The sequence below is a fragment of the Pseudomonadales bacterium genome (assembly GCA_024234215.1).
Taxonomy (GTDB): domain Bacteria; phylum Pseudomonadota; class Gammaproteobacteria; order Pseudomonadales; family UBA5862; genus JACKOQ01.
Genome location: JACKOQ010000003.1, coordinates 172,191 through 229,861, shown reverse-complemented (window position 1 = coordinate 229,861; position 57,671 = coordinate 172,191). Strand labels below are relative to the sequence as shown.

48 protein-coding genes and 2 tRNA genes (2 of these 50 cut by a window edge) are annotated in these 57,671 nt (G+C 63.8%); 24 read left to right on the top strand and 26 right to left on the bottom strand.

Annotation, left to right across the window (positions count from 1 at the left end):
• The 7 genes in view from nifV to H7A13_07750 are tightly spaced (at most 41 nt apart) and all read left to right on the top strand, a layout consistent with a single transcriptional unit that may run on beyond the window.
• Window positions 1-930: the 3' portion of a homocitrate synthase gene (gene nifV, locus H7A13_07780; protein MCP5333242.1), read on the top strand. 231 nt of this gene lie to the left of the window's left edge; only the last 930 of its 1,161 coding nucleotides appear in the window; the start codon falls outside the window, past its left edge; it ends in the stop codon at window positions 928-930.
• 5 nt (window positions 931-935) lie between these two features.
• Complete coding sequence (gene cysE / locus H7A13_07775) at window positions 936-1,682, top strand: serine O-acetyltransferase (protein ID MCP5333241.1); 747 nt, start codon at window positions 936-938, stop codon at window positions 1,680-1,682.
• A 41-nt stretch (window positions 1,683-1,723) separates the two neighbouring features.
• Window positions 1,724-2,068: a nitrogenase-stabilizing/protective protein NifW gene (locus tag H7A13_07770; protein MCP5333240.1), complete on the top strand. Its 345-nt coding sequence runs from the start codon at window positions 1,724-1,726 to the stop codon at window positions 2,066-2,068.
• 1 nt (window position 2,069) lies between these two features.
• Window positions 2,070-2,918 carry an electron transfer flavoprotein subunit beta/FixA family protein gene (locus tag H7A13_07765; GenBank protein MCP5333239.1) on the top strand — a complete coding sequence of 283 codons (849 nt, stop codon included), beginning with the start codon at window positions 2,070-2,072 and terminating at the stop codon, window positions 2,916-2,918.
• A gap of 10 nt (window positions 2,919-2,928) precedes the next feature.
• Complete coding sequence (locus H7A13_07760) at window positions 2,929-4,026, top strand: electron transfer flavoprotein subunit alpha/FixB family protein (protein MCP5333238.1); 1,098 nt, start codon at window positions 2,929-2,931, stop codon at window positions 4,024-4,026.
• Between the two features lie 31 nt (window positions 4,027-4,057).
• Window positions 4,058-5,356 (top strand): FAD-dependent monooxygenase, encoded by a 1,299-nt coding sequence (locus H7A13_07755; GenBank protein ID MCP5333237.1) that lies wholly within the window; start codon window positions 4,058-4,060, stop codon window positions 5,354-5,356.
• The gene (locus tag H7A13_07750) at window positions 5,353-5,640 is read left to right on the top strand and encodes a ferredoxin family protein (protein ID MCP5333236.1); all 288 of its coding nucleotides are present in this window, start codon (window positions 5,353-5,355) and stop codon (window positions 5,638-5,640) included. Before H7A13_07755 ends, H7A13_07750 begins: the two co-directional genes overlap by 4 nt.
• A 69-nt stretch (window positions 5,641-5,709) precedes the next feature.
• Here H7A13_07750 and modD read toward each other — a convergent pair whose 3' ends face one another.
• The 9 genes from modD to H7A13_07705 form a co-directional block, all read right to left on the bottom strand.
• Window positions 5,710-6,588, bottom strand: a complete 879-nt coding sequence (gene modD, locus H7A13_07745; protein MCP5333235.1) for a ModD protein — start codon at window positions 6,586-6,588, stop codon at window positions 5,710-5,712.
• Entirely contained in the window at window positions 6,585-7,019 is a 435-nt protein-coding gene (locus H7A13_07740; protein MCP5333234.1) for a nitrogen fixation protein NifQ, read from the bottom strand. Before H7A13_07740 ends, modD begins: the two co-directional genes overlap by 4 nt.
• A gap of 170 nt (window positions 7,020-7,189) precedes the next feature.
• The gene (fdxB, locus tag H7A13_07735) at window positions 7,190-7,510 is read right to left on the bottom strand and encodes a ferredoxin III, nif-specific (GenBank protein ID MCP5333233.1); all 321 of its coding nucleotides are present in this window, start codon (window positions 7,508-7,510) and stop codon (window positions 7,190-7,192) included.
• Between the two features lie 4 nt (window positions 7,511-7,514).
• Window positions 7,515-7,712: a hypothetical protein gene (locus tag H7A13_07730; protein MCP5333232.1), complete on the bottom strand. Its 198-nt coding sequence runs from the start codon at window positions 7,710-7,712 to the stop codon at window positions 7,515-7,517.
• Between the two features lie 42 nt (window positions 7,713-7,754).
• Window positions 7,755-8,228 (bottom strand): NifX-associated nitrogen fixation protein, encoded by a 474-nt coding sequence (locus H7A13_07725; protein ID MCP5333231.1) that lies wholly within the window; start codon window positions 8,226-8,228, stop codon window positions 7,755-7,757.
• Window positions 8,221-8,631: a nitrogen fixation protein NifX gene (gene nifX / locus H7A13_07720; protein MCP5333230.1), complete on the bottom strand. Its 411-nt coding sequence runs from the start codon at window positions 8,629-8,631 to the stop codon at window positions 8,221-8,223. Before nifX ends, H7A13_07725 begins: the two co-directional genes overlap by 8 nt.
• Window positions 8,632-8,671: 40 nt before the next feature.
• The gene (gene nifN, locus H7A13_07715; protein MCP5333229.1) at window positions 8,672-10,033 is read right to left on the bottom strand and encodes a nitrogenase iron-molybdenum cofactor biosynthesis protein NifN; all 1,362 of its coding nucleotides are present in this window, start codon (window positions 10,031-10,033) and stop codon (window positions 8,672-8,674) included.
• Window positions 10,033-11,481 (bottom strand): nitrogenase iron-molybdenum cofactor biosynthesis protein NifE, encoded by a 1,449-nt coding sequence (nifE, locus tag H7A13_07710; GenBank protein MCP5333228.1) that lies wholly within the window; start codon window positions 11,479-11,481, stop codon window positions 10,033-10,035. Before nifE ends, nifN begins: the two co-directional genes overlap by 1 nt.
• Window positions 11,482-11,790: 309 nt before the next feature.
• Window positions 11,791-12,219 (bottom strand): group II truncated hemoglobin, encoded by a 429-nt coding sequence (locus tag H7A13_07705; protein ID MCP5333227.1) that lies wholly within the window; start codon window positions 12,217-12,219, stop codon window positions 11,791-11,793.
• 236 nt (window positions 12,220-12,455) lie between these two features.
• On the opposite strand from H7A13_07705, the gene H7A13_07700 reads away from it, so the two are divergent.
• The 8 genes from H7A13_07700 (at window position 12,456) to H7A13_07665 (ending at window position 24,252) form a co-directional block, all read left to right on the top strand.
• Window positions 12,456-14,036 carry an SAM-dependent DNA methyltransferase gene (locus tag H7A13_07700; protein ID MCP5333226.1) on the top strand — a complete coding sequence of 527 codons (1,581 nt, stop codon included), beginning with the start codon at window positions 12,456-12,458 and terminating at the stop codon, window positions 14,034-14,036.
• 82 nt (window positions 14,037-14,118) lie between these two features.
• Window positions 14,119-15,273, top strand: coding sequence for a Fic family protein (locus H7A13_07695; GenBank protein ID MCP5333225.1), 1,155 nt, complete (start codon window positions 14,119-14,121; stop codon window positions 15,271-15,273).
• Window positions 15,274-15,366: 93 nt separating this feature from the next.
• Entirely contained in the window at window positions 15,367-16,593 is a 1,227-nt protein-coding gene (locus tag H7A13_07690; protein MCP5333224.1) for a restriction endonuclease subunit S, read from the top strand.
• Entirely contained in the window at window positions 16,590-18,134 is a 1,545-nt protein-coding gene (locus H7A13_07685) for an RNA-directed DNA polymerase (protein ID MCP5333223.1), read from the top strand. The genes H7A13_07690 and H7A13_07685 overlap by 4 nt, the downstream gene beginning before the upstream one ends.
• Window positions 18,135-18,277: 143 nt before the next feature.
• Window positions 18,278-19,465, top strand: a complete 1,188-nt coding sequence (locus H7A13_07680) for an ATP-binding protein (protein MCP5333222.1) — start codon at window positions 18,278-18,280, stop codon at window positions 19,463-19,465.
• Window positions 19,466-19,532: 67 nt separating this feature from the next.
• Window positions 19,533-20,543, top strand: a complete 1,011-nt coding sequence (locus tag H7A13_07675; protein ID MCP5333221.1) for a virulence protein RhuM/Fic/DOC family protein — start codon at window positions 19,533-19,535, stop codon at window positions 20,541-20,543.
• Window positions 20,540-23,689, top strand: coding sequence for a type I restriction endonuclease subunit R (locus tag H7A13_07670; GenBank protein MCP5333220.1), 3,150 nt, complete (start codon window positions 20,540-20,542; stop codon window positions 23,687-23,689). Before H7A13_07675 ends, H7A13_07670 begins: the two co-directional genes overlap by 4 nt.
• A gap of 335 nt (window positions 23,690-24,024) precedes the next feature.
• Window positions 24,025-24,252: a zinc ribbon domain-containing protein gene (locus H7A13_07665; protein MCP5333219.1), complete on the top strand. Its 228-nt coding sequence runs from the start codon at window positions 24,025-24,027 to the stop codon at window positions 24,250-24,252.
• A gap of 183 nt (window positions 24,253-24,435) precedes the next feature.
• Here the strand turns inward: H7A13_07665 and nifK are convergent, their stop codons facing one another.
• The 3 genes from nifK to nifH all read right to left on the bottom strand — a co-directional run bounded on the left by nifK (window position 24,436) and on the right by nifH (window position 28,526).
• A complete protein-coding gene (gene nifK, locus H7A13_07660; protein ID MCP5333218.1) occupies window positions 24,436-25,974 on the bottom strand; it encodes a nitrogenase molybdenum-iron protein subunit beta in 1,539 nt (512 codons plus the stop codon).
• 70 nt (window positions 25,975-26,044) lie between these two features.
• On the bottom strand, window positions 26,045-27,499 hold the full coding sequence (gene nifD / locus H7A13_07655) for a nitrogenase molybdenum-iron protein alpha chain (protein ID MCP5333217.1): 1,455 nt from the start codon (window positions 27,497-27,499) through the stop codon (window positions 26,045-26,047).
• A gap of 145 nt (window positions 27,500-27,644) precedes the next feature.
• On the bottom strand, window positions 27,645-28,526 hold the full coding sequence (gene nifH / locus H7A13_07650; GenBank protein MCP5333216.1) for a nitrogenase iron protein: 882 nt from the start codon (window positions 28,524-28,526) through the stop codon (window positions 27,645-27,647).
• A gap of 459 nt (window positions 28,527-28,985) precedes the next feature.
• Here nifH and H7A13_07645 point away from each other — a divergent pair, with 459 nt between their 5' ends.
• Window positions 28,986-29,414 carry a response regulator gene (locus tag H7A13_07645; protein ID MCP5333215.1) on the top strand — a complete coding sequence of 143 codons (429 nt, stop codon included), beginning with the start codon at window positions 28,986-28,988 and terminating at the stop codon, window positions 29,412-29,414.
• Between the two features lie 51 nt (window positions 29,415-29,465).
• On the opposite strand, the gene H7A13_07640 is transcribed toward H7A13_07645, so the two are convergent.
• The 5 genes from H7A13_07640 to H7A13_07620 form a co-directional block, all read right to left on the bottom strand.
• Window positions 29,466-30,461 carry a YhdH/YhfP family quinone oxidoreductase gene (locus H7A13_07640; GenBank protein MCP5333214.1) on the bottom strand — a complete coding sequence of 332 codons (996 nt, stop codon included), beginning with the start codon at window positions 30,459-30,461 and terminating at the stop codon, window positions 29,466-29,468.
• Window positions 30,458-31,516 (bottom strand): protease SohB, encoded by a 1,059-nt coding sequence (gene sohB, locus H7A13_07635; protein MCP5333213.1) that lies wholly within the window; start codon window positions 31,514-31,516, stop codon window positions 30,458-30,460. Before sohB ends, H7A13_07640 begins: the two co-directional genes overlap by 4 nt.
• A gap of 74 nt (window positions 31,517-31,590) precedes the next feature.
• On the bottom strand, window positions 31,591-32,403 hold the full coding sequence (nudC, locus tag H7A13_07630) for an NAD(+) diphosphatase (GenBank protein ID MCP5333212.1): 813 nt from the start codon (window positions 32,401-32,403) through the stop codon (window positions 31,591-31,593).
• A gap of 151 nt (window positions 32,404-32,554) precedes the next feature.
• The gene (locus H7A13_07625) at window positions 32,555-33,142 is read right to left on the bottom strand and encodes a DUF3501 family protein (protein MCP5333211.1); all 588 of its coding nucleotides are present in this window, start codon (window positions 33,140-33,142) and stop codon (window positions 32,555-32,557) included.
• 67 nt (window positions 33,143-33,209) lie between these two features.
• Window positions 33,210-34,454, bottom strand: coding sequence for a DEAD/DEAH box helicase (locus H7A13_07620; protein MCP5333210.1), 1,245 nt, complete (start codon window positions 34,452-34,454; stop codon window positions 33,210-33,212).
• 277 nt (window positions 34,455-34,731) lie between these two features.
• Between H7A13_07620 and H7A13_07615 the strand changes: the two genes are divergently transcribed.
• Together H7A13_07615 and H7A13_07610 are read left to right on the top strand one after the other, a co-directional pair.
• Window positions 34,732-34,807 (top strand) — tRNA-Glu (locus H7A13_07615).
• An 89-nt stretch (window positions 34,808-34,896) separates the two neighbouring features.
• Window positions 34,897-34,972, top strand: a tRNA-Gly gene (locus H7A13_07610).
• 60 nt (window positions 34,973-35,032) lie between these two features.
• Here H7A13_07610 and H7A13_07605 read toward each other — a convergent pair.
• Window positions 35,033-35,350 (bottom strand): H-NS histone family protein, encoded by a 318-nt coding sequence (locus H7A13_07605; protein MCP5333209.1) that lies wholly within the window; start codon window positions 35,348-35,350, stop codon window positions 35,033-35,035.
• A 219-nt stretch (window positions 35,351-35,569) separates the two neighbouring features.
• Here H7A13_07605 and H7A13_07600 point away from each other — a divergent pair, with 219 nt between their 5' ends.
• The gene (locus H7A13_07600; protein MCP5333208.1) at window positions 35,570-36,508 is read left to right on the top strand and encodes an ABC transporter ATP-binding protein; all 939 of its coding nucleotides are present in this window, start codon (window positions 35,570-35,572) and stop codon (window positions 36,506-36,508) included.
• Window positions 36,505-37,278 carry an ABC transporter permease gene (locus H7A13_07595; protein MCP5333207.1) on the top strand — a complete coding sequence of 258 codons (774 nt, stop codon included), beginning with the start codon at window positions 36,505-36,507 and terminating at the stop codon, window positions 37,276-37,278. The genes H7A13_07600 and H7A13_07595 overlap by 4 nt, the downstream gene beginning before the upstream one ends.
• 9 nt (window positions 37,279-37,287) lie before the next feature.
• Here H7A13_07595 and H7A13_07590 read toward each other — a convergent pair whose 3' ends face one another.
• The 3 genes from H7A13_07590 to H7A13_07580 all read right to left on the bottom strand — a co-directional run bounded on the left by H7A13_07590 (window position 37,288) and on the right by H7A13_07580 (window position 43,903).
• Entirely contained in the window at window positions 37,288-40,698 is a 3,411-nt protein-coding gene (locus H7A13_07590; GenBank protein MCP5333206.1) for a UvrD-helicase domain-containing protein, read from the bottom strand.
• Window positions 40,691-43,357, bottom strand: a complete 2,667-nt coding sequence (locus H7A13_07585; GenBank protein MCP5333205.1) for a PD-(D/E)XK nuclease family protein — start codon at window positions 43,355-43,357, stop codon at window positions 40,691-40,693. Before H7A13_07585 ends, H7A13_07590 begins: the two co-directional genes overlap by 8 nt.
• Before the next feature lie 312 nt (window positions 43,358-43,669).
• A complete protein-coding gene (locus H7A13_07580; protein ID MCP5333204.1) occupies window positions 43,670-43,903 on the bottom strand; it encodes a DUF2970 domain-containing protein in 234 nt (77 codons plus the stop codon).
• A gap of 181 nt (window positions 43,904-44,084) precedes the next feature.
• Between H7A13_07580 and H7A13_07575 the strand changes: the two genes are divergently transcribed.
• Both H7A13_07575 and H7A13_07570 read left to right on the top strand, forming a co-directional pair.
• A complete protein-coding gene (locus H7A13_07575) occupies window positions 44,085-45,221 on the top strand; it encodes an epoxide hydrolase (protein MCP5333203.1) in 1,137 nt (378 codons plus the stop codon).
• 9 nt (window positions 45,222-45,230) lie between these two features.
• The gene (locus H7A13_07570) at window positions 45,231-46,337 is read left to right on the top strand and encodes a glycoside hydrolase family 5 protein (GenBank protein MCP5333202.1); all 1,107 of its coding nucleotides are present in this window, start codon (window positions 45,231-45,233) and stop codon (window positions 46,335-46,337) included.
• On the opposite strand, the gene H7A13_07565 is transcribed toward H7A13_07570, so the two are convergent.
• Complete coding sequence (locus tag H7A13_07565; protein MCP5333201.1) at window positions 46,327-48,138, bottom strand: ABC transporter ATP-binding protein/permease; 1,812 nt, start codon at window positions 48,136-48,138, stop codon at window positions 46,327-46,329. The two genes, H7A13_07570 and H7A13_07565, sit on opposite strands and share 11 nt — an antisense overlap.
• 75 nt (window positions 48,139-48,213) lie before the next feature.
• The gene (locus H7A13_07560) at window positions 48,214-48,609 is read right to left on the bottom strand and encodes a TM2 domain-containing protein (GenBank protein MCP5333200.1); all 396 of its coding nucleotides are present in this window, start codon (window positions 48,607-48,609) and stop codon (window positions 48,214-48,216) included.
• A 245-nt stretch (window positions 48,610-48,854) separates the two neighbouring features.
• Here H7A13_07560 and H7A13_07555 point away from each other — a divergent pair, with 245 nt between their 5' ends.
• Window positions 48,855-49,196 (top strand): hypothetical protein, encoded by a 342-nt coding sequence (locus H7A13_07555; protein ID MCP5333199.1) that lies wholly within the window; start codon window positions 48,855-48,857, stop codon window positions 49,194-49,196.
• A 15-nt stretch (window positions 49,197-49,211) separates the two neighbouring features.
• On the opposite strand, the gene metH is transcribed toward H7A13_07555, so the two are convergent.
• Window positions 49,212-52,937 carry a methionine synthase gene (metH, locus tag H7A13_07550; protein MCP5333198.1) on the bottom strand — a complete coding sequence of 1,242 codons (3,726 nt, stop codon included), beginning with the start codon at window positions 52,935-52,937 and terminating at the stop codon, window positions 49,212-49,214.
• A gap of 137 nt (window positions 52,938-53,074) precedes the next feature.
• On the opposite strand from metH, the gene nfuA reads away from it, so the two are divergent.
• Window positions 53,075-53,659 carry a Fe-S biogenesis protein NfuA gene (gene nfuA, locus H7A13_07545; protein MCP5333197.1) on the top strand — a complete coding sequence of 195 codons (585 nt, stop codon included), beginning with the start codon at window positions 53,075-53,077 and terminating at the stop codon, window positions 53,657-53,659.
• Between the two features lie 73 nt (window positions 53,660-53,732).
• Here the strand turns inward: nfuA and H7A13_07540 are convergent, their stop codons facing one another.
• Window positions 53,733-55,172 (bottom strand): efflux transporter outer membrane subunit, encoded by a 1,440-nt coding sequence (locus H7A13_07540; GenBank protein ID MCP5333196.1) that lies wholly within the window; start codon window positions 55,170-55,172, stop codon window positions 53,733-53,735.
• On the bottom strand, window positions 55,165-57,671 hold the 3' portion of the coding sequence (locus H7A13_07535) for a multidrug efflux RND transporter permease subunit (protein ID MCP5333195.1). The gene runs 631 nt beyond the window's last position; 2,507 of the gene's 3,138 nt are visible here — the last part of the coding sequence; its start codon lies off the right edge, out of view — the gene reads right to left on this strand; it ends in the stop codon at window positions 55,165-55,167. Before H7A13_07535 ends, H7A13_07540 begins: the two co-directional genes overlap by 8 nt.

Sequence of the window (57,671 nt, the reverse complement as noted above, 5' to 3'; positions counted from 1 at the left end):
ATGGCCTGGGGGCGGATGTGCGCGGCCGACATCGCGGCAGCTGCCGCATGTCCGGTGCAGATTCTCAACCTGTCGATTCCGGTCTCCGATTTTCACATCGAGCACAAGCTCGCCCGTGACCGGGACTGGGTGCTGGCACAGATTGCCCAACTGGTACCACGGGCGCTCGATCTGGGGTTCGAGGTGTCGGTGGGTGGTGAGGATGCGTCGCGGGCCGACCCCGACTTTCTGCTGCGTGTCGCCGAGGCCGCTCAGGCCGCCGGTGCCAGCCGCTTTCGCTTCGCCGACACCCTTGGACTGCTCGACCCCTTTGCCACCCTGACCCATGTGCAGCGGCTGGTGCGGGTGGTCGACATCGGCATCGAGATGCATGCCCATGACGACCTCGGCATGGCCACCGCCAACACGGTGGCGGCGGTGCTGGCCGGTGCCAGCCACATCAACACCACCGTCAATGGGTTGGGAGAGCGGGCCGGCAATGCGCCGCTCGAAGAGGTGGTGATGGCGCTGCGGGTGATCCATGGCCACGAGACCGGCATCGACAGTCGCGCTTTTCCGGCCATTTCGCAGCTGGTCAGTCTGGCCTCCGGACGCCCGGTCTCTGCGAACAAGAGCATCGTCGGTGCGGCGGTCTTCACCCATGAGGCCGGCATCCATGTCGATGGACTGCTCAAGCGGGCCGACATCTATCAGGGTTTCGACCCGGAGGTGGTGGGGCGCACCCACACCATCGTGCTCGGCAAGCACTCGGGCGGCAGCGCGGTCCGGCGCGCCTACCAGCAGCTTGGCATCGTGCTGGACGAACGGCAGACCGGGCAGATGCTGTCACGGGTCCGTGACCATGCGTCGGCAACCAAGCAGGCGCCCACCCCCAGCGAGCTGAAACGGTTCTATCTGGAGAGCAGCCCATGCGTGACTCTGCACGGTTGAGTGGCATGTCGGACGCGGCACTGCCCCGCCCGCGGCTGTTCCGGCGGCTGCGCGAGGAGATCGACTGCGTCTTCAGCCGCGATCCGGCGGCCCGCGGCAGGTTCGAGGTGCTGACCACCTACCCGGGTCTGCATGCGCTGCTGATCCATCGCCTGGCCCATCGGCTGTGGTGTGGGCACTGGCGCTACCTGGCCCGCTGGCTCAGCTTCGTCGCGCGCGCCCTGACCCAGATCGACATCCATCCCGGCGCCACCATCGGCCGCCGCCTCTTCATCGACCATGGCTGCGGCGTGGTAATCGGTGAAACGGCCGAGATTGGCGATGACGTGACCCTCTATCACGGCGTGACCCTGGGCGGGGTCTCCGCCAGCGGTGGCAAGCGCCATCCGACGCTGGCCGATGGCGTGCTGGTGGGGGCCGGCGCCAAGATTCTCGGGCCGATCACCATCGGCCACCATGCCCGGATCGGTGCCAATGCGGTGGTGACCCAGGATGTGCCGGCCGAGGCCACCGTGGTTGGCATTCCCGGGCGGGTGGTGCTGCCGATCGACCGCCGCCGCATCACCCGACAGGGCATCGATCTCGACCACCACCTGATGCCCGATCCGGTTGGCAAGGCACTCGCCTGTCTGCTGGAGCGCATCGACCGGCTCGAAACCGCGCTGTTGCCCAATCCGGCGGCCGATGGCAGCGATGCGCAGTGCGGCAGTTGCGCCGTCGACTGTCAGGATGGCGGCGAGCAACAGGGCTGACCCAGCAAGGCGATCAAAGCGAGGTGACCATGACCACATCCCTGGAGCAACTGCTCGACCAACTCAATCAGCTTTCGGCGGCGGAGGAGTTCTTCAACCATCTCGATGTCGCCTATGACCCTGGCGTGCTGCACGTCAATCGGCTGCACATCCTGATGCGTTTTCAGCAGTATCTGAAGCGGGCCACGGCCGAACTCGGCCGACTGGAGGAGGCTGCCGCGCTGAAGCAGGCCTGCGCGGCACTGCTGGCCCGTGCCCATGACGATTTCGTCCGCTCCAATGCCGCCACCGAAAAGGTGTTCAAGGTGTTCCAGGAGGCCGAAGGTGGTGCGGTGTCGCTCGACACACTGCGCCGCACCCTGCCATCACGCGCAAGAGAGGTCTGACATGCATATCGTCGTCTGTATCAAGCAGGTGCCGGACAGCGCCCAGATTCGCGTCCATCCGGTCACCAACACCATCATGCGCCAGGGCGTGCCGGCGATCATCAACCCCTACGACATGGTGGCGCTGGAGGAGGCGCTGCGGCTCAAGGACCGCTACAAGGCCCGTGTCACCGTGCTGACGATGGGTCCGCCGCAGGCGGAGGTCGCCCTGCGCAAGGCGCTCTCATTGGGGGCCGACGAGGCCATTCTGCTCACCGACCGCGCCTTTGCCGGTGCCGACACCCTGGCGACCAGCTATGCGCTGGCCGCGGCGATTCGCCAGATTCAGCGGGACATGCCGGTCGATCTGCTGTTTGCCGGCAAGCAGACCATCGATGGCGACACCGCCCAGGTGGGCCCCGGCATCGCCATCCGGCTGGGTCTGCAACTGCTCACCTATGTCAGCAAGATCGAGTCGCTCGACCTCGAACGGCGTCAGATCAGCGTGCAGCGCCGCGCCGAGGGCGGGGTGCAGCGGCTCCAGACCCGGCTGCCCTGCCTGGTCACCGTGCTCGAGGGGATCAACGAGCTGCGGTTCGCCACCATGGACGACATGTTTCGCGCCGCCCGCCACGAGATCAAGGTGTGGAACAAGGAGGCTGCCGCCATCGAGGATCTCAACATGATCGGCCTGAAGGGCTCGCCGACGGTGGTCTCCAAGGTGTTCGCGCCCACCGCGCAGACCCAGCGTGCCGAGATCATCGACGTCCAGAGCGGTCAGCCCAGCGACCTGGCCGCCACCCTGATTTCCAAGCTGTTCACGCGCTATCCGCAACTGCACGGCGAAATCACCCGCCGCGCCCTGTCATGAGGATCAGACCATGAGTCAAGCCACTCCAGCCGCTGCCGAGAGCCGAAAGGCAGGTCGTGGAAAATTTGAACTGGATGAACGCCTTGCCGCCTACAAGGGGGTGTGGGTCTTCATCGAGCATGAGCGCGGGGCTGTCCACCCGGTCTCCTTCGAACTGCTCGGCGAGGGGCGCAAGCTGGCGGATCAGTTGGGGGTCGATCTGGCCGGCGTGGTGCTGGGCGCCCCCGGCGAGGCGGTGCGTGGCTTCTGTGCCGAGGCGATCCAGCATGGCGCGGACTTCTGCTATCTGGTGGAGGATCCGGTGCTGGCCGATTACCGCAACCAGCCCTACACCAAGGCGCTGACCGATCTGGTCAACCACTACCAGCCGGAGATCCTGCTGCTGGGTGCCAGCACGCTGGGGCGCGATCTGGCAGGCAGTGTCGCCACCACGCTGCGCACCGGATTGACCGCCGACTGCACCGGTCTTGCCATCGACGCGGAAAAACGCAGTCTGGCGGCGACCCGTCCGACCTTTGGCGGCAGTCTGCTCTGCACCATCGTCACCCTCAACTACCGGCCGCAGATGGCCACGGTGCGTCCGCGGGTGATGCGCATGCCCGAGCGCGACAGCAGCCGCAGCGGGCCGGTCGTCGAACATCCGCTGAGCCTGATCGAGAGTGACATCGTCACCAAGGTGCTGGAGTTCATCGCCGACGACAGCAGCGAGCAGTCGACCCTGCCGTTTGCCGACATCATCGTCTCCGGCGGGCGCGGTCTGAAGCGGCCGGAAAATTTCGAGCTGATCTGGGATCTGGCGCGGGTGCTGGGGGCCGAAGTCGGTGCCACCCGGCCGGTGGTGCAGGCCGGGTGGGTCAGCGCCGACCGGCAGGTCGGGCAGTCCGGCAAGACCGTGCGGCCCAAGCTCTATATCGCTGCCGGCATCTCCGGTGCGGTGCAGCACCGGGTCGGCATGGAGGGCGCCGATGCGATCATCGCGATCAACCAGGATCCCAACGCGCCGATCTTCGACTTCGCCACCTATGGAATCGTCGGCAACGCCATGCAGATTCTGCCGGCGCTGACCGAAGCCTTTCGCCAGGCGCTGACCAGCCGCATGGCCGGTTAGCGTTCACAGAACCCAGTGCAGGAGAGTGCCCATGAACGAGAAGTTCGATGCGATCGTGGTCGGTGCCGGTCCTTCCGGCAATGCCGCCGCCTACACCCTGGCCAAGGCCGGACTCAAGGTGCTGCAACTGGAGCGTGGCGAATACCCGGGTTCGAAGAATGTCCAGGGCGCCATCCTCTATGCCGATGCGCTGGAGAGAATCATCCCCGATTTTCGCGATGAGGCACCGCTGGAGCGGCACATCATCGAGCAGCGTGGCTGGATTCTCGATGATGCCGCCTATGTCGGCACCAGCTACCGCTCCAACGACTTCAACACGCCGCCCTACAACCGCTACACCATCATCCGCGCCCAGTTCGACAAGTGGTTTTCGAAGAAGGTGCAGGAGGCCGGCGCGCTGGTGATCTGCGAGACCACGGTGACCGAGCTGCACATGGATGGCCAGCAGGTGGTGGGGGTCAAGACCGACCGCCTGGGTGGATCGATCTATGCCGACATCGTGATTCTGGCCGATGGGGTCAACTCCCTGCTCGCCAAGCGCGCCGGCTTTCATCCCGAAATCAAGCCGCAGGATGTGGCGCTGGCCGTCAAGGAGATCCACTTTCTGCCCGAGGAGACCATCCAGAGCCGCTTCAACCTCAGTGGCGACGAGGGGGTGGTGATCGAGATGGTGGGCAAGATCACCCAGGGCATGGTTGGCACCGGTTTTCTCTACACCAACAAGGAGTCGATCAGCATCGGGGTCGGCTGTCTGCTCAGTGATTTCAAGCGGCAGAAAATCTCGCCCTACACCATGCTGGAGGAGATGAAGGCGCATCCCGGCATCAAGCCGCTGCTCGAAGGCAGCGAGATGAAGGAGTACACCGCCCATCTGATCCCCGAGGGGGGCTACAACGCCATGCCGAAGCTCTATGGCGACGGCTGGATGATTGCCGGTGATTCCGGCATGTTCGTCAACGGCGTGCACCGCGAAGGCTCGAACCTGGCCATGACCACCGGGCAGCTCGCGGCACAGACGGTGATCGAGCTCAAGAGCGAGAACAAGCCGCTGAACCAGAAGAACCTGGCCCGCTACCGGCAGAAGCTCGACGCCAGCTTCGTGATGAAAGATCTGAAGAAATACAGGCGGCTGCCGCATGTCGTCGAGAAAAACCAGCAGTTCTTCACCACCTATCCGGAGCTGATCAACCGTGCCGCCCATACGCTGATTGCCGTCGATGGCATCGACAAGCGGACCAAGGAGCGGGCCATTCGGCGCAACTTCGTCATGAAACGCTCCCGGCTCGGGCTGGTGAGTGATGCATTCAAATTGTGGAGGGCCTTCGAATGAGCCGTGTTGAAGAGAAACTGTTCCAGAACCGCTACCGCGTCGACAGCGGACGGCCCCACATCAACATCCTCGATGCATCGGTCTGCGCCAGCCAGTGTGAAGAGAAACCCTGCACCCACTGCTGTCCGGCCAGTTGCTACACGCTGGAGGGCGATGGCCGGGTCACCCTGATCACCGATGGCTGCCTGGAGTGTGGCACCTGCCGCATCATCTGCACCGAATTCCACAACGTGGAGTGGAACTATCCGCGCGGTGGCTACGGCATTCTGTTCAAGTTCGGCTGAGGCGTGGTCTCGACGCAGCGGCGATGTCGCTCTGCGTCGAGCTGTCGTTGCGCCGACGTCGGGGGACGTTCAGCCGGGTGAGGATCGGTCAATCGGGGTGAAGCACACCTGCACCTCGGCCGGTGCCGCGAAGTAGGGCGCCGAGCTCACCAGAATGTCGGCGCCGGCGCGGGCGTAGGCCGCAGCGTTGGCCAGGGTCACGCCGCCAGCCGCGGCGACCAGGCAGGGCAGGGCCAGATGGTTCAGGGTCCGCAGCAGTTCGGCCAGCCGTTCCGGCGAGAAGCGTTCGAGCTGGAGGATTTCGACCCCGGCCCGCGCCAGCGCCACCGCCTCGTCACTGTCGCCGGTCTCGGCGATCAGCTTTTTCTCCGGATGGCGCTGCCTGAGCCGATGCACGGTCTCGGCCAGCGCTGCTGGCGCGATGAACTGGCGATGTTCAGGAAAAAGCAGCAGCGTCTCGCCCAGACCCAGGCGGTGCATCTGGGCGCCACCGGCCTGCACGGCCAGCGCGGCAATGGCGCGTGTTCCAGGAAAATTCTTGCGGGTGCAGACCACCACCGGCGTCTTGCCGATGCCCGCCACCGCGCGGACCATCTGCGCGGTGGCGGTCGCGATGCCGGCGGCATGTTCGATCAGGGTCTGGGCACTCTTCCAGACCCGGTGCAGCGCATCGGCCCGGCCCTCGGCCGCCAACAGCAGCGTGCCGCGTTCAACCCGGCTGCCGCGTTCGATCAGCGTGGCAACCTGGCAGCCATTGCGGCTGAACAGCCGTGCCGCCTCTTCGACACCGCAGACCACCATCGCATCGCGGGCGCTCAGGTCGATGCGTGCCGGCCGCGCGCCGATGCCGAGTGCCGCGGTGGTCAGGTCGCCATGGCCGACATCCTCGCCGAGAATGCGGTCGAGCTCGCCATCATCGAGCGCGCAGGGTGGATGGGTGAAGGTCACGCCGACTCTGCTTCGGCCGAAAAACAGAGCGGGTAGTCGATGCACTCGGCGCAGCTCGGCGCCTTGCAGATGTGGAGTTCGGCCCTCTCGCACAGCTGCTTGTAGAAGAACTTTTTCCAGCGCATGTTGTTGCCGTTGCGGGCATGCAGGGTGGTGAAGTGCTCCTGCAGCAGTTGCGACAGCGCCCGCCGCTCCGGCAGCCCGAGATCCTGCCACAGGTGGTCACTGCCTAGGCAACCCACCGCCATGGCATGGGCCAGCCAGCGGCTGTCGTTGCTGTCGTTGCTGCGGTGTTCATAGAGCAGGTCGCGCACATCCTCCACCTCATCGAACCGGCAGCGCAGCTGCGCCGGCAGCTCGCCGTCGAACCGCGGCAGCAGGGCCGATGCGCGTGGAAAGTGGCTGTCGAACAGCGGTTGCAACTGTGACATCGGCAGGGCCAGGGTGCCGAAGCGGGCCAGCACGCCGGCATAGACCAGCGTCAGTGGCGCCACTGGCCGGGTCGCGGCGGCCAGCAGCTCAGCCGATGGCGGTGCAGGCGTGATGTGGGCGATGGAGGTCATGGCGGGGCTCCGTGACGATCGGGCGCGTGCCGATGCAGTCAGAGTGACAGCGGGGCATGGCTGTGGCACTGCTTGGGACAGATGCGTGAGCAGGCTTCGCAGCCGACGCAGTTCTCCTGATGCGCGATGGTCATCACCTTGCGTTCGTATTCGACATCGTCGTCATCGTCTTCGTCGGCCGCCGTCATTTTGACCACGATCCGTTCGCCCTCTTCGGTCAGGCCGACCAGCTCGAACACATCGCGGCCACAGACCCGATAGCAGCGTCCGCAACCGATGCAGCGCGTTTCATCCAAGGTCTGCACGAAGCGCGGCGTCCAGGCGTGGCCATTGGGCAGCGTGACGCTGAAGTCACTCATCGGTTCAGCCTCCGATCCGTTCCAGTTCGCTGCGGGCCTCGGCCAGGGCACGGTAGGCTTCGTGTGCCTCGGCGGCGATCAGCGGAATCTTCTCCCAACCGATCGGCAACTCTTCCGACAGGTCATGCAGATTCATCTTCAGGCTGGTGGCCTTGGCATTGAGCTTCTTGATTCTGGCCTTGAGCTGCTCCGGATCACTCATCGCGTCACCTTGAGTCATCAATGAAAGGGCTGAAGAAGAGGCTCAACCATAATTGGCCACCGCCGGATACTGGCCGATCATGCCGATGCCGGCGGCGACCAGCTTCTCGCCTTCGGCGGCGAGCTTTTCCAGACTCTCGAAGCCAAAGCGGTGCAGATCGCGCAACTGCTTGTTGACGACGATCAGCCGGCCGGCGGTGAGCACCATGCGGCCGAAACCCTCGTGGTGCAGCTTCATGATCGGCGACACCATCACGCCGGTGGCGCGCTCGATCGCGAGCCCGACGGCGTTGTAGAACAGCTCGACCCGCCACAGGGTTTCCGGGTCGGGATCACCGATGATCGGCAGCTGACGGCGTTGCTCCTTGGTCAGCAGGTAGGGGGCGAGCAGATCGGCATCGCTTTTGCCCTCCCAGGCGCCATGGGCATCCTGTGCCCGCCACTGCTTGACCAGTTCGATGATGAAGGGGGAGTGCATCGGCGTCGTCGCCGTTGCGGTTGGTTGGGATTCAGTCATGCTGCACCTCGTCGTCGAAATCGAATTGACGGCTTTCGCCCTTGAACATCACCTTGCGCAACCAGGGTGGCGGGGTGCCGGCCAGCACATCACGCAGTTTTTCCAGCAGCTCGGCGATCGGCTCCGGCTGCGCCACCTTGATCGGGTGGATGTTGTGGGCCACCACCCGCGCCGCCCCGGAGCCGCCGATCGCCGCCACATACAGGATCGCGCAGTCCTTGATCGCCTCGATCTTGGGTGCCAGCTTGTCCTCGTTGCCGTCTTCCTGCAGGTCGCCGTCGAACTGGATCGCCTCGACGAACTGGTGGCTGGTGGGGCTCACCTCGTAGATGGCGATGTTCTTGGCCCAGCCGAAGTGGGCGTCGACCCGCTGCAGGTCCTGGGTGCAAAACGCGATTTTCATGACGCCTCCTTCGGCGCTGGCACGCTGGTGATTCGGGTTTCTAGGCAACCGCAGCCGCCGCACCGGCTTCGGGCGCATCGCTCGTTCTCCAGTCATCGGGATGCGGTTCGTGACCGTGCGCGATCAGCGCGTTGGCCACCTCGAAGATGAAATCCCGGCTGCCGCGGTAGCCGAGCGCCAGGCGATGCGCGGCGCCGAGGCGGTCGAAGATCGGCAGCCCCATGCGCAGAAATGGAATGTCGAGCCGCTGCGCCATCTGCCGGCCGTGGGCGTGGGTGATCAGCAGGTCGCAGCCGGCGGCGCCGGCTTCGAGATCCTCGAGATCGCCGATCAGCACTTCCTCGGTCGGCAGGTGTTCCAGCACGGGCGAGTCGGTGGTGGTGACGGCGGCGGCGAGCTCGCAGCCGAGCTCGGCCAGGAACTGCCCCACGCCCTGCAGCAGGTCGGGCTCGGCGCCGATCGCGACCTTGCAGCCGCCGGTGTAGAAGTGGCCGTCGAGCATCGCGTCCACCAGCTGGCTGCGCTGGCGGCGGTACTTGGTGGGCACCGGCCGGCCGCTGTGGTCGGCCAAAAAGGCCATGAGCCGATCGGTGGCGCCGAGGCCCAGCAGCCGGTCGAAGAGCTGCACCGGCGCATCGATGTGCTGGCCGAGCCATTCGGCGGCCGTGCGCATCTGCTCGCCGACGGCGAGCACCAGACCCGCCGAACCGAGCGCGGCGATCGCCTCGCGCCGGGTGCCGCCGATGGTGGTCGGGCTGAAATCCTCCGGCACGTGGCCGTCGAGCGAACCGGACAGGTCCGGCACGAACACCGGATCGAGCCCGAAGCTCTCCAGAATCTCGCGCAGCTCCTCGATGTCGGCGACGGTCAGATGACAGCCCGGCAGCACCGCGACCCTGGCCGGCTCGCGCGGCGCGGCGGGTTTCTCCACCAGCACCTGCAGGATGCGCAGCACGGTCGCCGCCCAGCCGTCCTGGAAGGCGCCCTTGAAGTCGGGCGTCGAGACGTAGATCAGCGCGGTGTCTTCCAGCTCCGGGTGGCGCTGGCGGGTGAGCTTGAGGTAGCCCTCCACGTCGTCGCCCTTGGTCTCGGTGAGGCCGGTCGAGCACATGCCGACGATGGCCGGGCGCGATTTGCTGTAGATGTTCATCACCGCCTGCTCGACGTTGTCGAAGCCGCCGAGCACGGTGGCGACCTCGCTCATGGCGGTGGTCTGCAGCGGGATCGACTCCTTGAAGTGGCGCACGAACAGCACCATGCCGAACGCCGTGCAGCCCTGCGAGCCGTGCAGGATCGGCATGGTGTCGGCCAGCCCCATGAAGGCCAGCGCGCCGCCGATCGGCTGGCTCATCTTGAGCGGATTGACCGCGCAGGCCTTCTTGGAATGGCGCACCGTGGCCATCAGGCCGCCTCCACCTGCGCGGTGGATGCCGCATCGGCCGCGACGGGCGAATCGAGCGTCAGCGTGGTGCTTTCCCAGGGAGCAAGTTGCCGCACTTGGCCCCAGATGGGATTGGTCAGCGCCAGGTGCAGTTGCCGCACCATCTCCACCATGCCCACGTAGCCCGCGTAGGCGTGGTGCTTTTCCTGGTTCACGTCCATCCAGGGCATCTTGGCTTTCAGCGCCACGAACTGGGAGCGGCCGCCCGAAAGCATGATGTCGGCCTGCGCGTCCTTCAGGATCCTGAACATCTCGCGCGGGGAGAGCTCGTCGAACATGTGCGCCTCCTCGCCCATGATCTCCTTGATGCGCTGCTTGTCCTCGGCGGTGGATTTCTTGGTCGAGGTGCCGACCACCTCCATGCCAATTTCCTGCAGCGCCGCCACCACCGACCAGGACTTGACCCCGCCGGTGACCAGCAGCACCCGCTTGCCGGCCAGCGACGCCCTGTAGGGCGCGATGGCCGCCCAGGCGCGCGCCTCCTCGCGGGCGATCAGCGCCTCGGTGCGGGTCATCAACTCGGCATCGGCGCCGCGCTCGATCAGCAGGCGCGCGATCTCGCGCAGCGACTCGCTCATGTCGCCGATGCCGTAGAACGAGCCCTCGAAGAACGGGATGCCGTAGCGCTCCTCCATCTTGCGCGTCACGTTGATCATGGCCTTGGAGCAGACCATCATCGCCGCCCGCGCCCGGTGCGACTGCGCCACTTCGCTGTATTTGGCATCGCCCGAGATGCAGGCCAGGATGCGGATGCCGAGCTCGTCCAGCAGCGGCCTCACCTGCCACAGCTCGCCGGACAGGTTGTACTCGCCGATGATGTTGATGTCGTAGGGCGTCGTGACCTCGGGTTCCTCGGTACCGATCACGTGCTCCAGCAGCGCCTCGCCGGCCAGCTTGTTGCCGAGGTTCTTGCTGCCGACGAAGCCCGGCGCGTTGATCGGAATCACCGGCCGGCCGAACTTCTCGCGCGCCGCCTTGCACACCGCGTCGATGTCATCGCCGGTCAGCGCCGGGATGCAGGTCTGGTAGACGAACACCGCCGGCGGGTCGTACTTGTCGATCACCTCGCGGATCGCCTTGTAGAGCCGCTTCTCGCCGCCGAACACCACGTCGGTCTCGTTGATGTCGGTGGTGAAGCCGGTGCGGTAGAGCAGCGAGCCCGACGACTTGGCGCCGCGGTTGTCCCAGGAATTGCCCTCGCAGGCGATCGGCCCGTGCACCAGGTGGGCGACATCGGTGATCGGCTGCAGCGCGATCTTGGCGCCGTCGAAGGCGCAGCCGCCGGCCGCCGCGCCCGGCTGCAGCTGCTTGGTGCAGCCCTTCTTGCGCTCCTTGTCCGACTTGCCCTGGTTCTTGCCACAACCGGGCTCGTTGAAGACGTTCTGGACGGTGCTGGACAGGGTGCTCATGCGCGGCCTCCCGGGGTAGGCAGGGCCGGATGCGATGCACCGGCCGTGCGGGTCTGTCAGCGATTCAGCAGGAAGCGGGCCAACGCCAGGACGTTGGCGTTTTATACCGATTTATCAAAAGGATCGGTCGTGTTGGAGTTTCCAGAACGGGTCTGCAGCACGACAATTGGCGGGTTTGCGACAAAGGCGCTGTGGGCTTTGTCGCACAGTGCGGATCAACCGATGATGGCGGATCGGCCACAGAGAGCCGGTGTCGAAGCGGGGACTTCTGCAATTCCGCGCGCAGTGCAGCCCCTTCATGTCCGCGGATCAGGGCCGCTGCATCCCCGCATCGTGGGGGTTGCCTTCCTGGTTGCGCATCCAGTCGGCCAAGTGGGCGAACAGGCGGTAAATCTCCTCGCACGCCTCGCGATCGGCCACGGTTTCATCGAGTGCGCCACGCATGCACAGCAGCCAGGCGTCGCGCTCATCGTTGCCGATGGGAAAGCCCAGGTGGCGCTGGCGCAGCCGCGGATGGCCGCGCTCGGCCGAATAGCGCTTCGGCCCGCCCATCCACTCGCCCAGATAGCGCCGCAGCACCTCCTTCACCGGCGCGAGATCGGCCGCATGCATGGCGCGGATCGTCCGCGCCTCGGGCAGTGTGTCCATGCGCACGTAAAAAGATTCCACCAGCCGCTCGATGGTCGGCGCGCCGCCGATGCGCTCGTACATCGACACCGCCGTTCCGGCATTCGTCATGGCTCATCCTCCGTTCAGTCTCTGTTCACTTCCGGCACCGGGACGCTCCGCATCCATGCCGGGCAGCCGGATCACCGCCACCGCGCCATCGGCGTGCCTGTCCCATGCAGGCGGCACGAAGCATGCCACATGCCGGCAGCGTGCGCTGGAGCGTGCATGGCCTTGACCTTTCCGAACTGGAGTCAAAACGGGACAATGAAGGCCCGCGACACTGATCTTTCGAGAACACGCACGCCATGGCACGAGGCCCCAGGAAGACCAACCCCGCCGCCCTGCTCGGCTACGAAGCCCAGCTCTGGCAGATGGCCGATGCGCTGCGCGGCAGCATGGACGCCGCCGAGTACAAGCACGTGGTGCTCGGGCTCATCTTTCTCAAGTACATCTCCGACGCCTTCGAGGAGCAGCACGCCCGGCTGGTCGCCGAGCAGGCGCAGGGCGCCGACCCGGAAGACCCGGACGAGTACCGCGCGGCGAGCATCTTCTGGGTGCCGGTCGAGGCGCGCTGGGCGCACCTGAAGGCGCTGGCCCGGCAGCCCGGCATCGGCCAGATCGTGGACGACGCCATGGCCGGCATCGAGCGCGACAACCCGGCCTTGAAGGGCGTGCTGCCCAAGGACTACGCCCGCCCCGCACTCGACAAGCAGCGCCTCGGCCAGCTCATCGACCTGATCAGCAACATCCGGGTCGGCGACGAGGCCAGCCGCGCCAAGGACGTGCTCGGCCGCGTCTACGAATACTTCCTGTCGCAGTTCGCGAGCGCCGAAGGCAAGAAGGGCGGCGAGTTCTACACGCCGCGCTGCGTGGTAAAGCTGCTGGTCGAGATGCTCGAACCGTACCGTGGCAGGGTGTACGACCCCTGCTGCGGCTCGTCCGGCATGTTCGTGCAGTCGGTGGAGTTCATCCGCGCGCACGCCAACGGCAATGGCAACGGGGGCAAGGCCCGCGCCGACATCTCCATCTACGGCCAGGAGAGCAACTACACCACCTGGCGCCTGGCGCGCATGAACCTCGCCATCCGCGGCATCGACTCGGGCCAGATCGCCCACGGCGACACCTTCCACCAAGACCGCCACCCGGACCTCAAGGCCGACTACATCCTCGCCAACCCGCCGTTCAACATCTCCGACTGGGGCGGCGAGCGCCTGCGCGACGACAAGCGCTGGCAGTACGGTGTGCCGCCGGCCGGCAACGCCAACTTCGCCTGGGTGCAGCACATCGTCCACCACCTCGCGCCCGCCGGCGTGGCCGGCTTCGTGCTGGCGAACGGCTCGATGTCGAGCAACCAATCGGGCGAAGGCGAGATCCGCAAGAATCTGATCGAGGCCGACCTGGTGGACTGCATGGTCGCCCTGCCCGGCCAACTCTTCTACTCGACGCAGATACCCGCGTGCCTGTGGTTCCTGGCGCGCGACCGCAGGAACGGCAGGTTCCGCGACCGCCGCGGCCACATCTTGTTCATCGACGCGCGCAAGCTGGGCCGCATGGTGGACCGCACCCACCGCGAACTCACCGACGAGGACGTCGCGCGCATCGCCGACACCTACCACGCCTGGCGCGGCGAGCCGGAGGCCGGCGAGTACGCCGACGTGCCCGGCTTCTGCAGGAGCGCGGAGCTTGCGGAAGTACGCAAGCACGGCCACGTGCTCACGCCCGGCCGTTACGTCGGCGCCGAGGCGCAGGCGGACGACGGTGAGCCGTTCGAGGAAAAGATGAAGCGCCTCACGGCGACGCTGCGCGAGCAGCAGGCCGAGGCGTTGAGGCTCGATGCTGCCATTGCCGCCAATCTGCAGGAGTTGGGGTTTGGAGCGCTGCGTTGACGATGCGTTCTTCCCGCTCCCATAATAAACACAGAGTTTAACAAAGAGCGCGTAAGTCACCGTGAACAACGCAAGTGAAAACATGGCTGCTCGCGCCGGGCGGTACATCCGCCAGCCCACGGGCTACCGCGCCTTCATCCCGGCGCCGCTGCCGCCCGACCCGCCGCTCGACCTCACAGGGACTTTGCGCGACAAACTCTCCGCTGCCGACTACGCCTTGGGCCGCCTCGATGGCGCGGTGCTCACACTGCCCAACCCAGACCTCTTCGTGTTCATGTACGTGCGCAAGGAGGCCGTGCTCTCCAGCCAGATCGAGGGCACCCAGTCTTCGTTGCAAAACCTGCTGGCAGCGGAGGCGCAACTGTTCGATCCAGACACGCCCAAGGACGTCGCCGAGGTCGCCAATTACGTGCGGGCGATGAACCACGGCCTGGCGCGACTGGCTGACCTGCCCGTCTCCGTGCGCCTGATCCGCGAAATCCATGCCGAGCTGATGCGTGGCGTGCGCGGCGGACGCCTCACGCCCGGCGATCTGCGCACCAGCCAGAACTGGATCGGCCCCGCCGGCTGCACGCCGGCTACCGCCACCTTCGTGCCGCCGCCGCCCCATGAGGTGCCGCAGACGCTGGCAGATTTGGAGCGCTTCCTGCACGACGGTGGGCTGCCGCCGCTGGTGCAGGTGGGCTTGGCCCACGTCCAGTTCGAGACCATCCACCCCTTTCTCGACGGCAATGGCCGCGTCGGCCGCTTGCTGATCGCCTTCCTGCTCACCGAAAAACGGTTGCTCACGAAACCCGTGCTCTTTCTCTCCCACTACTTCAAGCAACACCGCAGCGAATACTACGAACGGCTGCAAGCCGTGCGCGACAGCGGGGACTGGGAGGGCTGGCTCGCCTTCTTTCTCGAAGGGGTCATCGAAGTCAGCCGGCAGGCCACCCACACCGCCGCCGCCATCCTGCGCATGCGCGAGGACTACCGCGCCCGCATCACCGAACACCTCGGGCGCGCCGCCGCCAACGGCCAGCGGGTGATGGATCGCCTCTTCGACCATCCCATCGTCTCTGTCGCCGTCGTGCGCGATTGGCTCGGCCTCACGCCAGCCGGCGCCAACCAGATCGTGAACCGGCTCGAAGGCATCGGTCTCTTGCGCGAAATCACCGGCTACGCGCGCAACCGGCGGTTTCGGTTCGAGCCCTATCTGCGGTTGTTCGAGGAGACGGGGGAGGAGACAGCATGAGCGAGGCGGCAGGCGCGGTAACGCTGCGCGAGCAGCAGGCCGAGGCTTTGCGACTCGATGCCGCGATGGCCGCCAATTTGCAGGAGCTTGGGTATGGCGGGTGAGTGGAGAGCTTCGACGTGGGGCGACGAGATCTCCTTGGAGTACGGGAAGGCGCTTCGCGGCCATGACCAGACCGAGGGTCGGTATCGCGTTTTCGGATCCAACGGCGCAATCGGTTGGACTTCAGAGCCACTTGCTGCTGGTCCCGGTGTGATCCTCGGGCGAAAGGGAGCCTATCGCGGGGTCGAGTACTCGCGCGAACCTTTCTTCGTCATCGACACCGCCTACTACGTCGTGCCGAAGACCGAGCTCGACATGCGGTGGCTCTACTACGCAATCAAGCATTACAAACTCGGCGAAGTGGACGACGGTTCACCGATTCCCTCGACCACTCGCGCCGCCGTCTACATGCTCGATGTCGATGTGCCGCCGCCGGCAGAACAACGCGCCATCGCCCACATCCTCGGCACGCTGGACGACAAGATCGAGCTGAACCGGCGGATGAGCGCGACGCTGGAGGCGATGGCGCGGGCGCTGTTCAAGTCGTGGTTCGTGGACTTCGACCCCGTCCGCGCCAAGATGGAAGGCCGCGACCCCGGCCTGCCCCAAGCCCTCGCCGACCTCTTTCCCGCCCGCCTCGTCGACTCCGAACTCGGCGAGATTCCGGAGGGGTGGGACGTTGCGTCGCTGCCTGAGGTCGCCGACGTCAACCCGACGCGCGCACTCCGAAAGGGTGTCTCGGCGCCTTATCTCGACATGGCGAATATGCCGACGAATGGACACTCGGCCGACGAAGTGATCGACCGTAAGTTCGGATCAGGGATGCGTTTCATCAACGGCGACACGCTTGTTGCGCGGATCACACCCTGCCTTGAGAACGGGAAGACAGCGTTCGTCGACTTCCTCGAAGATGGCCAGGTGGGCTGGGGATCGACCGAGTACATCGTCTTGCACCCGAAGGCACCACTGCCGGAGGAATACGCTTACTGCCTCGCCCGCAGCGCGGAGTTCCGAGAGTTCGCGATCCAGAGCATGACGGGCACCAGCGGCCGCCAGCGGGTGCCGGCGGAATCACTCACGCACTTCCGCGTGGCAGTGCCGCCGAGACCGATAGCTGAGGCATTCGGCCGTGCCGTCAAGCCAAGATTCGCACGGGCCAGCGCAGCCGTCCGCGAGTCCCGCACGCTTGCCGCCCTGCGTGACGCGCTGCTACCCAAGCTCATCTCCGGCGAGCTGCGGGCGCAAGACCCCAAACGCTTCGTGGTCCAGGGCGCATGAAGGCACACGCCAATCCGCCTGGGGATTCCAGCAGGCAATCCATTCGCGATCTAGGGCACGAGGAAGCACGTAAATTTCTGCTAAAGCCAGAAAGCTATTGCTCCCTCGATCTACCTCCGTATATCGCTTTTGGGGAGTTGATCAGCGATGTTCATCGGGTGCTTGAGGGACACAAACTATCGGATCAGAGGCTTTCCAGCCCGCGAGATTATGATGACGTCAATTACACCATTCTTCATAACAAGGACGGCAAATACTCATGGCGTCCATTCCAGCTGATTCATCCCGCCTTATACGTGTCGCTGGTTAACGCAATTACCGAGGAATGTAATTGGAAATTGATTCTCGATCGTTTCAATCAGTTCTCGGCCGATACCAGGATTCGGTGCCTGAGCTTCCCCATAGTGTCGTCCTCCAAGGAAAAGGATCGCGCGGAACAGGTTTCGCACTGGTGGCACGAGGTCGAGCAACGATCCGTAGAACTGTCACTTGACTACGACTACTTGATTGAAACCGATATCACGGACTGTTATGGCGCAATATACACTCACTCAATTGCATGGGCGCTGCATACGAAGCTTGAGGCGAAAAAAAGGGAAAATAGAAATAATCCTCGATTAATCGGAAATGTGATTGATTGGCACATCCAGGACATGAGACACGGCCAGACCAATGGAATTCCACAGGGATCGGTTCTGATGGATTTGATTGCTGAGATGGTGCTCGGCCTGGCGGACCTTGAGTTGTCCGAGCGCCTTGATAGCAAGGGATTTTCGGATTTCCAGATATTGCGCTACCGAGATGACTATCGTGTTTTCGTCAACAGCCCACAGGTCGGTGATGCGATCGTGAAATTGATCACCGAAACGACGACGGGGCTAGGATTAAAGCTTAGCGCAACAAAAACCAAGTCCAGCAATGGCATTGTGCGTTCCTCGATCAAGAGCGACAAGCGGGCATGGATGGCGAGAAAGCAGTCTGACAAAAGTCTCCAGAAGCATCTTCTGGTTATTCATGATCATGCTTCCAACTTCCCCAACGCGGGAAGTCTTGTAATTGCACTGAATGCTTATCACAAGCGGATTTCCAGAATTTCATCAATCATAGAAAATCCCATGCCTCTGATCGCTATAGTGGCCGATATTGCGTACTGCAACCCAAGGACATACGCCATATGCACAGCGATTATCAGCAAGCTGTTTAGCTTTGTTGAAAGCGACAATGACAGGCTTTCCATTGCTGATCGTATTAGAAAAAAATTCGATCAAATACCCAATACAGGACACATGCAAATCTGGCTACAGAGGATGACATTGCCGATTGATAAAAGCATTGACTACGCAGAAACGATCTGCAAAGTCGTGGCTGGTACTGCCGATCGACTTTGGAACAATGACTGGATTTCGTCCGCAGAGTTAAAGGCGGCCATAGACGCAACCAAGATCGTGGACATTTCAATGCGTGATGGACTTTCTCCCGTTATCCCGTTGAGCGAAGTGGAGCTGTTTCTCTCCAAGGTTACGGAGGGATACTACTCATGAACACGCTTGGCGCAGTCCCCGGTGGCGAGGTGTTGGTCTACGAAGCGGCCGACGACTCGGCTGGGATGGATGTGCGGTGGGCAGCGAACCTGGACATACCCGGCATCATGAGTAATATTGCACGAAATATTGAGTAATTTGTAATGACCTATCAGCGCCCGCAAGCCGCCGTCCTCGCTCGCCGCCTCGCGGAGCCGCGCCGCTTCGTCCAGGTGGTCGCCGGGCCGCGTCAGGTGGGCAAGACCACGCTGGTGCAGCAGGTGGTCGAGCAGGTGCGGCTGCCGGTGCAATTCGCCAGTGCCGACGAGCCGACGTTGCGCGGGGCGGAGTGGATCGCGCAGCAGTGGGAAGCGGCGCGGCTGATGGCGGATGCGGACGGCGCCGTGCTGGTGCTCGACGAGGTGCAGAAGATCGGCGGCTGGTCTGAGGCCGTGAAGCGGCTGTGGGACGAGGACACCCGCAAGCGGCGGCCGCTCAAGGTGGTGGTGCTGGGTTCGGCGCCGCTGCTGATCCAGCGCGGTCTGTCCGAGAGCCTCGCGGGGCGCTTCGAGGTGCTGTACCTGCCGCACTGGTCGGCGGCGGAGATGCGCACGGCGTTCGGCTGGACGGTGGAGCAGAGCATCTTCTACGGCGGTTATCCGGGCGCGGCGGCGCTGGCGGAGGATCATGGGCGCTGGGTGCGTTACGTGCGTGACGCGCTGATCGAGACCACGCTCGCGCGCGACGTATTGCTGCTCAGCCGCGTGGACAAGCCGGCGCTGCTGCGCCGCCTGTTCGAACTCGGCTGCCGCTACTCCGGGCAGATTCTTTCCTACACCAAGATGGTCGGCCAGCTTCAGGACGCGGGTAATACGACGACGCTCGCGCATTACCTCGATCTGCTGGCGGGCGCGGGCATGCTGGCCGGGCTGCCCAAGTTCGCGGGCGCGGCGGTGCGCATGCGCGCGTCGAGCCCGAAGTTGCAGGTGCTCGACACCGCGCTGCTGTCGGCGCTGGCCGGTTACACCTTCGACGAAGCGCGCGCCGACCGCGAGTATTGGGGGCGGCTGGTGGAGTCCGCCGTCGGCGCGCATCTGGCCAACGCCGCGGCGGCCGGCGGGTGTGAGTTGTTTTACTGGCGCGAGCGCAACCGAGAGGTGGATTTCGTGGTGCGCGCCGGGCGAAGGCTGACCGCCATCGAGGTGAAAAGCGGCCGTGCCGCGGAAGCCCTGCCGGGCATGGCGGCGTTCGCCGCCGCCTTCAAACCGCAGCGCAAGCTGCTGGTCGGCGGCGACGGCATACCCGTGGACGAGTTTCTGGTTCGCGACGTGGCGCATTGGGTGGGGCCGTGAGCACGTTCATCGGGTCCACTGCTCGGAACCGCAGCGACGGGCGGCTTGCGCGACGAGGAATTCCTGGATGAGTACCCCGGACGCCACCCCCGGCGGCGAAGTGCTGGTCTACGAGGCGGCCGACGGCTCGGCGCGGGTGGATGTGCGGCTGGAGCGGGAGACGGTCTGGCTGACGCAGCGGCAGATGGCCGAACTGTTCGAGACCACGCCCGAGAACGTGCTGATGCACCTGAAAAACATCTTTGCGGAAGGCGAATTGGACGAGCCAGCAACTGCTAAGGATTTCTTAGTAGTTCAAACCGAGGGTAAGCGGCAGGTCCGCCGCAGCCTCAAGCACTACAACCTCGACGCCATCATCTCGGTCGGCTACCGCGTCAACTCCAGACGCGGTGTGCGCTTTCGCCAGTGGGCGACCGGCGTGCTGCGCGAGCACCTGACGCAAGGGTTTTCGCTGGACCGGGAGCGCTTCGCGCGCAACGCCGCGGAGCTGGAAACCGCGCTGCAACGGGTGAAAAAGGCTGCCGCGGGCGAGGCACTCACCACGGACCAGGGGCGCGGGCTGGTGGAGGTGATCGCCCGCTACACGCAGACCTTCCTGTGGCTGCAACGCTATGACGAAGGCTTGCTGACCACCCCGCCCGGCAGCCCGGGCGGGGAGTTGCCGACGCCGGAGGAAGCTCGCGCCGCCATCGCGCGGCTGAAAGCCGATCTGATGGCCCGCGGCGAGGCATCCGAGCTGTTCGGGCGCGAGCGCGGGGACGCCTTCGCCGCCCTCCTGGGCAATCTGGAACAGACGGTGTTCGGCGAGCCCGCCTATCCGACCGTCGAGACCAAGGCCGCGCACCTGCTCTATTTCGTCATCAAGAACCACCCGTTTTCGGATGGCAACAAGCGCATGGGCGCGTTCCTGTTCGTGGATTTTCTCGCCCGCAACGGCCGCCTGCTGCGCGGCGGCGAGCCGGTCATCAACGACGTGGGGCTGGCGGCGCTGGCGCTGCTGGTGGCTGAATCGGACGCCCAGAACAAGGACGTGATGATCCGCCTGATCGAAAACATGCTGGCGGCACCGGGCAGATGAGTGCCTTCACCGAATCCGTCGTCGAGCAGGCCGCGCTGGCGTGGCTGGAAGCGGCTGGCTGGCAAGTCCGCAACGGCGCCGAGATCGCCCCCGGCGAACCCGCGGCCGAGCGCGACGACTACGGGCAGGTGGTGCTGGCCCGGCGCCTGCGCGATGCGCTGGCGCGGCTGAACCCGGCGCTGCCGGCTGAGGCGCTGGACGATGCGTTCCGCAAGCTGACGCGGCCGGGTTTGGAAAATGGGGGCGCAGACCTGATCGTGCGCAACCGCGCGCTGCACCGCCTGCTGGTGGACGGCGTGACGGTGGAATACCGCGACGCGGACGGCAGCATCCGCGGCGCGCAGGCGCAGGTGATCGACTTCGACGACCCGGCGGGCAACGACTGGCTGGCGGTGAACCAGTTCAGCGTGGTCGAGCAAAAACACAGCCGCCGGCCGGACGTGGTGCTGTTCGTCAACGGTCTGCCGGTGGCGGTGCTGGAATTGAAGAACGCCGCGGCCGAGAACGCCACGATCTGGAGCGCCTTCCAGCAGCTCCAGACCTACCAGGCCGAGGTGCCGGCGCTGTTCGCGCCGAATGCGCTGCTGGCGGTGTCCGACGGTGTCGAGGCGCGCGTGGGTACGCTCGGCGCCGGGCGCGAGTGGTTCAAGCCCTGGCGGACCATTGCGGGCGAGACGCTGGCCGGCGCGCATGTGCCGGAGTTGCAAGTCGTCATCGAGGGTCTGTGCGCGCCGCGGCGCTTTCTGGACCTGCTGCGCGACTTCATCGTGTTCGAGGACGACGGCGGCCGCATCGTGAAGAAGATGGCCGGCTACCACCAGTTCCACGCGGTGCAGGTGGCGGTGACCGAGACGTTGCGCGCTGCGGAGCTGCACCGCACGGCCGGTGGCGTGGCCGACCCCGAGGGTCGCTACGAGGCCGGCCGCAAGCCGGGCGGCCAGCCGGGCGACCGGCGCGTGGGCGTGGTGTGGCACACGCAGGGCTCGGGCAAGAGCCTGACGATGGCCTTCTACGCCGGCCGCATCATCCGCGAGAGGGCGTTAGAGAACCCGACGCTGGTGGTGCTCACCGACCGCAACGACCTCGACGACCAGCTGTTCGCCACCTTCGCCCGCTGCCGCGATCTGCTGCGCCAGCCGCCGGTGCAGGCGGAAAGCCGCGCGCACCTGCGCGAGCTGCTGGCGGTGGAAGCGGGCGGCGTGGTGTTCACCACCATCCACAAGTTCTTTCCGGAAGAGAAAGGCGACCGGCACCCGACGCTTTCGGAGCGCCGCAACATCGTGGTGATCGCCGACGAGGCGCACCGCAGCCAGTACGACTTCATCGACGGCTACGCGCGCCACATGCGCGACGCGCTGCCGCACGCCTCGTTCATCGGCTTTACCGGCACCCCGATCGAGCTCGCGGACGCCAACACGCGCGCGGTGTTCGGCGACTACATCAGCGTCTACGACATCCAGCGCGCGGTGCAGGACGGTGCCACGGTGCCCATCTACTATGAGAGCCGGCTGGCAAAGCTGGCGCTCCTTGATTCCGAGCGGCCGAACATCGACCCCGGTTTCGAGGAGGCCACCGAGGGCGAGGAGGTCGAGCGCAAGGAGAAGCTCAAGACCAAGTGGGCGCAGCTCGAAGCGGTGGTCGGTGCCGACAAGCGCCTCGCGCTGGTGGCCCGCGACATCGTCGAGCACTTCGAGCAGCGGCTGGAGGCGCTGGACGGCAAGGCGATGATCGTCTGCATGAGCCGGCGCATCTGCGTGGCGCTGTACCGTGAGATCGTGAAGCTGCGGCCAGAGTGGGACTGCGCCGATGACGAACACGGCGCGCTCAAGGTGGTGATGACGGGCTCGGCGTCGGACCCGGCCGACTGGCAGCCGCACATCCGCAACAAGCCGCGGCGCGAGGCGCTGGCCAGCCGCTTCCGCGATCCGAACGATCCGTTCAAGCTGGTGATCGTGCGCGACATGTGGCTCACCGGCTTCGACGCGCCGAGCCTCTCCACCATGTACATCGACAAGCCGATGCACGGCCATGGGCTGATGCAGGCGATCGCCCGCGTGAACCGCGTGTTCAAGGACAAACCCGGCGGGCTGGTGGTGGACTACCTGGGCCTGGCGCAGGAGCTGAAGGCCGCGCTGGCGACGTACACCGAGAGCGGCGGCACCGGGCGCACGGCGCTGGACCAGGACGAGGCCGTGGCCGTGATGCTGGAGAAGTACGAGGTCTGCGCCGGTCTTTTTCACGGTTTTGACCGGGCAAAGTGGACCACCGGCACGCCGGCAGAGCGGCTCGGCCTGCTGCCGGCCGCGCAGGAACACATCCTTATCCAGGAGCGCGGCAAGGAGCGCTGCCTGGGCGCGGTGCGCGAGCTGTCGCAGGCCTTCGCGCTGGCGGTGCCGCACGAGGCGGCGCTCGGCATCCGCGACGACGTGGCGTTCTTCCAGGCGGTGCAGGCCGTGCTCGCCAAGCGCGCGCCCGGCGACGCCCGGCCCGAGGAGGAGATCGAGCACGCGGTGCGGAACATCATCTCGCGCGCCGTGGCGCCCGAGGGGGTGATCGACATCTTCGCCGCGGCGGGGCTCGCCCGGCCCGACATCTCGATCCTGTCCGACGATTTTCTCGCCGAGGTGCGCGGCATGCCGCAGCGCAATCTCGCGGTCGAACTGCTGCAAAAGCTGCTCAGGGGCGAACTGGCCACGCGCCGGCGCAGGAACCTGGTGCAGGCGCGCTCGTTTGCCGAGATGCTGGAGCAGACGATCCGCCGCTACCAGAACCGCGCGATCGAGGCGGCGCAGGTGATCGAGGAGCTGATCGCGCTGGCCCGGGACATGCGCGAAGCCCAGGCCCGCGGCGAGGCACTGAAGCTGTCGGACGACGAACTCGCCTTCTACGACGCGCTCGAGGTGAACGACAGCGCCGTGCAGGTGCTCGGCGACGAGACGCTGCGCGACATCGCCCGCGAGCTGGTCGCCACCGTGCGCCGCAGCGTGACCATCGACTGGACCCTGCGCGAGAACGTGCGCGCGCAACTGCGCGTCATCGTCAAACGCATCCTGCGCAAGTACGGCTACCCGCCGGACAAGCAGGAGCGGGCCACGCAGACGGTGTTGGAACAGGCCGAACTGCTGTCATCGCAGTGGGCCGCCTGAGCCGACCCCGAGAACACCCGCCCAGGATCAGGATGCGCTGGCTCGATGCCGTCGCGCGCGCCTTTCCATATCACCGGACGCGGCGCCGGCATTGTGCGGCGTGCCACTGCTCCGCCCGCAACTCCGGCAAGCGGGACATGCCTCCGACCAGGAAGGGATTGATCCCTACTGTGCGCCCAACTCACGCGATCACCCCTGTCCGGAAGCGGACAAACACGACATCCGCCGCTGATTCGACAACCGTCAGCCCATGCAAATCAATCGATTGGGAGCAGGTATCGTTCTTGCACTGCACCAGAAGCCGGCGCCGTGCCGGCGTTGCGAGTGGCGATGCCATGCCCATCTTCGACTTCCGCTGCGAGAGCTGTGGCCAGACCTTTGAATTGCTGGTGCGCAGTGACCCGCCGCTGTGCCCGCACTGTGGCGGGCAGCACCTTGTAAAAATGCTGTCCGCGCCAGCCGCACCGGGCAAATCCAGGGAGATCATTGCCAGCGCCCGTCGCCAGGCGGCGCGCGAGGGGCATTTCAGCCATTACTCCAGTTCAGAGAAACCGCGCGGCTAGTCTGCTTTAACGGCCGGCACCGATCTCGTCCGCTTTCGCGCCGAGGCGCGGGTTTTGCTGCGCCGCCTCTCAACGGTGGCATCGGCGCTCGTTGGCTGTGCAGCCGGTTCAAAACCCATTCCCCCAAAAAAACCGGCCGCGGGAAGGGCATTCCCGCGGCCGGCGTTGCGCTCGGCGCGACGATCAGCGAATGATGTCGTAGCTGTAGTCGCTCTTGGCTGGAATGTTGGTGTTCTTGTCCATTTCGTCAAAGACCTTGTCGAGAATTCGCACCAGCACGTTCAGCCCACCCTGGTAGCCCCATACCGGGTAGCGGTGGTGGTGGTGGCGGTCGAATATCGGGAAGCCGATGCGGATCAGCGGGGTGCCGGTGTCGCGCTCCAGGTACTTGCCGTAGGTGTTGCCGATCAGGAAGTCGACCGGCTCGGTGAACAGCAGCGAGCGCATGTGCCACAGGTCCTTGCCGGCGTAGGCGTGGCAGCCTTTGCCGAAGGGCGAGCCGTCGAACAGCGTCTGCATCCGCTCCAGCCACTCCTTGCCGCCGTTGGTCGAGAGTACATGCAGCGGCTCGGCGCCCAGCTCCAGCAGAAAGCCGGTCAGCCCCAGGCAGAGGTCGGGATCGCCATAGAGTGCGAACTTCTTGCCATGCAGGTGGGCGGTGGAGTCGGCGATGGCATCGACCAGCCGGCCGCGCTCCTTCGCCAGTGCTTCCGGAATCGGTTTGCCGGTGAGTCGGGAGAGCTCCATCAGAAAGCGGTCGGTGGCGGCCACCCCCACCGGGTGGTTGAAGGCGGTCACCTCCTGTCCCTGTTCGGCACAGTATTCGAGGGTTTTCGGGGTGCAGAATTCCTGCATCGACAGGGTGGCCCTGGCATTCAGCGCCGCAGCGGTGTCGGCCAGCGTGGTGCCGCCGTCATACATGCGGAATTGGCCGTCGGTGGGGGTGTCCCAGACGTCGGAGGGGTCGCAGAGCATCGTGTAGTCGATGCCCATCAGATCGAAGATGCGGCGAATCTCCCGCTGGTTGCCGACGGTGTAGCCGTCGAAGCCACCGACGAAGTTGATTTTTTCGTTGGCGGCGCGAGGTTTGCCGTCCCAGAAGTGCTGCAGAACGCCCTTCAGCGCATTGTCGTAGCCGGTGATGTGGCTGCCGACGAAGGCTGGGGTGTGGGCGTAGGGCACGTCGAAATCCATCGGTACCGAGCCCTTCTCCTTGGCGTTCTGGATGAAGCCGTTGAGGTCATCGCCAATCACCTCGGCCATGCAGGTGGTGGAGACGGCGATCATCTTCGGCTGGTAGAGGTTGTAGGCGTTGGCCAGGCCTTCGATCATGTTGTTGAGGCCGCCGAACACCGCCGCATCTTCGGTCATGCTGGAGGAGACGCAGGAGCTCGGCTCCTTGAAGTGGCGGCTGAAGTGGCTGCGGTAGTAGGCGACGCAGCCCTGCGAGCCATGCACGAACGGCAGCGTGCCCTCGAAGCCGACCGCAACGAACACCGCGCCGAGTGGCTGGCAGGCCTTGGCCGGGTTGACGGTGAGGGCCTCGCGGGCAAAGTTCTTTTCGCGGTATTCCCAGGTCTTGGTCCATTCGATCACCCCATCGATCCTTTCATCCGGATGGGGGTTCTCGAAGTTCTGCTTCTTGTTCTTGAACATCTCCTTGTATTCCGGGCCACGGAACAGGTTGAAATGGTCAAGTACGGCTTCTGAGTTCTGGCTCATGCTGGCTCTCCTGTGGCGTGTCCGGGTCAGGCGGGGGCCGTGACCCGGGCATCGAGCTGTGGGCTTGGGTTCATTTCCAGGGCGTCTGGGTCATGCCCCACACCGGGTTGTTGATCGCCATGTCCATGTCGCGGGCAAAGATGGCGAAGCCGTCATAGCCGTGGTATGGACCGGAGTAGTCCCAGGAGTGCATCTGCCGGAACGGGACGCCCATCTTCTGGAACACATACTTCTCCTTGATGCCGGCGCCGACCAGGTCGGGCTGGATCTTTTCGACGAACTGTTCGAATTCGTAGCCAGTGACGTCGTCATAGATCAGCGTGCCATCCTTCACATAGTGGGTGGTGCGCTGGTAGTCGTCGTTGTGGCCAAATTCGTAGCCGGTGCCGACGATCTCCATGCCGAGGTCTTCATAGGCGCCGATGACGTGGCGCGGCCGCAGCCCGCCGACATAGAGCATCACCGTCTTGCCTTCCAGGCGTGGGCGGTATTTGTCGATCACCGCCTGCATCAGCGGCTGGTATTTGGCGATGACGCGCTCGGCGCCCTCCTTGATTGTGTCGTCGAAGTGGCCGGCGATCTCGCGCAGGGAGGCGGCGATCTTGGAGGGGCCGAAGAAGTTGTACTCCACCCAGGGGATGCCGTACTTCTCTTCCATGTGCCGGCTGATGTAGTTCATCGATCGGTAGCAGTGCAGCACGTTGAGCTTGGCCTTGGGGGTCGCTTCGAGTTCGGCGATCGAGCCGTCGCCCGACCACTGTGCGATCACCCGCAGGCCCATCTCTTCGAGCAGGATGCGCGACGACCAGGCATCGCCGCCGATGTTGTAGTCGCCGATGATGGCGACATCGTAGGGGCTGGATTCGAATCTGGCGGGGGCATCGGGGTCGACCTTGTCGAACACCCAGTCGCGGATGGTGTCATTGGCGATGTGGTGGCCCAGCGACTGGGAGACGCCGCGAAAGCCCTCACAACGCACCGGCACGATGGTCTTGCCGCCAAACTCCTTCGATTTTTTCTTCGACACCGCCTCGATGTCGTCGCCGATCAGGCCGATCGGACATTCCGACTGTACGGTGATGCCCTTGTTGAGCGGAAACAGATCCTCGATCTCATCCATGATCTTCTCCAGCTTCTTGTCGCCGCCGAAGACGATGTCCTTCTCCTGGAAGTCCGACGTGAACTGCATGGTCACGAAGGTGTCCACGCCGGTGGTGCCGATGTAGTAGTTGCGCCGCGCGGCCCAGGAGTACTGGCCGCAGCCGACCGGGCCGTGGGAGATGTGGATCATGTCCTTGATCGGCCCCCACACCACACCCTTGGAGCCGGCATAGGCACAGCCACGAATGGTCATGACGCCGGGGACCGACTTGATGTTCGACTTGACGCCGCAGTCGGTTTTACCCTCTTCGAAGGTGTTGAGGTGTTTGGCGCGCTTCTTGACGGTCTTGTCCGGATAGACCTTGAGCACCTCATCGATCAGCTCTTTGTTGCGTGCCTTGGTTTGCTCGACGGTCAGGCTCATGTTGGCCTCCTCATTGACGTTGAACTGAAATTCTGTGAACCCCGGCGGATGGCGCCGTCCTGCTGGTTGACTGCGCTGCTTCTGGCGCCATTCGCGGAGATTCCACCCCTGTCACCAGGAGAGGGGTGGATTCCGTTGGCGCGCCTCAGGCGACTGCCGACGCAGCGCTCTGACCGACGATCGACTCATCGACCCGCTTCATGATGCCGTGCTCCATCAGCAGATCTTCGAGCTCATCCATGGTGATCGGGGTGGGGATGGTGCCCTTGCCGCCGTTCTCATGGATCTTTCTGGCCAGCGTGCGGTACTCCTCGGCCTGCTTGCTCTCCGGTGCGTACTCCATCACCGTCATCCGCCGCAGTTCGGCGTGCTGGACGACGTTGTCACGCGGCACGAAGTGGATCAGCTTGGTGCCGAGCTTGGCGGCCAGCGCTTCGGAGAGTTCCAGCTCCTTGTCGGTCTGGCGCTCGTTGCACACCAGGCCCCCCAGGCGCACGCCGCCGGAGTTGGCGTACTTCAGAATGCCCTTGGAGATGTTGTTGGCCGCGTACATGGCCATCATCTCGCCGGACATGACGATGTAGATCTCCTGCGCCTTGTTCTCGCGGATCGGCATGGCAAAGCCACCGCACACCACGTCACCGAGCACGTCGTAGGAGACGTAGTCGATGCCTTCGTAGGCGCCTTCCTCTTCCAGGAAGTTGATCGAGGTGATCACGCCACGCCCGGCGCAGCCGACACCCGGTTCCGGTCCGCCCGACTCGACGCAGCGGATATCCTTGTAGCCCGTCTTCATCACCTGTTCGAGTTCGAGATCCTCGACGCTGCCTGCCTCGGCGGCCAGGCTGAGGATGGTGTCCTGTGCCTTCGCATGCAGGATCAGGCGGGTGGAGTCGGCCTTGGGATCACAGCCGACGATCAGGATTTTCTGTCCCATGTCGGCCAAGGCCGCCAGGGTGTTTTGTGAAGTGGTGGATTTGCCGATTCCGCCCTTGCCGTAAAAGGCGATCTGCCGTAGTTCTGCCATTACCATCTCCTTACAAAGTTTTGGTCGTGAAAGGTGCCCGAATTCGCTGCGGCCTCGTGGCCCATGCGGCAGAAGACCATACCGGCCAGAGCAACTGCCTTTGCAACCCCTTATGGTTTTTCGTATCGGCTGCAAATCCGGCAAACATCGACTGCGCAATCGATCCAGTGCAGTCCGCGTGCCATCCATGATATTTTTTCTCAAGCGATTGAATTTAAATTAATTTTTTAAGATCTTTCGAAAAGTTAGGGTATTCGGTGATTCAGGCAGGCTGTTGCAAAGGCGACAAAGCCGTCGACTCTGTCGCAAAGGGTACAGATTGGCAGTCTGAGCTCTGAAAGGCGCAACAGGCTGTTTTTCAGGCAGTTGCAGGCCAGGTCGTGATTGAAGGACAGGTCGGAACGGAAGTTGCTGAATCTGGCGGCAGGTGTTGGAGCAAGAATGACCGGAGGGTGAGCCATGCAGGTTGGAGTGGGGAGTGCCACCGCAGTGGAAAACAAGCGGGTGTTCATCGTCGACAGTGACGAGATCATCCGCGCGGTACTGCAATTCATGCTGCATGACGAGTACGAGGCGCATGAATTGGCGACCCCGGCGGCGGCCGTGGCCAAAGGCATCGACTGGAAGCCGGATCTGCTGGTGCTGGGAGGCGCCACCCTGCGTGAGCTGGGTCTGGCCGACTTGCCGCAGATCAAGTCAGAACTGGGCGGGGTGAAGATTCTGCTGGTGACCGAAGCGGGAGAGAATGTGGTGGCACAAGCGGCGCTGGATGCAGGAGTTGCCGATGCGCTGCTCCTTCAGCCGCTGACGGTGGAGTCGGTGCGCCGCACCGTCAACAGGCTGTGCGGACGTCGCACGCAACGCACCGTCAAACTGCATCAGATCTGATGGCGACGGCGGATCTGGCCGTTGCGACCAGAGCGCGGCCGCATCGGGTCGTTACGCGCCGACCCTGACCAGGACGCGGCCGACGGACTTGCCCGCCAGCATCCGTTCGATCTGCGTTGGCAGCTCTTCCAGCGTGATCTCGCGGGCGATCAGGTCGAGTGGCAGGCTGTCCCAGCTGCTGGCCAGCCGCCGCCAGAAGGCGGCCTTGATCGCTGGCGCCAGCTCCACCGAGTCGACGCCCAGCAGGTTCACGCCACGCAGAATGAACGGCATGATCGATGAACTGAGACTGGTCGAGGAGAGCTGCCCGCAGCATGCGACTGAGCCGCCATAGTTGAGCGATTTGAGGATCTGTTCGAGGGTGTCGCCGCCCACCGTGTCGATGGCCCCTTGCCACAGGGGTTTCAGCAGTGCCCTGGGCGAGCGTTCGGCGAGAGTGTCGCGGTCGATCACCCGCTTTGCACCCAGTTTCGACAGGTAGTCGGCCTGCTCGATCTTTCCGGAACTGGCCACCACCTCGTAGCCGAGCCGGGCCAGCAGCGCCACGGCCAAGCTGCCGACACCGCCGGTGGCACCGGTGACCAGCACTTCGCCCTGCTCGGGCAGCAGGCCCATCCGTTGCAGCTTGTCGACGGCGATCGCCGCGGTGAGCCCGGCTGTGCCGAGAATCATCGCTTCGCGCGGGCTCAGCTCGGTGGGCAGTGGAATGGCCCAGGCGGCCGGAACCCGAATGTATTCGGCAAAGCCGCCGGCGGTGTTCATGCCGAGGTCGTAGCCAGTGACGACGACCGGCATCCCTGGTGTGAAATCGGGATGGGTGGATGCTTGCACGACGCCGGCCGCGTCGACGCCGGGGGTGTGCGGATAGTGGCGGGTGATGCCACGGTGACCACTGGCCGAGAGGGCATCCTTGTAGTTGAGTGACGAGTAGTGAACGGCGATCAGCAGTTCACCCTCCGGCAGTTGGTCGATCGAGCGGGTGACGACGCTGCTGCCGTAGAGGCCATCGCGAATCTCGCTGGTTTGCAGGGCACGGAACTGGTTCATGGCAGTTCGCCGGCAATCTGCTGTTGTAAGGAGAGATTTTCGGCCATGGCCATCGAAGCCGCTGGCCGTGACAGATGCCCGCCCAGTCGCTGCCGCAGTTGCCCCATGCTCAGCCCCATGCGTTCAGGCAGCGAGCGTTTTTCGACATAGGCGACCTTGAAGATGTCGGCTTCATTCACCTGCCGGCCGAGGTATTCATCGCTGGTCATCAGCTCATCGATCAGACCATGGGTGAGCGCCTTCTGCCCATACCAGACCTCACCGGTCGCCACCTGTTCGATGGCAAGCTGGGGGCGGTGGCTGGTGACGAAATGCTTGAACAGTGCATGGGTCTCTTCGAGCTCTTCGATGAACTTTTCGCGTCCCTTCTCGCTGTTTTCGCCAAAGAGTGTCAGGGTCCGCTTGTATTCGCCGGCGGTCAGCAGTTCATAGTCGATCTCATGTTTTTTCAGCAGTCGGTGGAAGTTGGGCAGTTGGGCGACGACGCCGATCGAGCCGATCATGGCGAAAGGGGCCGCCAGCAGCCGGTTGGCGATGCAGGCCATCATGTAGCCGCCGCTGGCGGCCACCATGTCGACGCAGATGGTGAGCGCAATGCCGTGATTGCGGATGCGATCGAGTTGCGAGGCGGCAAAACCATAGGCATGCACCATTCCGCCGCTGCTTTCGAGCCGGACCAGCACCTCGTCCGCCGCAGTGGCCACCGCCAGGATCGCGCTGATCTCCTCGCGCAGTTGCCGGGTTTGTGATGCGCGAATGTCTCCTTTGAAGTCAATGACATAAATGTGTTTTTTTGGCAGAACATCACCTTTTTTGCGTGCCTTTTCGAGCTGTTTCCGCTCTTTTTTCCACAGCTTCAGAGCCGGTTCAGAGAGCGTGGCGTGGCGCAGGATGTCGGCCTGCTGCTCCCACTCATGGTTCAGTTTGCGCACCTCGATCTGGCCGTGTGCCGCCTTGCGCTGGCGCTGCGAGAGTGCGGCGATGCCGGCAACCAGCAGCAGAACGAGAATGAGCAGGGTCAGCCCCTTGGCGAGAAAAAGCGCGTACTCCAGCAGTGCTGCGGTCACAGATGGCTCCTGACAGGGATGAAGAACAATACGGAGGGCCAGCGGTCGTCCGCCACTGCCTGTTATTGTTGCAGTTGCCGCAGATAGCTTTCGATCAGCCAGCCCGAAATCGACACCGAACCGGGCACCTTCGGCAGATTTTTGTAGTGGAACCAGCCCGCCTCCACCACTTCGACGCCATCGGCCTTCACCTCACCGGCCAGGTAGTCGGCATGAAAGCCCAGCATCAGGTTGTTGGGAAAGGGCCAGGCCTGACTGCTGAGGTAGCGTGGATTGGTGACCTGCACGCCCACCTCTTCGAGCACTTCGCGGTAGAGGGCCTGTTCAGCCGACTCGCCCGGTTCGATGAAACCCGCCAGAGTGCTGAACATGCCGGGTGGAAATTGGGGCGAACGCCCGAGCAGCAGCTCTTCACCGCGGGTGACCAGCACGATGATGCAGGGTGACAGGCGCGGGTAGTTCAGCAGCCTGCAATTCGGGCACTCCTTGGCACGGTCAGTCGCATGGTCCTGCATCGGGCTGGCACAGCGGCCGCAGTAGCGGTGGGTGCGGTGCCACTGCACCATCTGCCAGGCCCGGCTGGCGGCGGCAAAGAGGTCGCCATTGGCGAGGCTCAGCAGCGCGCGCAGGTCAGTCAGGACAAAGCCGGATGGCAGCGGTTCGGTCGCTTCGGCGGTAAAGCAGGGGTGTCCCCGGAAGGTGCCGATGTAGTGCTCGCTGTCACGGTCGAGGTTGAGCCAGCGGCATTGGCCCTGATCGAGTGGTTGCCAATGGGGCGCCTCGGTCGACATCACCAGGCGATCGCCGACAAAGGCGATGCAGTAACTCTCCTGGTAGCCATGCGGACGGAGGTTGCCGGGTTCGAACTCACTCAACTCCTGCCAGAACATCGCTTCTATCCCACTCTGCGTTGATCACCATTCGGGCGCAAAACCCCGTAACTGCCTGAAGACTATCAGCACGGAGCGGGGTTAACAATCTGCATGCCGATGAGTCGTGGCGGAGCGGGCCATGCGCTGCGGCGCTTCAGGAGAAGTCGTTTCCGAGTGAGTCGCGGATGTGGCGGGGGATGGGATCGACCCAATGCTGATAGCCTGGGTGGTCGATGCCGGCGGCCAGTGGGGCACCATTGTGGATGGCGGCAATCATCGCGGGGGTGAATTCGAAGCGCAGAAAATGGACCGACGAGGTCTTTTCGCTGTCCGCGCGCTCCATGTCCTCGTCGGCGATGGCGTGAACGGCGTCGAAACCGGCGACCCTGATCCAGACCCGATTCTCGATGTCGACCAGTTGGGCCAAGGCGGCGCGGCGCTCGACGGCATCCTCGATCTCGATCATGAAGGTGGCCTTGAGATTGGTGCCATCCGGAATCAGCGGGTTGTAGGCGTCGAGTTCATCCTGAATCGCCGCGGATTCAAAGATTCGCTCGGCCCGCAGCATCTCCTGGATCTGATACTGCATCGACAGCCGGTCCTCGAAGTAGAGCACCGCACAGGGGCCAATCGGCAGCCGGCGATTCCGCTTGTGTTCGATGATCCGCGCCCGGAACAGCGGACGTTGCTCGGCATACTGCTCCAGCGACAGCAGATCGCCGCGGGTCAACTTTCCAGCCATGTCTGTTCAGCTCCGATGGATCGTCATCGTGGGTTGGGCCATGTTACCAGAACCCCAAGCGGCCACGTCAGCCGTGCCGCTGGCCGCTTCGAACATTGCCGTTTGCCTGGCGGGGCGTCGGTTTCATGCGGTTGCCGCGCTGCATGATCAGTTCCGGCTGGGGTTTGATGCTCGGATCGGGCTCGAAACCGGGCACCGTTTCACTCGGCAGGGTGCGCTTGAGCAGCCGTTCGATGCCGGTCAGCAGTTTTGCTTCATCGACACAGACCAGCGAGATGGCTTCGCCCTGGGCGCCGGCGCGGCCGGTGCGGCCGATGCGGTGAATGTAATCTTCCGCCACGTTGGGCAGTTCGAAGTTGATCACGTGCGGCAGTTCATCGATGTCGATGCCACGGGCGGCGATGTCGGTTGCGACCAACACCTGCAACTGGCCAAGCTTGAACTCCGACAGGGCGCGGGTGCGGGCGTTCTGGCTCTTGTTGCCATGGATGGCCAGTGCCGGAATGCCACTTTTGTCCAACTGCTCCGCGAGGCGATTGGCCACATGCTTGGTGCGGGTGAACACCAGCACCTGATACCACTGGTGCTGCCGGATCAGATGGGTCAGCAGTTCGCGCTTGCGCTCCCGATCGACCCGATAGACCTTTTGCGTCACCGCATCGGCCGGCGCATTGCGCCGCGCCACCTCGATATGGGTGGGGCTGTTCAGCAATGTATTTGCCAGCGTTTTGATTTCATTTGAGAAGGTTGCAGAGAAGAGCAGGTTTTGCCGCTTTTTGGGGAGCAGCGCAAGAATGCGGCGGATGTCATGGATAAACCCCATGTCGAGCATCCGGTCGGCTTCGTCCAGCACCAGAATCTCCACCTGCGACAGGTTGACCGTGCGCTGCTGGAGGTGGTCGAGCAAGCGACCCGGCGTGGCGACCAGGATGTCGACACCGCGCCGCAGCCGTTCGATCTGTGGGTTGATGCCGACGCCACCAAAAATCGCGGTTGAGGTGCTGCGCAGATACTTGCCGTAGCCGCGGATGCTCTCCTCGATCTGGGCGGCCAGTTCACGGGTCGGTGCCAGAATCAGCGCCCGAATGGGGCGGTGGCCATTGGCAGGCGCTGGAGTGTCAGCAAGGCGTTGCAGAATCGGCAGCGTGAACCCGGCCGTCTTGCCGGTACCGGTCTGCGCGGCGGCAAGGAGATCACCACCGGCCAATACGGTGGGAATCGCCTGCTGCTGAATCGGCGTCGGGTCGGTGTAGCCCTGGTCGGAGAGGGCGCGAAGAATTTCATTGGCAAGGCCGAGGGTGGCAAAACTCATGGGATTCCTGAAAGTGGGAAAGACAAAGCATCCTGCATCGTCATCGATGCAGCAAAGCGGCATGGGTTGGATCGCGAGACGGCGACAGTGAGGTGAATGGCGGGCAACTGCTGGTTGCAGGCATTGCGTGGACGCCGCCATCATACCACACTCTCTGCTGCGCGGCCGTTGTATCCGATTCGGGGGTGGAGCGGTTTGCCGGCGGTCTCTTGACGCTGGCGCAGCGCTTCACTACATTGCCGCCTTCGCGCTGCTGGCCCGACGCAGGCGGATGAAGGTCCCCTTCGTCTAGTGGCCTAGGACACCGCCCTTTCACGGCGGTAACAGGGGTTCGAGTCCCCTAGGGGACGCCAACCCGATGGGGCTTGCAGTGGGTCGCGAAAATTGTAGAATGTGCGTCCGTTTGCGGTGAGTCGAAGATCACGCGGGCGAAGGTCAAAAAGCGGGAATAGCTCAGTTGGTAGAGCGCAACCTTGCCAAGGTTGAGGTCGCGAGTTCGAGCCTCGTTTCCCGCTCCAATCAAAAAGGCGCCATGGTGATGAAGACCATGGCGCCTTTTTCGGTTCGGGTCCGCTGGATCAGATGCGGAACTCTTCGGTGCGTCGACCGTTTTTCTCCATCTCGCGCAGCCATTTCGGTTTTGCGCCGATGCCGGACCAGGTCAGACTTGGGTCGGATGGGTGGCGGAATTTCGGTTGCAACTTGCTGCGGCCTTTGCGTTTGGATTTCTCCGCACCGCCGATCTCCACGGTCAGACCGGCGGAGTCGGCCAGCGCCTTGATCTGTGCGGCCACCTCATCCTTGCGCTGCTCCTCGCGCTTGCTGATCAGGGCCTGAATCTTTTTTGAAAGCTCTTTGAGTTCGTCGTCACTCAGGGTGGTAATATCTGGAAGCATCGGTTTCTCCTGTGAATGAATTTCAGCAAGTATAACGATCAAATCGCTGGGGTTGAATATTTAATTTCAATTGCGCCTGTTCTGGTCTGGCTCTCTTGCTGTCGCTTTTGTGGGGCAGGTGATCCTGAATCCTTACATGAAATCATTGCTGCAGGGCAGCCGTTACCGGCATGGTGCTTAAAGGTTTTCTTTTTCTGGTCGAGGTGAAAGGCAGGTCTTATGGTTGCGGCATTGGATATCAGGAATTTGACCAAGAGCTATGCCACGGGAAAGTTGGCCTTGCGTGGTGTCGATCTGCGGGTCGAACAGGGGGATTTCTTTGCCCTGCTCGGTCCCAATGGAGCTGGCAAGTCGACCCTGATCGGCACGGTTTCGGGTCTCGTCAATAAAAGTGGCGGCACCGTCGAGATTTTTGGCCATGACATCGATCGGGAATTTTCGCTGGCCAAGAAGCAGTTGGGTGTCGTGCCGCAGGAGTTCAATTTCAATCAGTTCGAAAAGGTGATCGACATTGTCATGACGCAGGCAGGGCTCTATGGATTGCCAGTGACACTGGCGCGGGCACGGGCCGAGAAGTATCTCGGCAAGCTGGGGCTGTGGGAGAAGCGCAATGAACGCTCCCGTTTTCTTTCGGGCGGCATGAAGCGGCGATTGATGATCGCCCGGGCGCTGGTGCATGAACCACGCATGCTGATTCTCGATGAGCCGACTGCCGGGGTGGACATCGAGCTGCGCCGTTCGATGTGGGATTTTCTCAAGGAGATCAACAGAGATGGCACCACGATCATCCTGACGACCCACTATCTGGAAGAGGCTGAAAGCCTGTGCCGCAACATTGCGATCATCGACCAGGGCAGCATCGTTGCCAACACCGACATGAAGAGCCTGTTGCAGCAGTTGAACACTGAAACCTTCGTGCTCGATCTGCGGCAGAATCTCGATCAGGCACCGCAACTGACCGACTACCGGCTGCGGCTGATCGATGCGCACACGCTGGAGGTCGATCTGCTCAAGGCGCAGAGTCTGAATGACTGCTTTGGCCAATTGTCGGCATTGGGCATCGAGGTGATCAGCATGCGCAACAAGAGCAACCGTCTCGAGGAGCTGTTCCTCAACATGGTCGAGAGCAGTCAGAATAAAAATGGAGCGGTGGCATGAACTGGCTGGAACAGTGGCGCGCCTTGTTGACGATTGTCGTGCGGGAGGTGCGGCGTTTCACGCGTATCTGGATGCAGACCCTGCTGCCGCCGGCGATCAGCACCGGGCTCTATTTCGTGATCTTCGGGGCGCTGATCGGGGCACGGATCGGCAAGATGGGCGGTTATGACTACATGGAATTCATCGTTCCGGGGCTGGTGATGATGGCCGTGATCACCAATGCCTATTCCAATGTGGTGTCGTCGTTCTACAACACCAAATTCCAGCGCTCGATCGAGGAGATGCTGGTCTCGCCAACGCCGAACTACATCATCCTGCTCGGCTATGTACTGGGCGGAACCGCCCGTGGGCTGATGGTGGGTGCGATCGTGATTGCGCTGTCGCTCTTTTTCACCCATCTCCAGGTCCATCATATGCTGGTGACGCTGATGGTGGTGGTGATGACGGCAGTGCTGTTTTCCCTCGGCGGTTTCATCAATGCGGTGTTTGCCGAGAGTTTTGATGACATCTCGATTGTGCCGACCTTCGTGTTGACGCCACTGACCTATCTGGGTGGGGTGTTCTATTCGATCGATCTGCTGCCTGAGTTCTGGCGGCAGGTATCGTTGCTGAATCCGATTCTCTACATGGTCAACAGCTTTCGTTATGGCATTCTTGGCGTTTCGGATGTTTCGATCGGTTGGGCACTCGGCATGATCTTCTCCTGCATCGTCGTGCTGGCGCTTTATGCGTTGAGCCTGCTCAATCGGGGTGTCGGCATTCGCTCCTGATCTGCTTCTTCAGCGCGCTTCGTGCCCGATCTCGTGCAGCAGGTCGATCTGCGCGAAGTAAAGCGCGGTACGGATCGGTCGGGCATCGATGTGGCCCATCAGGGTGCGGTAATCGAGCAGTTGCTGCCGGTACTGCCCGGTTTCACGCGCCAGAAACGCATCCAGTGCCTCGTCCGCTGTGGGTCTGCTGCTTTTATAGTCGATGATCCAGCGTATACCGCTGTGATTGACGAAGGTGCGATCGATCACGCAGTGGCGCAGTTCGCCATCGATCCAGCCGCTGACTGCGAGCTCGTTCTCGGCCTGCTGATGCAGCGGATCGAGCAGCCAGCGAAAGGTGGGTGACTGCAGGCAATCCTGCACGATCTGCTGCAGCCGTGTCACCGCGGGCACGGCTGCGCCCCGGTAGCCGAGCTGCCGCAGCATCGCCAGCCAGCCATCGCGGCTGCGGGCGAGGCGTTGGGAATCCCACTGTGCAATGCCCTCCTGCGCAACGGTTTCGATCGCGCGGTGCAGCAGCTCGCCGAACTGGCGGGCGCCCTGCGTGTCGAGCTCGTCCAGTTGGAGCTTGAACCGCAGCCGTTGCGGGTCGTAGGGAAAGTCATGACCACGAAAGCGGCTCAACAGGCCGTCATCGGGCAGATGCGGCGCGGCGAAGTCGGCCGGCAGTCGATGCCACTGCGCGGCGCTTTTGGCTTCGCCGTCGATCTCGTCGACCGCTTCGATCCAGCGTGCTTCGGGCAGGATTCCGGGCCAGAGCATGGCCAGAAAGCTGCGTCTGTCGGGTGCGCGTGGCTGGCCGCTCGGGTCGCGCTTGACGGTGGCGAACAGATGCAGGCGGGCGCGGGCGCGGGTGGCGGCGACATAGAGCAGGCGAATCGCCTCCTGCGCCTCGCGCTTGCGCTCGATCTCCTTCAGGTAGCCGTTGATCGGGTTCGATTGCGCCCTGTCCGCGCCAGGGGCAATCGGCGCCATCAGCAATCTGGGGGCGTGCGGGCCGCGGTTGACATGCCAGTTGAGCAGTTTCTCCTTGGCCGGAGGCGGACTCTGTTCCAGACCGGGCAGCAGCACGACATCGAACTCGAGACCCTTGGCCTTGTGGATGGTCAGCAGCTGCACCCGGGTCTGACCCTGGCTTGGGGCATGGAGGCGGGAGAGTTCGGCATCGAGCTGGTCGAGATCGAGCGGCAGACCCGGGGTTTCGATTCGCTCCAGCAACTGAAAATAGGCTTCGGCCTCGTCATGGGCCTGTGCCGATCGCAGCGTCGCTGGACCACCGAGCAGCAGCCAGCAGCCTTCGATCCAGTCCCGCAGTGGCCGGCGTCGCGCCTGTTGCAGGCTGGGGGTGATCCGTGTCAGCAGCCGCTGACAGCGCTGCGCACCGTCGCTGGAGAGTTGTGCGCAGCGCTTCGCCTGCTGCAACAGTTCGATCACCGGGTCTTGCCCCTGGTCTGCGATCAGGGTCAGGTCGGCGAGCGTGAGCCCCACCAGTGGGGAGCGCAGCAGTGCGAACCAGGCCAGCCGGTCGGCCGGAGCGAGCAGGGCAGCGGTCAAAGTGCGCAGATCCTGAATGGCGATGCGGCGCTCCAGCGGCTCGACCTCGACCGCCGAAAAGGCGATGCCGGCCGATTTCAGCTCGCTGATCAGCGGCTGCAGATGGGTTCTGGCGCGCACCAGCACGGCAATGGTGTGCTCTGGCTGTTGCAGCGCCTGTTGCAGGCAGGTCACCAGCGCCTTGGCTTCGAGCAGGCGTGCGCCTGGGCCGCTGAGCAGGGTGGCGGTGATGGCATCCGGTGTCGCCGTGCTGCCGTCGAAGGCCGTGGCCCGACTGTAGGGCACCGCACCGATCGCCAGCGATTCATCGCTGGGAAAGGCGTTGCCGATCGCATCGTTGATCCACTCCACCACCTGGCGGGTGGAGCGGAAATTGGTGGTCAGGCGCACGGCATCGAGCGGCAACTGGTTGAAATTTCCGTGGAATGCAGCGAGGAAGTGGCTGACGTCGGCTTCGCGAAAGCGGTAGATCGACTGCATGGGATCGCCGACCAGGAACAGCGTGCGGCCGTCGCCCGCTTCCCAGCCATGGGTGAGCCGGCTGAGCAGCGCGATCTGTGTCGAGGAGGTGTCCTGGAACTCGTCGACCAGCAGGTGGCGAATCTGACTGTCGAGCGCCAGCGCCAGATCGGTGGGCTGTTCGTCGCCGCCAAGTGCCCGCAGTGCCGCCGCAGCGACTTCGTTGTGATCGATCTCGTTGCGCCGCTGGAATACCAGTTTGAGCAGGGCGGCGAGCGGTTTGAGCAGCGCGATCAACGCTTGCAGCAGCGCCCAGTGCTGGTCGCTGTAGCCGTGCCTCGGCAGCCCCCGAATCTCCAGCAGTGCCTCGCGGCTGGCGCCATCGTCGGCGAGTGAGGCAAGCAGTTGGCCCATCTGCGCCTTGCGCTCGCTCAGCAGGCTTTTCTGCTGTGGGTCGCGTGCATCGCTGGCGGGTGGAAAGCCCTGGTTCCTGTCGATGCGCTTGCGCCACTCGCCTTCGCCGGTCAGCAGCAGTTGGGTCAGCGCCTGCCAGGCGGGCAGGGCGCTGTGCTCGGCTGGTGGCGGCAGCGGACTGGACAGCAGCGGCAGGATCGGCGAATCGATCTGGGCCAGATGCAGCTGATCGACCGCGAAACGGACCAGCGGCCAGAGTGTGTCGGGCAGGTTGCGCAGCGTGCGTGCGGCATCGGCGAGCCGTTCGTCGATCAGTTCGGTCAGACAGCGCTCGAGGTGGTGGCGAAGCTGCTCGCCCTCTTCCAGATAGAGGTGGGGCAGCCACTGGTCGCGAATCTTCAGCAGCTCGACGAACAGCCGTTCGGCGCGGTCGAAGTCATTGTCCAGATGCAGCAGCAACTGCTCCAGTGCATCGGCCCAGGGGACTGCATCGTTCAGGCTGTCGAGCAGCTCCCGGGCGGCGTCGTGGTAGGCTGGTTCGCTTTGATCGGCGAGGTGGGCATTGAAGGCGAGCCCGGCCGCCAGCGGCAGCCGCCGCACCAGTCGGCCATTGAAGCTGTCGATGGTGCAGATGTTCAGCCGGTTGGGATTTTCGAGCAGCCGCCAGCCATGGCGTTGATCCTGCGCCAGTGCCTGCCGTGCCAGATGCCAGTTCTCTAGCCGATGGGGCTCGGCGGGTGGCGCACTCTGCGCGCCATGCAGCGCTGCCAGGATGCGCGCCTGCATCTCTGCCGCCGCCTTGCGGGTGAAGGTGATGGCCAGAATCTCCTCGGGGCGGGAGACCTGGGCCAGCAGTCGCAACATGCGGCGAATCAGCAGCTCGGTCTTGCCGGAGCCGGCCGGTGCCTGCACGATCAGCGAGCGCGTGGTGTCGAGTGCCGCGTCACGGGCCGGGCTGTCGATGGGCAGCTTCAGGGTGCTGACTTCAGCCATGGTCATCGATCCGGCAGAGGGGGCGGTGCGGACAATATTCGCAACTGTGCGGCAGGCGCTTGGGTGTCACGCGGGCGATGCCGGCGGCAAACTCCTCGGCGAGCCGGGTCAGATGCTGCTGCCAGAGGTCAATCTGCGTGTTCCAGGGGTCTGTCGCCATTTCGTCGTGCCGGGGCAGCTTGATGCCGGGGGCCAGATCGTCGTGCGCACCGAGTCCGGCCAGCTTGCTGCGTTCGGTGTCGAGCATGAAGAAAGCGATGGCGGCGATCGGCTGGCGGTCGTCCTGTTGCAGCAGGTAGAGCGGCAATTGTGGCTCATCTGGACGCTCGCCCAGCCATTCGGTCACATTGTGTTCGCTGCCCTTGTAGTCGATCAGCAGCAGGCTGCCATCCTCGAGCCGATCGATGCGGTCGGCGCGGGTGCGCAGCCGCAGCGGGCCGATCGAAAGCGCTGCTGGCTGCTCGACCGTGACCGTGAAAGGCGGGCGTTGCAGGTCGAGCAGAAGAGCGGTCTGCAACAGCCGCAGCAGCCGCTGGCGTTCGATCTGCCACAAACGACCGGCGCCGGCCGTACGGTGATGCTGCTGCTGCATCACCGCATCGACTGCCTGCTGGCACCAGGCGTCGCGCTGGGCTGCATCGGCATGCTGCAGTCGTTCCTGCGAACGCACCTCGCTCCAGAATCGCTCCATCAGCAGATGGCTGAAGGTGCCGCGTTCGCGGGCATCGAAACCGAGCTGGGGTGGTTCGGCCGGCAGCAGTCGCAGCCGATGGTTGGCATAGGCGCGAAACGGGCAGGCGGCCTGATCCTTCAGCAGTTGCGTGCCGCCACGGCTGGGGCGGTCGTCCGTCAGTACCAGCGGCAGACCCTGATGATCTTCAGTGGGCAGGGTGGCCAGCGGCTGCTGGCGCAACGGCTCGATGGCCGAGGTGACAAGGCCCAGCGCCGCCGCCGTGGTGGTCGGCCAGCCGCTGATCAGCGGGCTCGGTTCGAGCGGTTCTTCATCCTTGCGGCAGGCATGGCTCAGGATCACTTGGTCGGCGGCGCCGAGCAGGCGCCGGGTGATGCGGGCGGCAAATTCGATCTCGCGCTCGGCAGTGGCGCGCGGCAGATCGAGCCGCCGCTGCAAGCCGATCGGCAGCAGCGGATTGGGTGCCGGCGCGGTGGGCCAGTTGCCACGATCGAGCCCCATGATCCAGAGCTGGTCGAACTGCAAGCCGCTGGCTTCGAGCAGGCCCAGAATCTGGATTGGACTGTCGCCGCTTTGCGGCTGAAAGCTGGCAAGCGTAAGCAGTTCGGTCAGCCGCTGCAACGCCGTCCCTGCAGCGAGGGGTGCGGTGTAGGGGTCGAGCATGGCAAAGCGTTGCAGCGCCTCGCGCCAGGTTTCGACCGCCTGCAACTCCTCACTGTCGAGCGTGCGTTCGCCCGGCCAGCCCAGTGCCAGCAAGGAGCTGCTGAACCGCCGCGCCCAGTACGAGGGTGGTTGTGCGGCACTGCCCTGCTGTGCCTGATCGAGCAGATCGATCAGGGTGCTGCTGAACGGGCTGGCATGGCTGTTTGGCAACTGCAGCAGGGCTGCGCGCAGCAGAGGTGGCGACCACTCGTGACGGCGCTGCTGCTGCAGGGCAGCTTCGAGCTGCGCCTGTCGTCTCTCCTCGCCGATGAATGGAGAGCGCAAAATCTGCCGCAGCGCGGTGGCGCTGAGGTCGGTGCCAGTGGTCAGCCTCAGCAACGTCAGCGCATCGGCGATGATCGGTACCGCAGGCAGTGGCAGCGGCGCGGAGAGGTTGACCGGTGGCGTGTAGGGCGGCGTGCTGGGCAGCAGCGCATGGGGTTCGAGCTGTTCCCGCAGCGCATGAAGCAACTGGCCACGCACGCGCGGCAATTCCGGCGCCACCACGCCGATTCGCACCCTCTCGCCCCGTTCGATCAACACTCGGCGGCACCAGGCGGCGATGGCCTGCAATTCATCACGCTCCTGGTCGCAGGGCAACCGTTGCGGCTGGCTCGGGCGTGGATCGGCATCGAGCTGTCGAAGGGTGGCACCCGCGGCATTGGCTCGATCGAGCAGCCTTTGCCAGGCCGGCGGCCATTCGTCAAAAGCGTAGAGCAGCAGCTGTCTGGGCAAGCTGATCTGGCCGTGGTCGATCGCCGTGGTGATCAGTGCGGGCAGCTCGGCACTGCTGATCCAGCCCTGTTCACGACAGCGGCCGCGAAAGTGGGCAACCCACTGCGCAAGCCAGCCAAAGCTTTCATCCACGGCCAACTCATTGATCAGACGCGACTCAGAGACTTGCCACAGTTGCAGCAGTTCCCAGGCGTCGCTGGCCTGTACCGCCAGATCGGCGGCCCGGAACAGCCCCTGGTCAGGCAGTGCCGACTCGACGGCCTGCTGCCACAGCAGCCGCTGCGCCCACTCATCCAGCAGCGTGGCCTGCCAGCGCCGATCACTGCTGATGGCTTGCTGCTGGAGATAGAGCTGCTGGAGCCAACCGCTGAATGGCAGGATCGCGGGGCGGCGCCAGGCCTTGACGCCCCGTTCGCGCTGCAACTGGGCGTGGCGATTCAGCAGTGTGCGCGACAGCCGAAGATTGGGCGTCAACAGCAGCGAGTGGTGGTCGAGAGCGGCCAGGGTGGCATCGGGCTGTGACATCGTCATCCTGTGCTTGCGCGGTTTCCGCGGTGTGGACGGGGCTAAAATTTGCTAGAATCGGCCGCCTTTTCACCCACCCGTCATTTGAGGAGACCGCCGTGGCAGAGATCAAGAAGCAGGATGTTCAGGTGACCGACAGCAGCGACAGCCGCGCCGATGCGACGGCCATCTTCTTTCTGCTGATGATCGCACTCAGCGCCATCGTCTTCTGGGTTTCAAACCAGTAAAGCCGACGTGGTTGCCGTCGGCAGAGGGTCCGCCCGCGTCAATGTCCGGCCTGATGGAGGCGGGACATGGGCAGCAGTGAGTGCGCCGGCCTCAGCGCGCCACTTGGCTCAGCACCAGTTGCACCACCCCATACACGGTCAGCACAAAGAGCACGGTAAAAATGACGCCGGCAATGATGAACCGGCTCGCCTTGCCATGGGCGAAATCCCGTTCAAGATTGGCGCGCTTCTGCACACCCAGTGCCGCCGCCAGCACGCTGCCGATGGTTTGCAGGATCGACAGCGATTCGGGTTGTTTCGAAGGCTCTTTCTTTGATTCGTTCATGCAACTCTCCTGATGAGGCGAGCGCTGATTATACCCCGCCTGTCCAGAGGGCCACGCTGCTCTGAAGACCATCTTTCTGGAGCCGTTTGCGCCGGGCTGTCATCGTCGCCTCGATGCAGTACAGTGACGACCGCATCGACACTGTGAACCCAATCCGTTCAGGAGCCGACTCATGGAGACCCTGCGCCCGTTCTCGATCGAGATTCCCGAAGCGCAACTGATCGATCTGCGGCAGCGGTTGGCCGCGACACGCTGGCCCGAGGCCGAGACGGTCGATGACTGGTCGCAGGGGGTGCCTCTGGCCTATCTGCGGGAGTTTTGCAGTTATTGGGCGCAAGAGTATGACTGGCGCGTGACCGAGCGACGGCTCAACGTCTTTCCCCAGTTCAAGAGCCAGATCGATGGGCTCGACATCCATTTTCTGCATGTGCGCAGTCGCCATGCGCAGGCGCTGCCGTTGCTGATCACCCATGGCTGGCCTGGTTCCATCGTCGAGTTCCACAAGGTGATTGCCCCGCTGAGCGATCCCACCGCATTCGGCGGCAGCGCCGACGATGCCTTCCATGTCATCTGCCCCTCGCTGCCGGGTTATGCCTTTTCAGACAAACCGCGTCAGACAGGCTGGGGGGTTGAGAAGATCGCCACGGTCTGGGATGCCCTGATGCGCCGACTCGGCTATCAGCGCTATGTGGCGCAAGGAGGGGACTGGGGCGCTGCGGTCACCACCGCCATCGGCACGCAGAATCTCGGCGCCTGCATCGGCATTCATCTCAACATGCCGACTGCCTCGCCGACCCCGCAGGCGTTGAGCAGTCCGACCGAGCGTGATCAGCGCGCACTGGCCGCCGCGGCCCACTATCAACAGTGGGAGGGTGGCTACTCGAAGCAGCAGGCCACCCGGCCACAGACCCTCGGCTATGGGCTGGTCGATTCGCCGGTCGGGCAGGCCGCCTGGATTCTTGAAAAGTTCCGGGCCTGGACCGACTGTCAGGGACACCCTGAAAACATCCTCAGCCGCGATGAACTGCTCGACAACATCATGCTCTACTGGCTGACCGCCTCGGCGGCCTCATCAGCCCGGCTCTACTGGGAGAGCTTCGGCAGCTTCGGGGGCGACCGATCGGCGGGCGTCGAACTGCCGACCGGCTGCAGCATCTTTCCCAAAGAGATCGTGCCGACGCCGCGCAGTTGGGCCGAGCAGCGCTACCGCAACATCGTCTACTGGAATGAGCTAGATCGTGGCGGCCATTTTGCTGCCTTCGAGCAGCCGCAGCGGTTCGTCGAAGAGCTGCGTGCCTGCTTTGCGCTGATGCGCTGAGGGGGTGACATGGCTTTGGAAAAGAAGATTCGCGGCGTCAACCTCGGCAGTTGGCTGCTGCTGGAGAAGTGGATGGTACCCAGTCTGTTTGCCGGACTGGAGGCCACCGACGAGACCAGTTGGTGCGTCGAGCTGGGTGATCGGGCCGCCGAGCGGCTGCATCGGCATTGGAACAGCTTCATCACCCGCGATGACTTCGTCTGGCTGGCCGCGCGTGGCATCAACGCGGTGCGCATTCCGGTGGGCCACTGGATTTTCGGACCTGACTACCCCTACCACCGCAGCTATGGCGCCCACCGCCACCCTTTCGTGACCGGTGGCATCGAACTGCTCGACCGCGCCTTCGGTTGGGCGGGCGAGCTGGGGTTGCAGGTGGTCATCGACCTGCATGCCGCACCTGGCTGTCAGAATGGTTTCGACAATGGCGGCATCAAGGATGTCTGCGACTGGCACACCGAGCTGGCCTACCGCGACCACTCCCTTGCGGTGCTGGAGCGGCTGGCCGAGCGCTATGGTGCCCATCCGGCGCTGCATGCGATCGAAGTATTGAACGAACCGCGCTGGGATGTGCCAACCGACTATCTGAAGGCCTACAACGTCGATGCCTATCGACGCATTCGTCGACACTGCCCTGCTGATCGGGTGGCGGTGATCTTTCATGACGGCTTCCGTCCGTTTCAGGAGTACTGCAACTTCATGCAGCCGCCTGAGTTCGCCAATGTGCGCTTCGACATCCACCGCTATCAATGTTTCGAGCGTGGTGACATCGACATGGACATCCATGGCCACATCGGCAAGGCGGCCGGTGCCTGGCGCGACGAGGCCGATGCGATCCAGCGCGAACTGCGACTGCCTGCCTATGTCGGTGAATGGAGTCTCGGCCTCGACCTGAAGGTGGTCTCGCTGTGGGCGCAGGGACCGTTCAACCATGCGCTGGAGCGGATGGACGCGCTGCAGGAAACTGTGGCCTACCGTGCCTATGCGGCAGCGCAGTTGATGACGTTCGAGCGCTACGCGGGCTGGTTTTTCTGGAGCTACCGGACCGAAACCACGCCGGCCTGGTGTTTCCGCGACTGTGTTGAGCGCGGCTGGCTGCCGGATGACTTCAACCCTTGAGCGGGCGCTCCTCCAGCCAGCAGACCTGCGGGTTGTGAAACAGATACTTCTCGCCGCAGACCCGGGTCAGCATGATCTTGCGGTCATGGTGCCGCGCCAGGGTTTCGTGAAAGCCGATGGTCAACAGTGTGGCGTTGGGCAGTTCGCGGTGCAGCATCTCCATCAGGCAATCCTCGGCCTTGGGGGCGAGGGCGTCACTCGCCTCCTCGATGAAGATCCAGGCGGGGCGGTGCAGCAGCAGCCGGGCGAAGCCGAGGCGTTGCTGGGTGCGCAGTGCCAGCACATGGTCCCACTGATCGCTCTCGTCCAGACGCGCCGCCAGCCAGGAGAGCCCGACACACTCCAGCGCGTAGTGGATGCTGCCGGTCTCGAAGCGGTCGGCGGGCGCCGGATAGCTGAGCAGTGAGCGCAATGTGCCATCGGGCAGGAACGGACGTTGCGGCATGAAGTAGATCGGCTGGCCGCGTGGCAGCAGCACTTCACCCTCTCCCCATGGCCAGAGGCCGGCAATGGCCTTGAACAGTGAGATGGCGGCGGTGGCGTCGCCATCGATCCAGACCCGTTCGCCACGGCGGAAACGTTCGTCGAGATGCTCGATGATCAATTTGCCATCCGGGTTGGCGATGCTGAGGTCACGCAGTTGCAGCTCATGGCGGGCCGATTTTTGACGTTTGATGTGTCGGCCATCGCCCTGTCGGCTCTCGGCAGCGAGCGCCGACAGGTCATCATGCAGCGACAGCATCCGCTCGGCGGAAGCGCGGAATTTGGCCATGTCGCCCAGGTTGTCGATCGGCCAGGAGAGTGCCGAAGTCAGTTTCTGGAACGCCTGGGCCGACTGCATCAGCACACCCAGTGTCATGACACCGGCAATGTACTGTGGGGCGGCAACCAGAATCGGGAAGACCGGCAGCAGCGCGCCATAGCCGGAGGAGAAGGAGACGATGCCCATGTAGGCAAGGGTCTGGCGATTCCAGCCCTGCCCGAGAGCATCGAACTGTCGCAAGGAGTGTTGCCGTTCGTTCTGTTCGCCCTGCATCAGCGCGATGGCCTCGGAATTTTCACGCGAGCGCGACAGGCCGAAGCGGAAGTCGGCCTCCAGGGTCTGCAACCTGTTGGTGGCCTTGACCAGTGGCCGCCCCAGCAGCAGGCCGAGCGCCGTTCCCGCGCCGGCGTAGAGCAGGGCGAGGATCACCATGTAGCCCGGCACCTGCAGCGAGGTGCCTGGCAGACTGGTGCTGCCGGAGACCGACAGCAGAATGTCGACGAAACTGCCGAGAATCAGCAGCGAATAGACCAGCGTGTGTGCCAGCATGATCGCCATCTCGCTGGCGATGCGGATGTCCTCGGCGATGCGGCTGTCCGGGTTGTCATGCTCGCCGGCGGTGAACTGCAACTGGTAGTGGTGACCCTGCACCATCCACTGGCCGAGGAGGCGCTCGGTCAACCAGTGCCGCCAGCCGATCTGCAACCAGCGCTTGACCTGCAGATGGAGCGCGGTGACCAGCATCGTCAGCACGAAGATCAGCACAAAGGTGAAGCCATGGCGCAGAAAAAGGGCCAGTGAGCGCGCTTCCAGGGCATCAAAGAGCGCGCGGCTCCAGTAGTTGGTCCAGATCACCAGCGCCACTTGCGCCAGCGTCAACAGCAGCAGCGCCAGCGTGATCGCGCGCACTTTCCACTTCTGCTCGCTGGACCAGTAGGGCCCTGCCAGCCGGATGAAGCGATGCAGAAAAAGGTAGCGCGAACGGATCGGACCGATCGCCGGCGAGACAGGGTTGGGTGAAGAATCGAGCGGGGGCATGGCGGTCGTGGTCAGACTCTGCCGGGTCTTCGTTTATCGTACATGGCCGACCATGCAGCCGACAGTGTGGCGCGCTCACGCATGGCGGTTGAGCGCATCGATCTGGCTGTTGAGCGTCCAGTAGTCGTAAAGATAGCCCACGCCACCCAGCGCGAAGGTGCAGAGATAGAGCAGGCCGGTCGGCCATTTTCCCAGATAGAAACGGTGCACGCCGAACAGACCGAGAAAGGTCAGCAGAATCCAGGCCGTGCTGTAGTCGACGGCGCCGCTCTGATAGTGCTCCTCGGCTTCACGCGCCATGGCTGGAATCAGCAACAGATCGATGAGCCAGCCGATGCCGAGCAGTCCCAGTGTGAAGAACCAGAGTGTGCCAGTGACCGGTTTGCCGAAATAGAAGCGGTGGGCGCCGATGAAGCCGAAAATCCACAGCAGATAGCCGATGGTTTTTGAATGGGTCGATCTGGACTGCACGAATGCGCTCCTGTTCTTCGGTTTTGTTGCATCGGTCGCAGCGCATCAGCGCCGCTTCAGCCATACTGCCCGGCATCGTCGCTCTTTGAAAGCGTGGCTGGCGTGCGTGTCGGGCGTTGAACATTGTTGCCGTGACTGCTGTCCAACGTGGTGTCTGGAGCCGGTTTACGACGGGGTGCCCAGCGCGTGCACCTCTATACTTGAATGCGGTTGATGACAGTTTCTCTTTTTGAAAGGAGCTTTGCATGAAATTCGTCAATGGGGTGTTGGTCTGTGGTCTGCTGTCGCTGTCGATGTCGGCGCTGGCGGGATCGACCACGGATGCCGCCATCGGTGGCGCCGTGGGCGGTGCGGTCGGCGCGGCGGTTGGCAATGAGGTGGGCGGGCGTGAAGGGGCCATCGTCGGCGGTGCGATCGGTGCCGCCACCGGCACCGCCATCACCACCAAGGGGGATGAGAGGCATGATGGCCATCATGACCACGATGATGATCATTACCGGCGCGTCGAGCGGGACCATGATGACGATCATCACCACCATGGTTCATCGTTCTGCCCTCCTGGACAGGCGAAGAAGGGGCGCTGCTGAAGTGGGCGCGTTGGCCTATGCCTGATTGCTGTCGGGGTCATAGGCCAGGTTGGGGCTCAGCCAGCGCTCCAGCTCACTGATCGGCATGCCCTTGCGCTGGGCCAGCGCTTCGATCTGGTCGCGGCCGATCTTGCCGACGCCGAAGTAGCGTGAGTCGGGGTGGCTGAAGTAGAAGCCGCTGACGGCCGCCGCCGGGGTCATCGCAAAGTGCTCGGTGAGCTGCACCTGGATGCTCTGCGCGGCATCGAGCAGTCTGAACAGCGTCGCCTTTTCGCTGTGGTCGGGGCAGGCCGGATAGCCGGGTGCCGGCCGGATGCCGCGGTAGCGCTCGTGGATCAGCGCTGGGTTGTCGAGCTGCTCATCGGGCGCATAACCCCAGAATTCGCGTCTGATCCGCAGATGCAGGTGTTCGGCGAAAGATTCCGCCAGCCGGTCGGCCAACGCCTTGACCATGATCGCACTGTAATCGTCGCCGACCGCCTCATACTTGGACACCAATTCCTCGGCCCCGAGTCCGCCGGTGACCACGAACAGCCCCAGGTAGTCCGCCACGCCGCTGTCGAGCGGCGCGATGAAGTCGGCCAGGCTGAGGCAGGGCGCATTCTCCGGGCGCTCGCCCTGCTGACGGATGAAGTGGAAGGTGGCCAGTCGCTCCTGACGGCGCTCGTCGGTGAAGAGCACTACATCATCGCTGCCCACCCGATTGGCTGGAAACAGGCCGAACATGCCGTTGGCGCTCAACAGCCCGTTGACCATGATGCCTTCGAGCATCTCCTCGGCATCGGCCAGCAGTTCCCGGGCATTTTCGCCGACCACCGCATCATCGAGGATGTTCGGATATTTTCCGCTCAACTCCCAGGTCATGAAGAAGGGTGTCCAGTCGATGGTGTCGATCAGTTTTTCGAGCGGATAGTTGCGCAGGGTGCGGATGCCGAGTTCGTTGGGTACCGGTGGCCGATAGCGGCGCCAGTCGGTGACGAAACCGCGCTGACAGGCTTCTGCGTAGGGAATCAACCGGGCTGCCTGGTTGCGGCGGCCGCTGCGCTCGCGGATGGTGGCGTACTCCTCGCGCCGCTGGGCGACGAAATCATCGCGCAACGTGTCGCTCAGCAGTGAGGTGACGACGCCGACACTGCGCGAGGCATCGGGCACATAGACGGCGAGGTCGTTCTGGTAGCAGGGCTCGATCTTGACCGCGTTGTGCGCCTTGGAGGTGGTGGCACCGCCGATCAGCAACGGCAGTTTGAATCCTTGCCGCTGCATCTCCTTGGCGACATGGACCATCTCATCCAGTGACGGAGTGATCAGGCCACTCAGGCCGATCACATCGACCTGCTGCTCCAGTGCAGCGTGCAGGATGCGCTCGCAGGAGACCATCACACCGAGGTCGATCACCTCGTAGTTGTTGCACTGCAACACCACGCCGACGATATTCTTGCCGATGTCATGCACGTCGCCCTTGACGGTGGCGAGCAGGATCCGGCCTTTCTTCTCGATGTTGCCGCCGGCCGATTCGGCCTCGATGTAGGGCGTCAGGTGGGCGACGGCCTGCTTCATCACCCGGGCGCTCTTGACCACCTGCGGCAGGAACATCTTGCCGGCGCCGAACAGGTCGCCGACCACATTCATGCCCTCCATCAGCGGGCCCTCGATCAGCTCGATCGGCCGCTCGACCTCCTGCCGTGCCGCCTCGGTGTCCTCGACGATGAAGGTCGAGATGCCCTTGACCAGCGCGTGAATGATCCGCTGTGCCGGTGGCAGTTCCCGCCAGGCGAGCTGCTCGGCCTCTGGCCGGCTGCCGCTGCCGCCCTCATGGAGGTACTTTTCGGCGATCTCCAGCAGCCGTTCGGTGCCATCGGCACGGCGGTTGAGAATCACATCCTCGACCCGCTCGCGCAGTTCGGCTGGAATCTCTTCGTAGATCGCCAACTGGCCGGCGTTGACGATGCCCATCGTCAGTCCGGCGCGAATCGCGTGATAGAGGAAGACGGCATGGATCGCCTCGCGCACCGGGTTGTTGCCGCGGAACGAAAACGAGACGTTGGAGATGCCGCCGGAGGTGAGCGCATGGGGCAGATGGGCCTTGACGTAGGCGCAGGCCTCGATGAAATCGACCGCGTAGTTGTTGTGCTCCTCGATGCCGGTGGCCACGGCGAAGACATTGGGATCGAGAATGATCTCCTCGGGCGGAAAACCGACCTCATCGACCAGCAGCCGGTAACTGCGCTGCATGATCTCCTGCTTGCGGGCCAAGGTGTCGGCCTGTCCGGCTTCGTCGAAGGCCATCACCACCACGGCCGCGCCATAGCGACGACAGAGCCGCGCCTGATGCAGAAAGGAGGCCTCGCCCTCCTTCAGGCTGATCGAGTTGACGATGCTCTTGCCCTGCACGCACTTGAGGCCGGCTTCGATCACCTCCCATTTCGACGAGTCGATCATGATCGGCACCCGGCTGATGTCCGGTTCCGAGGCGATCAGATTGAGCATCGTCACCATCGCCGCCCTGGAGTCGAGCATCCCCTCATCCATGTTGATGTCGATGATCTGCGCACCCGATTCGACCTGCTGGCGCGCCACTTCGAGCGCCTCGCCGTAGTTCTCCTCGCGAATCAACCGGGCGAAGCGGGCCGACCCGGTGACATTGGTGCGCTCGCCGACATTGACGAACAGGCTCGATGCGTCGATGACCAGCGGTTCAAGTCCGCTCAGGCGGCAGGCGGGATCGAGCTGCGGAATCGGCCGTGGCCGGTTCCGTGCCGCCGCCTCGGCCAGACGGCGGATATGGTCCGGTGTGGTGCCGCAGCAGCCGCCGACGATGTTGAGCAGGCCGCTCTGCATGAACTCCTCGACCACCGCCATCATCTGTTCCGGTGTCTCGTCATACTCGCCAAACTCATTCGGCAGTCCGGCGTTGGGGTGGGCGCTGACCGGCACATCGGCGATGCGTGCCAGTTCGGCAATGTGCGGCCGCAGCTCGCTGGCGCCGAGCGCACAGTTGAAGCCGATGGCAATGGGTTCGGCATGGGCCACCGAGTGCCAGAAAGCGGCCGGGGTCTGGCCCGACAGCGTGCGGCCGCTGGCGTCGGTGATGGTGCCGGAGATCATGATCGGCAACGCGAACTGCTGTTCATCGAAATAGCGCCTGACCGCGAAGATCGCCGCCTTGCAGTTGAGGGTGTCGAACACGGTCTCGATCAGGATCAGATCGACACCGCCCTCGACCAGCGCCGCAGTCGCCTCGCGGTACTCCTCCACCAGTTGATCGAAGCTGATCGAACGGTAACCGGGGTTGTTGACGTCGGGCGAGATGGAGGTGGTCTGGCTGGTGGGCCCCAGAATGCCGGCCACGAAGCGCGGCCGCGACGGATCGCGCGCGGTGACGGCATCGGCCACCTCGCGTGCCAGCCGCGCGCCGGCCAGGTTCAATTCGGCCGCCAGCGCCTGCAGGCCGTAATCGGCCTGTGACACCCGGGTGGAGTTGAAGGTGTTGGTTTCGATGATGTCGGCGCCGGCCTCGAGGTAGGCGGTGTGGATCTCGCGGATCACTTCGGGCTGGGTCAGGGTGAGCAGATCGTTGTTGCCTTTCAGCTCATGAGGGTGGTCGCGGAACCGCTCGCCCCGGTAGGCCGCCTCATCGAGACGATAGCCTTGAATCATCGTGCCCATGGCCCCATCCAGCACCAGAATGCGCTGCTTCAGTGCGGTGTTGAGCTGCTCGATACGCGCGGCACGGCTGGTCATGGTTCTGCTTATGTCCTAATTAATCGAAGGTTTTTGTCGAAAATGAAAGGTGCTATTTTAACAGAAGTGACCTTTTTCGCTGTGCCGATCTGCCGCACACGGCCATCCACCCCGTTCAATCCAACTGGTGACACCCGATGACCCCCTCCCTGACCATTACCGATGCGGCGCAAGAGTACATTGCCGAGCTGCTGGCGAAGCAGGGCGGCGAGGTCAACATTCGCGTCTTCGTCGCCGACCCCGGCACGCCGAAGGCCGAAAGCTGCGTCGCCTACTGCCGTCCCGGCGAAGAGGAAGCGGATGATCTGCCGCTGGAACTGAAAGGCTTCAAGGCCTTCATCGAGGCACGCAGCCTGCCATTTCTCGAAGAGGCGCTGATCGACTATGCCAAGGACCGCTTCGGCGGTCAGCTCACCATCAAGGCACCCCATGCCAAGATCGGCAGGATCGATGCCAGCAGTCCACTGGAAGACCGGATCAACCATGTGCTCTATGTCGAGGTGAACCCCAACCTTGCCGCGCATGGCGGCGAGGTGAGCCTGGTTGAGGTGGTCGATGGTTCGATTGCCGTGCTGAAGTTCGGCGGCGGCTGTCAGGGCTGCGGCATGGTGGATGCCACGCTGAAGGAGGGGGTCGAGCGGACGCTGGTCACGCAGATTCCCGAAATCACCGCCGTGCGCGATGTCACTGACCACTCGGTGCGCGACCACGCCTACTACTGATCCAGGCTATGCATGGTCCGCCCATCCAGGGAACTGCAAACCCGTAAAACGTGACGGATGTGGCTGAGCCGTATCAGCCGCTGTGAGGTGGTGTGGCGTCTGGCTGCCAGCCCCCACCCAGCGCCTTGTAGAGTTGCACCAGGGCGCGCAGACCTTGCTGCTGAGTGTTGATGCGCGCGAGTTCGACATTGAACAGGCTGCGCTGGGCATCCAGCACCTCCAGATAATCGGAGTAACCCTCTTCGAAGCGGCGTTGCGCCAGCCGGGCCGTCTGTTGCAAGGCGGCCACCTGCTGTGACTGGGCTGCCAGCCGTTCACTGCTGGCGCTGCGGCTTTTCAGTGCATCCAACACTTCACGAAATGCGGTGCGCACGGTCTGCTGGTAGTTGATCAGTGCTTGCTGGCGTCGTGCCTCTGCTGCCTCGACAGTCGCCTGGGTGCGCCCGAAATCGATGATCGGCCCGGTCAGATTGCCGGCGAACTGCCAGTTTTTAGCCGAGCCGTTGAACAGATTGCTCAGGTCATCGCTCTGATTGCCGAACAGACCGGTCAGTGACAGCCGTGGGAAATAGGCGGCGCGGGCAATGCCGATCTCGGCATTGGCGGCACGCAACTGCTGTTCGGCTGCGAGAATGTCGGGGCGGCGTTGCAGCAGGGTGGAAGGCAGCCCCATCGGCACTTCCGGCAGCGGTGGCAGCTCATCGAGGGTATGCCCGGTCGTGATCGTTTGCTGCACGAGTTCACGGGGGGTGCGACCCAGCAGCACGCTCAGGGCGTTGATCTGGAGTGTGCGCTGCTGTTCGAGCGCAGGCAATTCGGCCCGGGCGGCGGCCAGTTCCGATTCGGCCTGTCGGAATACCAGTTGCGAAGTGGCGCCGTTGCGATAGCGTGACTCCTGAAAGCGGTAACTGCCTTCGCGGGTTTTCACGGTGTTCCGGGCGACGAGCAGTTGTTGATCGAGCGCGCGCAGATTGAAGTAACCGGAAGCGATGTCCGCCGACACGGCGAGGGCAATGGCGTCCCGGCTGGCCACGCTCGCCAGCAGTTGTGCCTGCGCTGCTTCGTTGGCCCGGGCCAGCCTGCCCCACAGATCCAGTTCGTAGTTCAGGACTGCCGAGACACTCAGGGCATCATGGATGACACCTCCGCCGGGTTGGGCGGTTTCCGCGCTGCCCTGCTGGCGCGAAGCATCGGCCTGTCCGCTCAGCAGCGGATAGCGCTCGGCATCACGCAGGTTGAGCAGCGCCCGTGCTTCGGCGATCCGGGCCGCGGCAACGGAGAGATCGGCATTGTGCTGCAGGGCCTCTTCGATCAATGCCGTCAAGGCGGGGTCATCGAAGAGGTGCCACCAATGTGGATCGATCGTCGGTGTGACGGTTGCCGCCGCAGAGTCTGCTGCGGGAACCATCCAGCCACTCGGCAGGTCGCTCTGGGGTTGCAGATGGTCAGGACCCAGCAGGCAGCCCGGCAGTGTCGAAAGCAGCAACAGCGGCATCAAGAGTCTGTTACGCATGCGGATCGCTCTCCTTCTCGCGCGTGTGGGTGACCCCGTCGCGCTCGGTCAGTCGACCGATCAGCAGGAAGAACATGGGCACGAAGAGGGTGGCGAGAAATGTGGCGGCAATCATGCCACCGATGACCCCGGTGCCGATGGCGTGACGACTGGCCGACCCGGCACCACTGCTGATCGCCAATGGCAACACGCCCAGCATGAAGGCCAGCGATGTCATCACAATGGGTCTGAAGCGCTGGCGGGCACCTTGCAATGCAGCTTCCATCAGCGACACACCCTCGCGGCGATGGAGCATCGCGAATTCGACGATCAGAATGGCATTCTTGGCCGACAGACCAATCAGGGTGAGCAGACCGATCTGGAAGTAGAGGTCGTTCTCCAGGCCGCGCAGCCAGGTGGCGAGGATGGCACCGAACACGGCAAAGGGCACTGCCGTCACCACCGCGAACGGCAGGCTCCAGCGTTCATACTGGGCTGCCAGAATCAGGAACACCATGAGGATGCCGAACACGAAGGATTGGGCCCCACTGCCGGCGCTGGCCAGCTCCTGATAGGCCGATCCAACCCAGCCCAGCGAGTAGTTGGCACCCAGAACCTCCTGGCTGACCGCCTGCATGGCGGCAATGGCCTGGCCGGAGCTGTAGCCCGGGGCGGGCTGGCCGAGAATCTTTGCGGCAGGAAAGACATTGAAACGCTCGACCAGATCGGGGCCGATGGTGCGGTTCACCTTGACCAGGGCATCGAGCGGCACCAGATTGCCGTCGCTGGAGCGGACGAAGACGTGGCGCAGATCCTCGGGAGAGCGACGGAATTGCGCTTCCGACTGCAGGTTGACGCGATAGCTGCGTCCGAACAGGGTGAAGTCGTTGACATAGAGGCTGCCGAAGGTGCTCTGCATGATCGTGAACACCTGGTTGATCGGAACCTTGAGGGCGCGCGCCTTTTCCCGATCGAGCTCCGCGTAGTACTGTGGCGTGGAGGTGGAGAAGGTGGTGCGCAGTTCAGTCAACTCCGGACGTTTGCTGGCGGAATCGAGCAGTCGGTGGGCCGTTTCCACCAGGGCGGTTCCGCCGCTGCCGGTGCGGTCCTGCAGATAGGCCTCGAAGCCCCCGGTGGTGCTGATGCCGGTGATCGGCGGGGGGTTGAAGCCGAACATCTCGCCATCGCGCAGATCGGCACCCAGATGCGCGAGCGGATTCACCATGATCCGTGCATCGTCTTCGGAGGTGGTGCGTTGATCCCAGGGATCGAGCATGACGAACGAGATGCCGGCATTGCTGCGCTGTGACTGGGCCAGAATGTCGAAGCCGGCAAAGGTGACCACCGATTCCACCGCCTTCTGCTCCATCAGCCGTTGCGTCATCACGTCGGTGATCGCCCGGGTACGGTCGAGTGCTGCGGCAGCGGGCAACTGATAGGCCATCAGTACGTAGCCCTGATCCTCGGCAGGCACCAGCCCACCGGGCAGCCGGTTGAACAGCAGCAGGGCAATGGCCATCAGGCCGGTGAACAGCGTCATGCCCAGCACTGTGCGTCGCATCAGAAAACCGGAAGCATTCACATAGCCATCGGTGATGCGGGCGAACATCCGGTTGAACAGCCGGAATGGCAGGGCTGGTTCGCTGTGCACCGGTTTGAGCAGCAGTGCGCACAGCGCCGGGGTCAGGGTCAGTGCCACGATTCCGGAGATGACCACCGAGACCACGATGGTGATGGCGAACTGCTTGTACATCTGTCCGCTGAGCCCGCCGAGAAAGGCCACCGGAATGAACACCGCCGACAGCACCAGCACGATGGCGATCACCGGACCGGTCACCTCGGCCATTGCCTTGAAGGCGGCTTCGCGTGGCGACAGCCCCTCCTGGCTCATCAGCCGTTCGACGTTCTCGATGACGATGATGGCATCGTCGACCACGATGCCGATCGCCAGCACCAGTCCGAACAGGGTCAGCAGGTTGATCGAGAAACCCAGCAGCAACATGCCGGCGAAGGTGCCGATGATCGAGACTGGCACGGCCAGCAGCGGAATCAGCGTGGCACGTGGATTCTGCAGAAACAGAAACACCACCAGCACCACCAGCACGATCGCTTCGATGAAGGTGTGCACCACCTCTTCGATGGAGACCCGGACGAAGCGGGTGGTGTCGAAGGGAATTTCATAGGCCAGCCCTTCGGGAAAGCGCTGGGACATTTCGACCATGCTGGCGCGAATGGCATCCATCGTCTGCAACGCATTGGCGCCCGGCTGCAGGTAGAGGCCGATGGGGACCGTCGTTCTGCCTTTGTAGCTGGCATCGAAATTGTAATCCTGCGCTCCCAGTTCCACCCGCGCCACATCGCTCAGACGCAGTGTGGCGCCGGAGTCATCCGAGCGCAGGATGATCTGGCCAAAGGCGGCCGGATCGGCCAGCCTGCCCTGGGTGTTGACGGTATAGGTGAACGCATTGTCGGCGGAAATCGGCTCCTGGCCGAATTGCCCGGCGGCGAACTGGGAGTTCT

Bases quoted from the DNA above. Each gene is read 5' to 3' on its own strand.
- nifD (MCP5333217.1), bottom strand. From the start codon at position 27,499: ATGAGCCTGACCGTCGAGCAAACCAAGGCACGCAACAAAGAGCTGATC.
- H7A13_07730 (MCP5333232.1), bottom strand. From the start codon at position 7,712: ATGAGTGATCCGGAGCAGCTCAAGGCCAGAATCAAGAAGCTCAATGCC.
- H7A13_07700 (MCP5333226.1), top strand. From the start codon at position 12,456: ATGGCACGAGGCCCCAGGAAGACCAACCCCGCCGCCCTGCTCGGCTAC.
- H7A13_07725 (MCP5333231.1), bottom strand. From the start codon at position 8,228: ATGACTGAATCCCAACCAACCGCAACGGCGACGACGCCGATGCACTCC.
- H7A13_07640 (MCP5333214.1), bottom strand. From the start codon at position 30,461: ATGAACCAGTTCCGTGCCCTGCAAACCAGCGAGATTCGCGATGGCCTC.
- nifE (MCP5333228.1), bottom strand. From the start codon at position 11,481: ATGAGCACCCTGTCCAGCACCGTCCAGAACGTCTTCAACGAGCCCGGT.
- H7A13_07750 (MCP5333236.1), top strand. From the start codon at position 5,353: ATGAGCCGTGTTGAAGAGAAACTGTTCCAGAACCGCTACCGCGTCGAC.
- H7A13_07580 (MCP5333204.1), bottom strand. From the start codon at position 43,903: ATGAACGAATCAAAGAAAGAGCCTTCGAAACAACCCGAATCGCTGTCG.
- H7A13_07600 (MCP5333208.1), top strand. From the start codon at position 35,570: ATGGTTGCGGCATTGGATATCAGGAATTTGACCAAGAGCTATGCCACG.
- nifK (MCP5333218.1), bottom strand. From the start codon at position 25,974: ATGAGCCAGAACTCAGAAGCCGTACTTGACCATTTCAACCTGTTCCGT.
- H7A13_07620 (MCP5333210.1), bottom strand. From the start codon at position 34,454: ATGAGTTTTGCCACCCTCGGCCTTGCCAATGAAATTCTTCGCGCCCTC.
- H7A13_07685 (MCP5333223.1), top strand. From the start codon at position 16,590: ATGAAGGCACACGCCAATCCGCCTGGGGATTCCAGCAGGCAATCCATT.
- H7A13_07645 (MCP5333215.1), top strand. From the start codon at position 28,986: ATGCAGGTTGGAGTGGGGAGTGCCACCGCAGTGGAAAACAAGCGGGTG.
- H7A13_07570 (MCP5333202.1), top strand. From the start codon at position 45,231: ATGGCTTTGGAAAAGAAGATTCGCGGCGTCAACCTCGGCAGTTGGCTG.
- H7A13_07695 (MCP5333225.1), top strand. From the start codon at position 14,119: ATGGCTGCTCGCGCCGGGCGGTACATCCGCCAGCCCACGGGCTACCGC.
- H7A13_07605 (MCP5333209.1), bottom strand. From the start codon at position 35,350: ATGCTTCCAGATATTACCACCCTGAGTGACGACGAACTCAAAGAGCTT.
- H7A13_07565 (MCP5333201.1), bottom strand. From the start codon at position 48,138: ATGCCCCCGCTCGATTCTTCACCCAACCCTGTCTCGCCGGCGATCGGT.
- H7A13_07625 (MCP5333211.1), bottom strand. From the start codon at position 33,142: ATGGCTGGAAAGTTGACCCGCGGCGATCTGCTGTCGCTGGAGCAGTAT.
- H7A13_07740 (MCP5333234.1), bottom strand. From the start codon at position 7,019: ATGTCACAGTTGCAACCGCTGTTCGACAGCCACTTTCCACGCGCATCG.
- metH (MCP5333198.1), bottom strand. From the start codon at position 52,937: ATGACCAGCCGTGCCGCGCGTATCGAGCAGCTCAACACCGCACTGAAG.
- H7A13_07755 (MCP5333237.1), top strand. From the start codon at position 4,058: ATGAACGAGAAGTTCGATGCGATCGTGGTCGGTGCCGGTCCTTCCGGC.
- nifH (MCP5333216.1), bottom strand. From the start codon at position 28,526: ATGGCAGAACTACGGCAGATCGCCTTTTACGGCAAGGGCGGAATCGGC.
- nifN (MCP5333229.1), bottom strand. From the start codon at position 10,033: ATGGCCACGGTGCGCCATTCCAAGAAGGCCTGCGCGGTCAATCCGCTC.
- H7A13_07555 (MCP5333199.1), top strand. From the start codon at position 48,855: ATGAAATTCGTCAATGGGGTGTTGGTCTGTGGTCTGCTGTCGCTGTCG.
- H7A13_07705 (MCP5333227.1), bottom strand. From the start codon at position 12,219: ATGACGAATGCCGGAACGGCGGTGTCGATGTACGAGCGCATCGGCGGC.
- cysE (MCP5333241.1), top strand. From the start codon at position 936: ATGTCGGACGCGGCACTGCCCCGCCCGCGGCTGTTCCGGCGGCTGCGC.
- H7A13_07540 (MCP5333196.1), bottom strand. From the start codon at position 55,172: ATGCGTAACAGACTCTTGATGCCGCTGTTGCTGCTTTCGACACTGCCG.
- H7A13_07675 (MCP5333221.1), top strand. From the start codon at position 19,533: ATGAGTACCCCGGACGCCACCCCCGGCGGCGAAGTGCTGGTCTACGAG.
- nfuA (MCP5333197.1), top strand. From the start codon at position 53,075: ATGACCCCCTCCCTGACCATTACCGATGCGGCGCAAGAGTACATTGCC.
- H7A13_07665 (MCP5333219.1), top strand. From the start codon at position 24,025: ATGCCCATCTTCGACTTCCGCTGCGAGAGCTGTGGCCAGACCTTTGAA.
- H7A13_07670 (MCP5333220.1), top strand. From the start codon at position 20,540: ATGAGTGCCTTCACCGAATCCGTCGTCGAGCAGGCCGCGCTGGCGTGG.
- nifX (MCP5333230.1), bottom strand. From the start codon at position 8,631: ATGAAAATCGCGTTTTGCACCCAGGACCTGCAGCGGGTCGACGCCCAC.
- H7A13_07595 (MCP5333207.1), top strand. From the start codon at position 36,505: ATGAACTGGCTGGAACAGTGGCGCGCCTTGTTGACGATTGTCGTGCGG.
- H7A13_07680 (MCP5333222.1), top strand. From the start codon at position 18,278: ATGACCTATCAGCGCCCGCAAGCCGCCGTCCTCGCTCGCCGCCTCGCG.
- H7A13_07690 (MCP5333224.1), top strand. From the start codon at position 15,367: ATGGCGGGTGAGTGGAGAGCTTCGACGTGGGGCGACGAGATCTCCTTG.
- H7A13_07590 (MCP5333206.1), bottom strand. From the start codon at position 40,698: ATGGCTGAAGTCAGCACCCTGAAGCTGCCCATCGACAGCCCGGCCCGT.
- H7A13_07760 (MCP5333238.1), top strand. From the start codon at position 2,929: ATGAGTCAAGCCACTCCAGCCGCTGCCGAGAGCCGAAAGGCAGGTCGT.
- H7A13_07585 (MCP5333205.1), bottom strand. From the start codon at position 43,357: ATGACGATGTCACAGCCCGATGCCACCCTGGCCGCTCTCGACCACCAC.
- H7A13_07765 (MCP5333239.1), top strand. From the start codon at position 2,070: ATGCATATCGTCGTCTGTATCAAGCAGGTGCCGGACAGCGCCCAGATT.
- fdxB (MCP5333233.1), bottom strand. From the start codon at position 7,510: ATGAGTGACTTCAGCGTCACGCTGCCCAATGGCCACGCCTGGACGCCG.